The organism is Bacillus cereus group sp. Sample62, from assembly GCF_036851315.1.
Classification (GTDB): Bacteria; Bacillota; Bacilli; order Bacillales; family Bacillaceae_G; genus Bacillus_A; species Bacillus_A wiedmannii.
Genome location: NZ_JAFLPK010000001.1, coordinates 5,191,908 through 5,249,578 on the forward strand (window position 1 = coordinate 5,191,908; position 57,671 = coordinate 5,249,578).

Consider the following 57,671-nt stretch of genomic DNA (forward strand, 5'->3'; position numbering starts at 1 on the left):
ACTATTAATCGCAAAATACGTTCCTGGTGTTAATACACAAGCTGCAATCATCGCCATCGCCGCTACAAATGATTCCATTAACATTGCCCCATAACCGATTGGCTGTGCGTGTCCCTCTTGTTCAATCATTTTTGGCGTCGTACCTGATGAAACGAGAGCATGGAATCCAGACACCGCACCACAAGCAATTGTAATAAATAAAAATGGGAATAAGTTTCCAGAGAAAACCGGACCTGTTCCATCGATAAACTTCGAAACTGCTGGCATTTGTAAATCTGGTGCTACAATTAAAATACCAATTGCTAATCCAACGATTGTTCCGACTTTTAAAAATGTGCTTAAATAATCACGTGGTGCTAAAAGCATCCAAACTGGTAATGCCGATGCGATAAATCCATATACAATAAGCATAATAGCAATCGTTTCACCGCTAAACGTGAACATGCTTGCAAGCGTTGGATGTTCTGCTACATACTGTCCTCCAATAAGAGACAGTATAAGTAGAATAATTCCGATTACTGACCCTTCACCAACTCGGCCAGGTCTAATGTAGCGCATGTACACTCCCATTAAAATAGCGATAGGAATCGTTGCTGCTATTGTAAACATTCCCCAAGGACTTCCGACAAGCGCCTTTACTACTACTAATGCTAATACCGCTAATAAAATAATCATAATGCCTAAAATGCCTATCATTGCAATAAGCCCTGTAACAGGACCAATCTCATCTTTAATCATTTCTCCTAAAGATTTACCATTCCGTCTCATCGAAGCAAATAAAATCACAAAATCTTGTACAGCTCCAGCGACAACTACCCCAACAATAATCCATATTGTCCCTGGTAAATATCCCATTTGCGCTGCCAAAATCGGTCCTACTAAAGGGCCTGCCCCAGCAATTGCTGCAAAATGGTGCCCAAATAATACCCACTTATTTGTCGGAACATAATCTTTTCCATCGTTTAATGTATGGGCTGGCGTTTGCCGATTATTATCTAAACCAAATACCTTTCTCGCTATAAATTTACTATAAAAGCGGTAAGCAACTGCATACACACATACCGCAGCTACTAGGAGCCACACGGCATTAATAGTTTCACCTTGTGATAAAGCTATTACACCAAATGCACCTGCGCCTACTGCTGCAATAACCCCCCATAGTAAAATCGACTTCAATGTTTTCACATACAATCCCCCCAATACTATTGCTTAGTGGGATTGTACTAAATTTTCTGAATATTTAATTTGAATCCTCCTTATCATGAAGGATTTTTAGTTTATCATGTTAAAAAACTCGCATTACCTACTATAATTCAATCTTATTTCGAAGTCGTTTCACATAATTACGACTAACTGGAATCGGTTGCTCATCATATTTATCTAAATACAGATTATATGTGCCATTATAATAAGGTTTTAGTTCTTGTACATATGACATATTAATTAAATAACTTTTATGCACACGTAAAAAATCATATGCATTTAGCTTATTTTCCAGCTCCTGAAGTGTATATGTTGAAATATACTGATTATTTGTTGTATAAATTGAAACCGTTTTGTTTTCCTTATTTTTGCTTACATATACAATATCTTCAGGGAAAATATACCGAATTCCCTCTTGACCTTCTATCGGTAGTTTTCGTAAATAACTCTTTGCTTTCTCGCCTTGCTCTTTACACATTCTATATAGAAGGAATTGCAAATCTTCCTCACGAAATGGGCGTAGTAAATAATAGAATGCTTGAAAACGAAATGCCGTAATCGACTCTTCTATATCTTTACCCATAAAAATCAATTTCGTATAACAATTTACTTCCCGTAATAAACTCGCATATTCAAAACCAGTTCCATCTAGTAATTTTGAATTCAAGAAAACAAAATCTGGTGTATGCTTTTTCATAATAAATAAGGATTCTGTTCCCGTATTCGCTTCAAAACATTCTACATTCCTTATATTTTCAGTAAATTTTTCAGCTAAACTTCTTCGCTCTTCTGCTTCTTCCATGATCAGTAAAATTTTCATTTCTTCAACCACCTAATTCTTTTGTCCATATGTCTTGTTGTATACATTCGCTTTTATAAGAAACATTCCCTTTTTCTTACTATACCATTATTTATCTAAAAAAACAGAAAAAAGGAAACCACGACGGTTCCCCCTGTCCTTTTATTCCATTATTTGTAGGAAGTAACACTCACTGAATGCGAAGAAATGAGTGTTACTTCCCCAAAAACACAATTGGTGCTGGCTAATAATCAGTGGGGGATAAATCCCTCACCGATTAAAGTTTCACCTTATACTAATTCTCGTTGCTTCGTTTCTTGCCCAAGTACAATTACAGCAACTACGCCAATTAAAATTGATCCACAGAAAATCGTAAATATTAGTGATAGTGAAGCCTGTGAAGTAACTAAATATCCTACTAATAGCGGCCCAAGAATACCACCAATACGACCGAATGCTGCTGCCATCCCTGCACCTGTACCACGAATAAACGTTGGATACTGCTCCGGTGTATAAGCATATAATGCACCCCAAGCACCTAAATTAAAGAAGGATAGTAACATGCCTGCTACGATTAATACTGTTAATGACTCCGCCACTCCAAACAAGTAAGCACTACACGCTGTACCAATTAAATACGTAACTAAAACGAACTTACGACCAAGTCGTTCAATAAACCAAGCAGCCGTGAAATATCCTGGCAATTGAGCTAACGTCATAATAAGTACGTACTGGAAACTTTTTATTAAACTAAATCCTTTTAATACCATTACACTAGGTAACCAAAGGAACATCCCATAGTAAGAAAAGACAACAGAAAACCATAGAATCCATAACATAATTGTTGCCTTACGATATTCATCAGACCAAACTAACTTTACATTTTCGATAACAGATGGTCTTTTTTCAGCCTTTTGAAATCTTGGGGAATCCGGTAAATTCCATCTTAAATATAAAGCATATAGGGCCGGAACCGCGCTCAATACCATTGCAACTTCCCAACCATATTTCGGAATAACAAAATACGAGATAAGAGCTGCAATTAGCCATCCACCTGCCCAAAAGCTTTCTAATAGCACAACTATTTTGCCACGTTCATGCGCTTCAACGCTCTCTGATACTAATGTAGAAGCAACTGGAAGTTCTCCGCCAAGCCCCATACCAATTAAAAATCGTAAAACAAGGAACATCGCAAGTGTCGTCGTTAAAGCAGTTAAACCACTACCGATAGAAAATAGTAATAATGTAATAATAAAAACTGATTTCCGCCCTATTTTATCTGATAGTATTCCAAAAACAAGTGCTCCGACTGCCATACCAATTGAATTAATGCTGCCTATCCAGCCCATTTCTTGCGTACTTAATCCCCAATCTTTTTGCAATGCTACCATTACAAATGAAAGCATTCCAACATCCATTGCATCAAATAACCATCCAAGCCCTGCTATACCAAGTAGCTTTCGCTGCGAAATTTCTTTCACCTTGCCCATAAGAAGTCCTCCTTACACAGCTGTCTTTACACATCATTTTACATGTGTGAATTGTATAAGTAAAATACTTTCGTACAAAAAATTCTCCTTCATCATGCCCAAAAAGTAAAATACTCATCCTACTATTTGAGGGCAGTAAGAACCCCACCTCAAAATTCAGCTGAAGCAAAGAGGTTAGATGGAAAATCAACTGCCGTTAAACGTCCGATTGGTGAGGGTTAACCATCAGTGGTGGATGAGTAAAACCTCACTTTATTAAAAATGACCAAATAAAAAAGTAGCGATATTCCGCTACTTTTTCGAACGCATGACTTCCTTTAAGAATTCCGCTAATACTAACTGACGACGCCAGCGCGTTGGATTACTACACAATCTATAAAACCACTCTAAGTTAATCGCTTGAATCCATTTTGGTGCACGTTTTACCTCTCCAGCCCATACATCTAAACTTCCGCCCACTCCAACAGCCATCTTCGTTTCTAAACGATGCTTATTAGTTTGGATAAAGTTCTCTTGTCTTGGGAAACCAAGCGCGACAAGTAATAAATCTGGTTTTGCTTCTTGAATACGAGAAACGATACTCTCTTCTTCTTCTTGTTTAAAGTACCCATCTTGTGTACCCACAATAGATACAGCTGAATATGTCTTCGTTAAATGATCTGCTGCAGCTTGTACAACATGCGGTTTTGCACCAAGTAAGAAAACAGATACCGGTTTATTCTCCTCTGATAACTTTGCAAATAGATTACACATTAAATCAAAACCTGCTACACGTTCCTTTACAGGTGTACCAAGTATACCGCTTGCTTTTACAACTCCAATACCATCAGGTGTAATTAAATCTGTATTTAATAATGTTTTATGGAATATTTCATCCTTTTTTGCACACATAACAATTTCAGGATTTGCTGTTACTACCTGAAAAGTATGAGTTCGCTCCAATTCTAGTTGTCCCTTCAAATATTGGATTGTTTCATCCATTGTCATTGTAGAAAAAGGAACACCTAGAATATCAACCGTTTTTACTTCCATGATTAACTATCCTCTCTATTTCAGTAAAAGTTTTTTATATGCATTATAAGTATCTTCATACAAATTTTTTAGCGAGAAATGAGTAGATGCATGATTATATAAACGATTTCCCATCGCTTCTAATTCACCATTCAACCATTTTTCATAAGCATTTTCTAACGCGTTTGCTAACGAGTCTGCATCACCAATTGGTACAACCCATCCATACGTATCATCAACTATTAACTTTCTCATATCACCTACATTTGTTGCAATAGATGTTAAGCGCTGATTAGCCGCTTCTAATAAAACAAGAGGAAAACTTTCACTATAAGAGGTTAACAAATTAATGTGTGCAGATGCATATAATTCTTTGGAATCTGTACGAAAACCTAAAAACATCACCTGATCCTCTAAGCCCTTTTGTTTCACCATCTCTTTTAATTCTGCTTCTATAGGTCCATCACCAAGCAAGAGCACCTTTATATTTTGAATTTTAATTTTTTGTAACGCTTCAAATAAAATATCATGACCTTTAACAGGATGAAGACGTGCTACTTGAATGGCTGTAAATACTCCTTCATCGATGCCAAATTCACTCTTATCATAAGGTTTTGCTGAAGTACTATCATACTCAATTCCATTATAAACCGTACAAATTTTCTCTTCTGGTACACCTAGTTTTATTATGTTTCTCTTAAAGTTTTCCGTAATTGCAAAGAATAGATCTACCTTCCTGAAAGAACGTAAATTTAACTTCGTAAATACCCATCCTTTTAATCCCCTCTTCATAAAATCCAAAGTTGGATCACTGTGGACAGTCATTATCCATTTCGCTTTTATACCTTTTTTCAAGAGGGAGAGATAGAAATTTGCTCGCGCGCCATGTGTATGCACAATGTCAAATTGATTTTCATTAATAAATGCTTTTATTTTTGAAAGAATTGATAGGTCGTACCGAGATGATTGGGTAAAAACATGTACTTGAATACCAAGGTTTCTCGCCTCTCGAGCAATCGCACCTTCTTCAAATACCATTAATTCCACTTCTTCCTTTGAAAATTGAGATAAAAGTGAAATAATATGTGTTTTCCCCCCACCCTCTTCTGCACCAGCATTCATATGCAACACTTTCATTTCTTACATCCCCCATTTTTTTCTTTTTATTTACTATAACAAAATAAAAGCTAACATTATGCTAGCTTTTATTTTTCTATCATTCAATTTCCAAGTCAACTATTAAATATGCCATGATTAATACTAAGTAGAAACTCACTCCAGGTGCAATTAAAATATGACCAGCCATGAATGAGATACCTAATCCGAGAAGTATTGCTGCAATCATCATTGCATATTTCACTGTGAATATTTGTTTAAATTTAGTAAATATACATGCAATAAATTTAATACCAAAGTATAAGAATGGAATTACAAGTAAAATGAACCCTATGATTCCGAAAGAATAGAACCAATCGTGGAAGTCACGTTCAATTAATTTCGGCTGTTCTTTATAGTTACCAGCATAACCCATTCCTAATAATTTTTGAGACATTGGGGCTTCATTATAGAAATCTTTATACATCTGTTCAAATAATTGACGCCCACTAAAAATAAGCGCTTGCGTTTCTTCTTTCTTCTCCGCTACTTTTTCTTTTGCTTTTTCTTTCTCTTTTTCTTGCTCTGTCACAGGAGGTTTGTGCTCTTTAGCTTCCTCCTTCTTTTTCTCTTCCTTTTTCGCACTCTGTTCTTGTTCAATTAATTGGAAATGGAATCCCATATTTTTCATAAACGGTGAAAAAGGTGTATATGCCAATATGCCTACAAATACAGTTATTGCAAGAAAACCATTTAATAAATAGGCATGTTTCTTTCCATCTTTACGCTGTGTAAATGCCTGAATAAAGCACATAACAACTGCGATAGCCATTGATCCAAAGATTGCTCCTACGCCAACCTTTGTCCCAATTGCAAATAGTGAATAAACAACTAAAATTGAAGGAATCCAATAGTACGCTTTACCTATACTTTTTGTTCTTTCAATTGAATACAAAATAACAATTGGACACATGATGGCTAAAATAGACCCTAGCTCGTTACCTGCATAAAACCAACCGCGTGATCCTAACTTTACCCATTCATAACTATTATAATCTGTTCCAGTAGTAATCGAAGCTACCATGACTACTCCTATAATTAGCGATGCATACGTAATATAGTCACGCATTTTTGAATTTGAATGGCTTTTCTCTTTTAAAGACTTAAATACAAACACATAACAAGTAAGCATAACAAACGGATATAATGCTTTCGCTATAAATTTAATTTCCTCTGTAAGTACCATAGGATCTTTTGTAAGCTTATTATTTATCAATCCGATGGTGAAGACTATTCCCACTAAGATTATATACAATATATATTTTATATTTCCTTGTTTCTTCGTTTGAATTAAAATATATATCCCGCTTAGGAACATAACGAATAAGCGTGTAATAACTCCAATGGTCGTATCAATTTTTAAAACCATGATACAGAACGCTGTAAGTAAATCTAAAATCGGTTGCAACAAAATAAAGATTAATAGGAAATTTTCAAATTTATTACTTTTACTATTTTCGCTTAACATCTAGAACCTCCATAACTATTACCTAATTTCAATCTATACTGTTAATATTTTTTTCTTATCTCAAATATTTATTATAACATATATTTTTTAATTAAACGTCTCACATTTCTCCCCAATCTTACCTTATAGAAAAAAGCATATTTGCATTTTCAAGCGCTTTCTTTCCTCATTTTTTCTTTTTTTCTACATGTAAAGAAAATGCATTGTTATTTACATAACTTTAGTGTATATTTTTTCTCTGGAACATCTTTAGGAGGAAGGGATTACAGCAATGTTATTAATCGACATATTTACGTTTCTTGGCATTATCGCCGCTGCTATTTCTGGTACATTAGTTGGTTTAAAAAAAGATTTAGATTTATTCGGTGTCCTTTGTTTAGCTGTAGCCACTGCGCTCGGCGGCGGTATTATTCGTGATATTATGATCGGTAACCTGCCTCCTGTCGCATTTGTTAAACCCATTTACTTTTTTGTAAGTGTATTATCAGCATTATTTACTTGTATGTTTTTTGAGCGTATCAATAAACTGCAAGTCGTTATCATGCTTTCTGATGCTGTTGGCTTAGGTGTTTTTACAGCCATTGGTGCAAATGCGGCAATGTCACATCATGTTGACGCCTCATTTTTAGTTGTTTCAATGGGAGTCATTACAGGTATTGGAGGCGGTATTTTGCGTGACATTTGCGCTCAAGATATCCCCTACGTATTCCGAAAAGAGATTTACGCAATCGCTTCTATCTTAGGAGCAATTAGTTTCCTAATCACATATGCAATGGGGGCACACGTATTAGCTTTCTATGTTTGTTTATTAGTAACATTCATTATTCGTGTTGTCACTGTAATATATAATGTACATTTCCCAGTTTTCTTTAAAACACATGCTAAAATTAATAAAGGCCATTAAGAGGATTCTACATAGAATTCTCTTAATTTATATACTATTCTACACACTAATATAGAGTAATTGTATATAAAAATATATAATTATATTAGAACCGAAAATGAAAACGCTTTATATACAGGGGGAAGAACGATGCTTGGGGTTTTTAAAAAACATACAAATAAAACAAACGCCAGTATACTTGAATTAAGTAAGGATCAAAAAATCACTTTTAACGTGCCTACTAATTCTGAACTGCAGATTCAAATGGATATGCTACATATTTCAAAAGAAGATTTACAAATCGTAAAGGTACTACAGCCCTTTATTTATGAAGAAATTGATTGGATTACGGAAAAATTCTATGCCAATATTACAAAACAACCTAATTTAATTACTATTATTGAACGTTATAGCTCTATTCCAAAATTAAAGCAAACTTTAAAAACGCATATAAAAGAATTATTCAACGGAGATATGCATGAAGATTTTATTGAACAACGCGTTAGAATTGCAAAAAGGCATGTACAAATTGGGTTACATAGAAAGTGGTATACAGCTGCTTATCAAGAATTATTCCGCTCTATCATGAAGATTTTAAAAACGAAAATTACAACAATTGACGATTTTTCTTATTCTATAAACGTAATAAATAAATTATTTACTCTCGAACAAGAACTCGTTATTGCGGCTTATGAATCTGAATATGAAAGCATGCAAAAAGAACTTGAAAAAGAAAAAGAAATAACAGCTATGACCATTACGCATATTGCAACAGAACTAGCATCTGTATCTGAAAAAACGAGCGCTTCTATTCAACAGTTAACCGCTAAATCTGAAACAATTGTAGAAATTGCCAAAACAGGTACATCATTAGCTACAACATCAGAAGAAAAAGCGAATAAAGGGAAAGAACAATTAAATCAGCAAAATAAACGAATGGAATACATTCAAACAAACATGGAAACGATTATTACAGATACTCATGAACTTCTCGATATTTCTAACAAAATTAACGAGATTATAGACATTGTAAAATCAATTGCAGAGCAAACAAATTTGCTCGCACTAAATGCTGCTATTGAATCTGCACGTGCTGGGGAATTTGGCAAAGGCTTTTCTGTTGTAGCTGGAGAAATTCGCAAGTTATCAGAGCAAACGAAAGAATCTATATTCAACGTTACAAAGCTCGTTGAAAAAACAAATGAACAAATTGTTCGTGTCTCTTCTTCAGTGAAACAAATTAGCTCCCTCGTATCTGAAGGAACGGATAGTATGTCTGCAACAGATCAATACTTCCAAGAAATTGTAAAAGACATGTCTAATTCGAAAGAACAGAATAAAAAAATTGAAAATGAGTTAGAAACCATTTCACAAGTAATGAAAGGAATTCAAGACGATTCCTCAAAAATGGCTCTAACAGCTGATAGTTTACAACTAGAACTGAATAGATAGGGTGAAGCTTATGTCAGTAGAGGTTCTTCATCTCCGCTGACTCATAGTCCTCATCTTCCACCCATAAAAAAAGAATCCAAACTGGATTCTTTTTATTTTCTGAAGAATATTTTTTGACAATACACATAACTCATATAAACACCAAAGCTTTGCAAAATAAACAAAGCTGGCACTATAAGATTGTAATATGCCATATCTACTTGGAAGAGTCTTAACAATACGTATCCGCTAATTAACAATAAGAACAACATATATCCTTCGTTTTGTTGTTTCTTAATAAGAAAGTGTAATAAAGCTATCGACATAAATAATGTTACCGCTATATATATAAGTTTTTCACATTTAAATAGAATAGAATGTATTCCCTCACCTGAGAATTGATTAATTACTGGCTTTAAAAGTTTAAATCTTTCTTCTTCAATCTCTTTTAGCTTTTGATCAATATGCTCTGTTACGTTTTGATTCTTTGTTACTTTTTCCTCATTTTTACCTTTTCCAATTAAAACAGATTGAACATACGTCTCATTTGAAATTGTATATTGTGACATTCCCATTGTCTGAATTCCATAACTCACACCAAAATGAGCACTATAAAATAGAATAAGTATCCCTATCATCTTTAATAGTACTTTTTGCTTCATTGCTGATTGAAAGAGTTCAATTAACAACACATATACAGCAATAAAAATAGGAAGAAATAACCCCAATGGGAGAATCATATTACTACATGCAAATAAAATTGCTGAAAGCACCCACATATAAGGATGATCTAAACCTTTATATAAAAGTATGTAACAAGCTAGATAAAATAAAAATATTGCGAGCGATTCTGATGTTAATAGAGAACTCATAAATATATTTGGAATATATAAAGCGTAAAATACAGACGCAATACGACCGCATTCTTCTCCAAAAACTATTGCTGCAATACGATAAATGAAAAATGCAGTCCCTGTGTAAAATAAAATATTAAATAACTGCAATGCGAATACTGTATCGCCAAATATACGAATAATAATTGATTCATAAATAATAAAAGGTAACTGCGCTATATTCTCTACGCTATTTCCAATTGCAACCTGCTTTGCAGACTCAAACGTAGCTTTCATATCACCGATTATCGGAACGTCTACAAATAAAACCATACTAAGTCTCACAACTACAGATGTACTGATAAGAAAAATAAGAAATTGTTTATCTGTAAAACGATACTGTAAAATCGATGCTACTAACAGCATGAGAATAACGAAAATAACCAATACAATTGTTACACTTGTTGTACTGTCTCCAAAAAATTGTTTACTTGTTTCGAACGCAGACCAACAACTATAAACAAAAAATGCGAGCATCGCACCAATCATTATTTTACTGAAAAAAGACGAAAAATTTGTTTGTATATGATTCATATGTCCATTGCACCTCTATTTCCATTCATAACAAAACGATTCTATCATGAATAGGTACACAGCTGATAGGGAATTTCTATGACAAATACAGGGTCCTAATTTTTTCACTTGCAATGTAAGCGAATCCTCTTTTACACTACACTTTATATAAGATAACTTTTCTTTCAGTTACATGAATACAAATACAGAAGTTTTCCTAACCCTCTTCTGGAATTCTTTACTTCATTAAATATCTATCGATTTTTAATATTTTTGTACTCCACTTACAATACATGTCATTCTGATTGAAAACAGAAAATAGGGGCTGACCATATGGAAAAGAAATTCATGCGAGAATCCAAAGCAATTAAAACAACACGTGTTTTTCCGAATGATTTAAATAATCATCAAACACTTTTCGGAGGAAAATTATTAGCAGAAATTGATAGTATCGCTTCAATTGCAGCTGCAAGACATAGCCGTAAACATTGCGTAACAGCATCTATCGATTCTGTTGATTTTTTAACTCCAATTCATCAAGCAGATTCTGTTTGTTACGAGGCATTCGTATGTTATACAGGAAAATCTTCAATGGAAGTGTTCGTAAAAGTAATTGCAGAGAATTTATTGGCAGGCGAGCGTAGAATAGCTGCAACATGTTTCATTACATTCGTTGCGTTAAAAGATGGAAAACCTTCATCTGTTCCACAAGTACTACCTGAAACTGAAGAAGAACATTGGCTACACACAACTGGTTCAGAACGTGCAGAAAATAGAAAAAAAGGGCGTGTAAAAAGCAAGGAAATGGCTGAAGTTCTAACTTTAAGTAAACCTTGGAGTATATAGACCTTCACCATTAAAACATCTTTTGAGCGAATAGCTATCACATATTCGCTCATTTTTTATAAACAATTCCACACCTTCATACAACCATTACTCCTTTTCACACATATTATGTAATATTTTTATACATATCCGTTCGCTATTAACTTCTTCTAATTAATAAAGTCTCATTTATCCTGCTATTTGCGGGCTGTAAAACCCCCACGTCAAAATCCGGCGGGAGCAAAGACGTTAGGCGTGAGCCCCCTGTTGCCCGTAAACGCCCGATTGATGAGGGCTGATAATCAATAGGGAATGTACAAACCCCCACTGATTAAAGTTTCACTTTATAATACGGTTCTATCCCATCAACAGTTGCTTTACAAAGTTTATGTAGGGTACACTTATACGGGTGGTCAACAAACAATTTAAGGATTTGTAAACAGTGTAGAAAACACCTTACACTTCATTATATTGAGAGAATTAACTCTAGTAAAAAAGCTTACTATGACATAGCAAGTGTTTTAATGAAACTGGATTATTTTAATGGAAAGGTGAAATCATGCAGAAATCAATTGCTTCAAATATTTTTTATAAAATACTGCTCAACACGTTTAATATTATACTTCCAATTCTAGTTGGTCCTTACGCATATCGAACGTTAGGAGCAAATTCAATTGGAACCGTTAACGTTGCTGAAACTTTTTTCAATTACTTCTTCGTGTTCGCCGTATTTGGTGTATATCAATATGGTTTACGTGAAATTAGCTTAATTAAAAACGATAAAAAGAAAGTTTCTAAGTTATTTACAAGTCTCTATGTAATTAATTTCACAACTAGTATTTTGGCTTTATCGGCCTTTGTGCTCTTTAGTTATATTGGATATGGACATGAAAGTCTATTTCCTGTTCTTCTTATTTTCGGTTTCAATTTTATTTCTAATATGTTTTATGTGGAATGGTTCAATGAGGCATATGAAAATTATGACTTCATCACTAAAAAAACAGTTATCGTTCGATTAATCTATGTTGTGCTTCTTTTCTCTTTCATTCATGGGGCCGACGATTACAAAACATTTGCTGGTTTATTAGTATTATCAACATTTTTAAATCACTCTATTAGCTTTGTATATGTGAAACGCCAAGTTAAATTTGATTTTTCGGACTTAACTATTATTCCTCATTTAAAACCGTTACTATTAGTCGTGATTTTTTCAAATGCTAATATTTTATATACTCAATTAGATCGTCTTGTTTTAGGGGTATATGTTGGAAAGATAGAAGTTGCATATTACGTAATGGCTTTTCAAATTATGATGATTATTAATACACTTATGTTAAGTGTTGTACAAGTAACCGTTCCGAGACTGTCTTATTTATCAGGTAACGCATCTGAAATGGAATACGAATCATTATTAAACAAAATTTCAAAAGTATATTTCATTACCCTATTCCCTGCTGCAATTGGTTTAATGCTCATTGCTCATGGAGCTGTTGTTATTTACGGTGGACAAGAATTCGCTGGGGCTGGTAATACACTAATTGTTTTTGCTTTTTATATGATTACAGTCGGTATTGAGTCCATTTTATCAAATCAAATTATCTATGTGAAAAAGAAAGAAAGCATTTTAGTGCGCTTTTTATTTATTTGCGGATTTATCAACTTAACATCCAATATTGCACTAATATACTTCCATGTACTTACACCAACAACCGCAATTTTCACAACAACAATTGCGAATTGTTTCTTAATCACATTTGAATATATTTATGTGAAAAAGAAACTAAAAGTGAATTATACGTTATTCGATATACACAAACTTAAATATCTATTTTATTCACTAACATTTGTACCGATAGCATTCGTTATTGATATGCTCGTATCTGGGCAAATACTACAAGTTATCCTAGTAATAATGACATGTGGATTAACATATGCCCTTATCCTCTTTATAACAAAGGATGAAATTCTATTTTCACTACTTGAAAAGATACTGGCACGATTCAAAAAAGCTTAAACGCAATCTCTAAAAGGAGCTGTTAAACTTGAAATTTTCTTTAATCATGGCTACTTGTGGCAGACGTGATGATATTCTTGACTTACTAAAATCACTTGAACAACAAACTTACAAAAACTTTGAACTTATCGTAGTAGATCAAAATGATACGCCAATCTCTGATTTATTTGATGAATATAAAGAAAAATTTTCTATTCATTACATTTATACACCTATTAAAGGACTATCGAGAGCTCGAAATGCAGGCTTAAAAGTAGCAGATGGTGATATCATCGCTTTTCCAGATGATGATTGTATTTATGAAACAAATGTTTTAGAGAGTATATTAGAAACTTTCAACTCTAATAAAGATGTTCATTTCATCTCAACAAACACTACAAATGTGGAAGGAACAGGTTCTTTAATACACCCACCGAATACAGATATTATTTTAAATAATAAGTATGGATTCATGGGGCCTTCTTTCACACTATTCTTCACAAAACAATTTGTACAAGATGTAGGTACATTTGATGAAGATTTAGGTGTTGGTTCTGGCACAATTTATGGAGCTGGTGAAGAAACTGACTTTGTACTACGTGGTATGAAACAAAATTATACTGGTTTATTTAGAAAAGATCTGTTCGTATACCATCCTGTAAAAGAGGAAATTATTAATGAACAATCATTAAAACGTGCCATTTCTTATGCTGGTGGTTTTGGTAGGGTTATTCGCTTACACTATGGATTCCCTTATTTCTTACGTGCTGTCGCTGCGGCAACATTCCGTATGACACAAAATATTTCTAATGATAAGCGCAAATTCCACGCAAATCGTTTACGCGGTATTGTTCGTGGATATTTAAAATAAAAAACAAGGTGTAACCACTTTTATTAAATGGTTACACCTTATTTTTTATTTCTCTTGCATCGCTTCTTTCTTGCAAAGTAACCCATCATTCTTTTATAATCGCATCCCCCACTGGTCAATTATATTATATATTTTTGAAATGATAGCATTATATCCAAGAATTTAGTATCATGATTCAAGACACTATTTAGAAATGAACGGAGGACATTATGAGCTTATTAACTGTTGAAAAATTAGGCCATACATTTGGTGATCGTACATTATTTAGAGATGTATCCATGCGCTTACTCGCAGGAGAACATGTTGGATTAGTTGGAGCAAACGGTGTTGGTAAATCAACATTTATGAATATAATTACTGGTCAGCTTATCCATGACGAAGGTCGTGTAGAATGGACACCTGGTACAAATTATGGTTACTTAGACCAACATACCATTTTAACACCTGGTCGCACGATCCGTGACGTATTAGCAGATGCGTTTTTACCTTTATTTGAAAAAGAAAAAGCTTTAAATGAAGTTGCAGAAAAAATGGGAACTGCTACACCAGAAGAATTAGAGGAACTTCTTGAACAAATGGCAGAAATTCAAGATGCCCTTGAAGCAGGTGGCTTCTATTTATTAGATATTAAAATTGAAGAAGCAGCGCGCGGCCTTGGAATTGATGCAATTGGTCTAGATCGTGATGTTGCTGCATTAAGTGGTGGACAACGTACAAAAGTATTACTTGCAAAGTTACTACTTGAGCAACCAGAAGTATTACTATTAGATGAGCCTACCAACTATTTAGACGTTGAACATATCCATTGGTTAACAAGTTATTTAAAAGAATATCCACATGCATTCCTATTAATTTCCCATGATACGGAATTTATGAATAAATGTGTCGATGTTATTTTCCATCTAGAATTTACAAAAATGACGCGTTATACAGCAACATATGAAAAATTCCTAGAGCTGGCAGAAATCAATAAAAATCAACATATCAATGCTTATGAAAAGCAGCGAGAGTTTATTAAAAAACAAGAAGATTTTATTGCAAAAAATAAAGCCCGTTACTCAACAACAGGCCGTGCGAAGAGCCGTCAAAAACAACTTGATCGCATGGAGCGTATCGATCGTCCTGAAACAGCGATTAAGCCTGAGTTCTCCTTTAAAGAAAGTCGCGCAAGTAGTCGATTTGTCTTCGAAGGGGAAAATGTAGAGATTGGATATACACATCCGTTATTACCGAAATTAACAATGACAATTGAACGTGGTGAAAAAATTGCAATTGTTGGATGTAATGGTGTCGGTAAGTCAACACTGTTAAAAACGATTTTAGGTAAGATTAAACCATTAAGCGGAAAAACAAGTCTTGGTGACTTCTTAAACCCATCCTACTTCGAGCAAGAAGTAAAAGCTGATAATATAACACCAATTGATGATGTTTGGAATACATTCCCTAGCTTAGACCAACATCAAGTACGTGCAATGTTAGCAAGATGCGGTTTAAAAAACGAACATATCTCTCGTCCACTGAATCAATTAAGCGGTGGCGAACAAGCAAAAGTTCGTTTATGTAAACTAATGGGTGAAGAAAGTAACTGGCTACTCTTTGATGAGCCAACAAACCACCTTGATGTTACAGCAAAAGAAGAGTTGAAGAAAGCGATGAAAGCATACAAAGGAACAATTCTTCTTGTATGCCACGAACCAGAATTTTATGAAGATTGGATAACAAAAACTTGGGATGTAGAGAAATGGGCTCAGCAAAACGCTTAATCCAATAAGAACTATCTTTCAAATTTTATAAGTAAAAAAGCAGTTGCTTCTAAAAGGATTCGTACACACCCTTTTGAAACAACTGCTTTTTTTACTTATCTTTTTACTATATCTCTGTCACTTTTTTTATTATAAATATGCTTAATACCAAAAGCCGCTAAAAAGATCATAGGTATTGTAGCCGAATAATGATATCTCGGTGCTACTTCTACTATCATTTGTGCCATTGTTAGCCCAATCGCATATAAACAAATAATTAAAAGTGAAGATTTATTTTTATTTTTTATAGCTACTAACGCTCCGAACAGTGAAGTAGCTAGTAAAAAGTAATAGAAAACATTAGAAATTATAGTATATCCTACTTTATGGTCCATCACTGGATCTGCGTACTTAACAGCTTGATCATCATTCCCTAAGAAGATAATAAATTTATCGTACATTAGTTTTCCGAAATCTATATCATCGTTTTTGATTCTCTTTTTCGCTTCTTCAAGCATTTGCTTTTGAGTATCCTGAGCACTCCATCCTGGTTGACCACTATAATGATATAGTAATGCTGAATCTCCTGGATTCCATGTTCCTGAAGCTCCCTTATTAAATCCTACATGAATATTGTATCCCGGCACTGTTGCTATCTCTTCACCTAAACGTAATGTTACATAATGATTTACCGCCGAAGACATCATTAAGTATCCAATAATGATAACCCCTACATATGCCACCTTGTTAATAAGTAGCTTTTTATTCCCAATATGCTTTGTATCTATAATAAACATCCATATTGCTAGGGCTATAATTGGCACTGCTGCAATTGGTCTTGCCATATTTATTAATACAAGTAATGCAGCTACTAGAATTGAATACATAAGAACCTTTGCAATTGTTATATTTTCAATTTTATCATAAACAATTATCATAATTGCCCAGGCTAATAGCAGTATTGTACAATACAACGGTTCTGAAAGTGCAAACATGTTATACATCGTTTGTGATGGCAAGAGAATCCATAAAACACTTGCTGTTATCGCTGTTCTCACTCCACCAATTCTTCTAGCTATAAAATATATTAATCCCATCGATATTGTAGTTAAAACAACATTAATAATTGGCGGAATCATAAAGTTTGCCCCAAATATTTTTAGGAAGATACTTAAGAATGAAGCATACCCAAAAATATGTGGAAATAATGCAACATATCTATCATGAATAACAAAGTTGTCACCTAATGCTTTTGCCGTATTAAAAAAGGCTTCATAATCACCAATCGGATCAATCTTATATGTAAGAATCCACGCTGTTTTCACTGCTACACAAATAATTAGCAGTACAAAAAAACATATTTTTTCATTTACTCTTTCAAGGTATAGCGATCCACTGCTAAGTATAAAGTTTCCAATTGTACATAATAATAAAACTCCAACTAATATCATTACATAATTATATTTTTGAGTATCTGAAAAATAATCAAAAATTAATATTGCAACGAAAAAGCTATAAATGCCGTATATGGCACGTGTAGAAAAGGTTGAAAACAATCCAGAAAAACGTTCCAAAAAAACTCACTCCTTAACATATTTATATGGGAAAACATTATATTTCCTAAAGAATTACACTACCAGCTACTATACATTAATATTAGCATGATTTCCATGTTTGCTTTTATATTTCCTAGTATACCAATTTAAAATAATCATTTTTATTATGAACAGATTTATTTTATATCCTAAAATGATATCTACCCAAAACATATAACATCTTAGCATAAACTATGATATAATTGATAGTTGTTATGTACGAATAACCTTTTTACATTCCTGTTTTATTTATATATTTTATAAAGTTGAGGATACTATTATGGAGAAACTCTTAAAGTTTGGTTTAGTAGGAATCTTTAATACACTCATTACAATTATTAGCTTTTGGATATTATTAAAATTCGGGATGAACTACCTTATTGCGAATACCATTGCCTATTTAATTGGTGTTGCCAATAGCTACTATTGGAATAAAAATTGGGTGTTTAAACCTAATAATAAAAGTACGTCAATGTTCTTTAAATTTCTAACTGTAAATTTAATTGTATTGGCTTTTAATACATTATGTTTATTTATATTAGTAGATAAACTTACCTTTAATGCGTTAATTGCACAGATTTTCGCAATTGGTGTCGGAATGGTTATAAATTTTGTGCTTAATAAAATTTGGACATTCAACCAAACTGAAAAGGCTACTAATTAAATTTAAACAACTTATTAAAACTACGGAGGATACAACATGCAAAAATTAATTTCGGTTGTAGTTCCTATGTACTTCGAGGAAGAAGTAGCACAGGAATGTTATAACCGTTTAAAGTCCGTTATGCTTCAAAATGATATTAATTACGAGTTTGTCTTTGTAAACGACGGTAGCACAGACCGTACAATGGAAATCTTATCTGAGATTGCAGCAAATGATTACCGTACAAAAATCGTTGATTTCGCACGTAACTTCGGACACCAAATAGCCGTTACAGCTGGTATTGCTGCTGCAAAAGGTGACGCTATTGTAATTATCGATGCAGACTTACAAGATCCACCTGAAGTTATTCCTGAACTTATTGCAAAATGGGAAGAAGGATATGAAGTTGTTTATGCAAAACGTAAACAACGTAAAGGTGAAACTTGGTTTAAACTTTTAACAGCTAAATATTTCTATAAATTCTTAAACTACATGTCTGATATTGATATCCCAAAAGATACTGGTGATTTCCGAATCATCGATCGCAAAGTAGCTGATGTTTTCAATCAAATGACTGAACGCAATCGCTTCATCCGCGGTATGATGTCTTGGGTTGGCTTCCGTCAAACATATGTTGAATATGAACGTGATGAGCGCTTTGCTGGTGAAACAAAATATCCATTAAAGAAAATGATTAAATTTGCATCAGATGGCATTATTGCCTTTTCAACAAAGCCGTTACGTATCGTTATGACTTTAGGCTTATTATCAGTTCTTATTTCAATAATCGTCTTACTATATACAATTACTGTAAAAATCATTGGCACTGGTACACAAACAGGTTGGGCATCTATTATGGTTGCTATTACATTCTTTAGTGGTATTCAGTTACTTGGTCTTGGAATCGTCGGTCAGTATATTGCTCGTATTTATGACGAAAGTAAAAACCGTCCGATTTATATTGTGAAAGAAACAATCAATATTGAGCAAGAAGAGACTACACAAACAAAAGAAAAAGTGAATGCATAATAAAAAAGGTAACAATGAAAACTATCATTGTTACCTTTTTATATTGTAATACCCCATAATCCTCAAACGAAATTCTTTTAAATTTGGATATATCTCTAAATTAGATAACATCCCTTGAATGACCGGGATCCTTGGATTTTGCAATCTCATTTCTGCCTCCAAAACATCTAGTGTAACAAGCAATTCCTCATCTTCTAGTTGATCAGCTAATGTGCGTTTAAAAACAATAATTTCTTTTAAAAAGTGTTCCTTAACCTGCTCCTTAATAAGCTCTGATTTGCAAAGAAATTCTCCAAGCTTTTCTTCATGTAACACAGGTTCTTCCGAAGATTCTACTAATCCATCTACTAAATCATCTACTCTTTTCAAAATAAAAGCAGAAACATAAGATAAATCAATTTCTGGTGCTTGTAAAATGATTAGTTCTAAATATCCACGACATATGCCTTCTACCATAATGACTAAATCTAATAAATAAGGCATAACCTTTTCACCATAAATAGACAATAAACTATTCCGATAAAATGCGTGAGACTCTAACTTCATCCTCATCATAAACTCTTCTACTTCTTTATTAAAAGGTATCGCATTTTCCCTCGCATGCATAATAATAAATTCTTTATGCTTTTGTATATCATTAAACTGACAATGCAATTGCTTTGCAAATTTTTCACGCGGCAATAACGATTCTTTTTCAATATCCAGCATTTTATTTTGAATCTTGTCATAGTAATATCGAAGTGTTGCTAATAAAAGCTCATCTTTCGATTTAAAATATAAATAGAAAGCTCCCTTAGATATGCCACAAGCGGTCACAATTTCCTGTACTGATGTCGCATTTACACCCTTAGTCGCAAATAACTTCATAGCCATCTCTATAATTAAACGCTCTTTTTCTTTCATATCATGTCTCTCCTAAATTTAATCTCGCATCTTATTATGAATTTATTATACCATCCCTTTTCATTGACGGCTGACCAATCAGTCAGTTATATTATGTATTAGACTGACCAGTTGGTCAATACAATACAAAAGGGAGCGCAAACATGAACAAATTCATTAATTTCTCGTTAAAAAATAAGTTCGCAGTTTGGCTACTAACCATTATTGTTACCATTGCAGGTATTTATTCTGGGCTTAACATGAAGCTGGAAACAATTCCTGATATTACAACACCGATTGTAACAGTAACCACGGTTTATCCTGGTGCTACACCAGAAGAAGTAGCTGACAAAGTTTCAAAACCGATGGAAGAGCAACTGCAAAATTTAAGTGGTGTAAACGTTGTTAGTTCATCATCTTTTCAAAACGCATCTTCTATTCAGGTAGAATATGACTTTGATAAAAATATGGAAAAGGCTGAAACAGAAATTAAAGAAGCTCTCGCAAATGTGAAATTTCCAGAAGGTGTAAAAGACCCGAAAGTTTCACGTGTAAACTTTAATGCGTTTCCAGTTATTTCGTTAAGCGTAGCAAGTAAAAATGAATCTTTAGCTACCTTAACTGAAAATGTAGAAAAAAATGTTGTTCCCGGATTAAAAGGACTCGATGGGGTCGCATCTGTTCAAATTTCAGGTCAACAAGTAGATGAAGTACAACTTGTCTTCAAGAAAGATAAGATGAAAGAATTAGGTTTAAGTGAAGATACTGTAAAAAATGTAATTAAAGGATCGGACGTATCTTTACCACTTGGCTTATATACATTTAAAGACACAGAAAAATCAGTTGTTGTAGATGGAAATATTACAACAATTAAAGCATTAAAAGAATTAAAAATCCCAGCTGTTCCTTCATCACCGAGCGGTCAAGGTAGTCAAAACGCTGGAGCCGGTGCACAAACACCGCAAATGAATCCAGCGGCTATGAACGGGATTCCGACAGTTACATTAGACGAAATTGCTGACATTAAAGAAGTCGGAAAAGCAGAATCTATTTCTCGAACAAATGGAAAAGAAGCAATTGGAATTCAAATTGTGAAAGCTGCTGACGCGAATACTGTTGATGTTGTAAATGCAGTGAAAGATAAAGTAAAAGACCTTGAGAAAAAATATAAAGACTTAGAGATTATTTCAACATTCGACCAAGGTGCACCGATTGAGAAATCAGTAGAAACAATGCTGAGCAAAGCCATTTTTGGTGCTATCTTTGCGATTGTTATTATTATGCTGTTCCTACGCAATATTCGAACAACATTAATCTCTGTCGTTTCCATACCACTTTCTTTATTAATTGCTGTATTAGTCATAAAGCAAATGGATATTACGCTTAACATTATGACACTTGGAGCAATGACAGTCGCTATTGGGCGCGTTGTTGATGACTCCATTGTTGTTATTGAAAATATTTACCGACGAATGTCGTTATCAGAAGAGAAACTGCGCGGAAAAGATTTAATTCGTGAAGCTACGAAGGAAATGTTCATTCCAATTATGTCTTCTACCATTGTAACAATCGCTGTATTCTTACCGCTTGGACTAGTAAAAGGTATGATTGGTGAAATGTTCTTACCATTTGCCTTAACTATCGTCTTCGCTTTATTAGCATCGTTACTAGTAGCAGTTACGATCGTGCCGATGCTAGCTCACTCTTTATTTAAGAAAGAGAGCATGAGGGAAAAAGAAGTACATCATGAAGAAAAACCAAGTAAATTAGCAAACGGGTATAAACGCATACTTGCATGGGCTTTAAATCATAAAATCATTACATCAAGTATCGCTGTCCTTCTATTAGTTGGTAGTCTTGCACTAGTGCCAATTATCGGTGTAAGTTTCTTACCAGCTGAAGAAGAAAAAATGATCATTGCAACGTACAACCCTGAACCAGGGCAAACGTTAGAAGACGTTGAAAAAATTGCAACGAAAGCTGAGAAGCACTTCCAAGATAATAAAGACGTGAAAACAATTCAGTTCTCATTAGGTGGAGAAAATCCAATGAGTCCTGGTCAATCCAACCAAGCAATGTTCTTCGTGCAATACGATAACGACACGAAAAACTTCGAAAAAGAAAAAGAACAAGTCGTTAAAGATTTACAGAAGATGTCTGGAAAAGGTGAATGGAAAAACCAAGATTTCGGAGCGGGTGGCGGTAGTAATGAAATTAAACTATACGTTTACGGAGATAGCTCTGAAGAGATTACACCTGTCGTAAAAGATATTCAAAATATCATGAAAAAAAATAAAGACTTAAAAGATATAGACTCTAGTATTGCAAAAACATATGCAGAGTACACTTTAGTCGCAGATCAAGAAAAACTAAGTAAAATGGGTCTAACGGCTGCACAAATTGGAATGGGACTTTCTAATCAGCATGATCGCCCTGTTCTGACAACAATTAAAAAAGACGGTAAAGATGTCAATGTATATGTAGAAGCTGAAAAACAAAATTATGAAACAATCGATGACTTAACAAATAGAAAACTTACAACACCACTTGGTAATGAAGTGGCTGTGAAGGATGTAATGACTGTAAAAGAAGGGGAAACTTCGAATACAGTGAAACACCGCGATGGCCGTGTTTATGCGGAAGTAAGTGCAAAACTAACATCTGATGACGTTTCAAAAGCATCTGCCGCTGTTCAAAAAGAAGTAGATAAAATGGATCTTCCTTCTGGCGTAGATGTTTCTATGGGCGGCGTTTCAAAAGATATTGAAGAATCATTCAAGCAACTTGGCTTAGCGATGTTAGCTGCGATTGCCATTGTATACTTCGTTCTTGTCGTTACATTTGGCGGTGCCCTTGCACCATTCGCAATTTTATTCTCGCTACCATTCACAATTATCGGAGCTCTTGTTGCCTTATTAATCTCTGGTGAAACGTTAAGTGTCTCTGCAATGATTGGTGCACTTATGTTAATCGGTATCGTTGTAACAAACGCTATCGTACTTATCGACCGCGTTATTCATAAGGAAAATGACGGGCTATCAACACGTGAAGCCTTGTTGGAAGCCGGTGCAACACGCCTTCGTCCTATTTTAATGACTGCAATTGCAACAATCGGTGCTCTTATCCCGCTTGCATTAGGATTTGAAGGTAGCGGCCTAATTTCTAAAGGACTTGGTGTAACAGTAATTGGTGGATTAACAAGTTCAACGTTATTAACACTTCTTATTGTACCAATCGTTTATGAAGTATTAAGCAAGTTCAAAAAGAAAAAAGTAAAATAAAAAAATAACCTCGCTAATTGCGAGGTTATTTTTTATTCCCAAATACGACTAGAAAATCACCATATCCTTCTTTCTCTAATTCCTCTTTTCGGATAAATCGAAGGGCTGCGGAATTAATACAGTAACGAAGACCATTCGGTCCTGGGCCATCTGGGAATACATGGCCTAGATGTGAATCTCCCTCTTTGCTTCTCACTTCCGTACGCGTCATATTATGACTGACATCCATTTTTTCTTTCACACTTGCTGACATAACTGGCTTCGTAAAACTAGGCCATCCACACCCACTATCAAACTTATCTAAAGAAGTAAATAACGGTTCTCCTGAAACGATATCTACATAAAGACCTTCTTCATTATGATTCCAATACTCATTTCGAAATGGTGGTTCTGTACCATTTTCCTGTGTTACATAAAACTGCATCTCATTGAGTTTTTCTTTTAAATGAGTATTATCTTTTGGCCAATGTTGTTTAATAAACGCATCTCGTCCTGAGCCCTTACGGTATAACTCGTAGCGGAATGTGTTTTTCTTATGATACCCTTGATGATATTCTTCAGCTGAATAAAATGTAGAAGCTGGTAATAGTTTTGTCGCAATTGGCTTTGAAAAGCGCCCACTCTTTGCAAGCTCTTCTTTTGAAGCCTCTGCTTTTTTATGTTGTTCTTCATTATGATAAAAAATTACCGTTTCGTAAGACTGTCCACGATCGTGAAATTGTCCTCCTATATCAGTCGGATCAATTTGTCTCCAATATATATTTAATAACTCTTCATATGGCATTTTATTTGCATCAAATGTAATTTGTACTGCCTCATAATGTCCCGTCGTTTCTGAACATACTTCTTTATACGTTGGATTCTCTTTATGACCACCTGTATAGCCAGAAACAACCTTTATAATCCCTTCCATTTCTTCAAATGGCGAAACCATACACCAGAAGCATCCTCCAGCAAATGTAGCTAACTCTACCTTTTCATTTACAGCCATTATTTCACCCCTATTCTATCTTCTGCTTACAGTATGGCATAAAAAACATCATGTTATAAAAGAAAAAGCATCGAACATCGATGCTTTTTCTTTACTTCACCTTATTTTTTCTGGCGTCATTCTCCATTTCATCACTTGTCACATCTAAGACATCTAATAAGAAAATGAAGATTGGAATACCGATAATTAATCCCCATACACCTAAGAAGTGTTCTGAGAAGATCAATACCATAAATGTATAGAAGATCGGTAAGTTTGTTTTTTGCGACATGAACTTCGGATTTAACACGTAACTTTCAAGCGCATGAATTACTGTTACGATAATTAAAATATAAACAACGTACATAATACCGCCAATATTGTAAGCAATCATACAAAGCGGGAATAACGAAATGATAACCCCAGCTACTGGAATTAAACCGAGTAAGAAGATCATTAACGCTAAACCTAATAATTGCGGGAATCCTAATATCCATAGTGCAATAACGGATAAAACACAGTTAACAACTGCAATTAAAAATTGTGCTTCGATTACTTTTCCGAATGAACGTGCAAATTTCTTACCGAAGTACTCAATTTCAGTATAGAAAATTGCAAGTCGGCTTTCTTTAAATTTTGCAGTAAAAGCAACGATCCGAGCTTTCTCCAATAAGAAAAATAAACTTAAAATTAAAGAAAGTAACACTTGAAGGCCAAATTTCCCAACATTCGTAATCGATTTATACAAAATGTCAACGCCTTGTCCTACATATTTCGAAAGTTCCATATGATTGACAGCATTAACTGCATACTTAATTAATTCACTATCCGGTGGGTTTCTTAAAAATACGTTAAATTGATAAATCAATTGTGAAATTTGTATCGTTAATACTGGTAAATATTTAAATAGCGTAATAGCAATTCCACCAATTAACATTACATATAGAAATGCTATAATGAGCTTTCGATTAATGGGCATGAAATGATCTAATTTGCGGGAAATAAACTTTTGGAATCGATCCATTAAATACGTGAGAATAAACGTAATTAAAATTAAATTCAACATACTTTGTAGCCCGTATAACACGAGAGCAAGTATTACTAATACGAGAAACCTCTGAAATCCTTTGCTTTGAAACAGGTTTTTTATTTGCATAATCGACGAGTACTCTCTCCTGTCCTATAAAGTAAAACGTTAATAAGTAGATTTTTTCTCTCTTCTCTACCTTTAATTATTCATATGAAGATTTTTATAAGCTTATTATAGATCTCTCTTAGCAGATCCTATAGTAGCTTACTTCTTATTTTACAATACAATGACCTAATTCAAAACGTATTCTACACAGTATTAATGAAGATTTAAGGAAACTTACATTTTGTTAAGATAGGTCTTACCACTACTGTAACATAAAAAGCAAGCTATCAGTAGAAATCCGTCCTACAAATAGCTTGCTTTTCTCATTTTTTTAGTAAGTTTTACTAGCCAATGAATGGCATAAACATCGGTATTACAACTACAGTTACAACCCCAACTACTGTTACAGCAATACTTGCCATAGCTGCCTCTACTTCACCCATTTCAATTCCTACTGCCACTCCTAATGCGTGACCTGCTGTTCCAAGTGCTAAACCTTTTGCAATTGGATGTTTTACTCTAAATGTTTTTAAGAATAATGCCCCTAATGCGTATACAATAACCGCGTTAAAAATAACTGCAAACGATGTAATTGCTGGTATACCACCAATACTTTCAGAGATCGGTAACGCAATTGCTGTTGTTGCTGCTTGCGGTAACATTGAATTCATTACCGCTGTATCTAGACCAATTGCTTTTGCAACAATGAACACGACAATTACTGAGCAAATAGATCCAACCACGATAGCCGATAAAATTTGCCACCAATATTTTTTTAACTTATCCACTTGTTTATATAACGGAATTGCAAACGCGATTGTTGCTGGTTCTAAGAAGAAGCTAATCATTTTTCCGCCAGTATTATATTCTTCAAAAGTAAAATTACCTACTTTTAGAAAGACAATCCCTAATACCATCGCTACGAATAATGGTGTGAATAAGAAGAATCCTTTTGAATGCTTAAATAATAATGTTCCGATTCCGTATGCGATTAATGAAACGACGATTCCGAAATATGGAGTCATTGTGCTTGCCATGTTCATTCCCTCCTAACAATATATACTAAATTGGTTACGCAACTTTTCCGTGCTTGCGTCCTTTATTTACTACTTTCAATTCTTTCGTATCTTCTATTTCTTTATCGTCTTTTCCTAAAATAAATTGTGCAAATAATCCTGTTACAGCGAGTAAAATAATTGTTGCGACAACAATTACAGTTAAAATTTGTACAAAATATTGTCCCATTACACCGAGAGAATTAATAACCGAAATACCTGATGGAACGAAAAGGAATCCGATAATACCTGTTAAAGCCGTTCCGAGTGATTCAACTTGTTCCAATTTAATAACTTTTAAACATAATAGGCTAAATAAAATGACTAACCCGATTACCGATGAAGGCATCGGAATTGGTAAATGCGTTGCAATAATATTAGAAACTAACATAATAGCTGAAAATATGAATGCTTGTGATAAGAAACTATATACTTTTTTCGTACTCATTTTGGCCACCTCTTTCGATTTGGTACCTTTATTGTATAAGATGAAAACAAAACTGTAAGCGTTTACACAACGGAACGTCAAATATACAAAATTAGTTACAAAAATAGGCAGACGAAATACAAAAGCTACTTCTTAAATACGAAGTAGCTTTTTGAGTTCTTTTGCATATGTACGGCTAACAGGTACTTTTGATCCTTCTTTCATAATTAAATTATATGTAGAATTGAACCATGGTTGTATTTCTGTAATATGATTAATATTTGCAATAAAACTACGATGGACACGCATAAAACTCGCTTGCGGCAACTTCTTTTCCAAAATGACAAGTGTATCGTGTGTTACATATGTTTCTCTCATCGTTTTTACTGTCACCTTTCCGTCCACAAGTCCTACATATATAATATCTTCAATATTCACGAGTACAATCGATTCTTCAATTGGTAATGCTAATTTATGCATCTCGGTCGTTACGTCTACACTCTTTACTTCTTGTTTTGTTTCTAATTTTATTTGTTTTTGCTTTTTATATTTCTTTAATGTCTGTACGATACGTTCTTCATCAAATGGCTTTAAAATGTAGTCTAACGCATCTACTTCAAATGCTTGCAACGCATATTGATCATAGGCCGTAGCAAACACAATTGCAGGGGGATTTTTCATCTTCTTTAATATATTTGCAATTTCAAATCCGTTATCATCAGATAACTGAATATCTAGGAAAACAATATCTGGTTTATTTTTCATTAGCTCTTCTAATGCATCCTCTACACAATCTGCCTCACCAATTATCTCTACTTCTTTCGTTTGCTCTAATAAATATTTCAATTCATCACGTGCTAACATTTCATCGTCAACTACTAATACTTTTAACACTCCGTTCTTCCTCCCCTATTTTTTTAGGAATAACAAAAGTAATCTCTGTCCCCTCATTTAATTCACTTTCAATTTGAAGCATTGTCTCTTTCCCAAATAACCCGATAAGTCGTTCATTAATGTTATATAAAGCTGTTCCAGTCCCTTTCTTTGACGACACTACCATTTTTCCTAATTGTTCTAAACGTTCTTCCTCAATTCCTTGTCCATTATCTTTTACTTCGAAGTGAACCATGCCCCCTTTTTCAAAAACATGCACTTCTACTTCGCATACTGGCTGTTTCTTCGGAAAAGCATGTCGCAACGCATTTTCAACCAACAGTTGAAGAACAAATGGTGGTACTAATGTTGTCTTTAACTCTTCCTCAATATAAATCTTTACTTCATACTTATTTGGGAATCTTGCTTGTTCTAGTGATAGGTATGCCTGTACATGGTTTAATTCTTGTTCTAGTGGAATCAACAACTGACGTGCCCCTTGCAAATTACAACGGAAATACACGCTAAGCTGCAATAATAACTTCCTTGCCTTTTCTACATCTGTTCGGCATAAAGCCGATACGGTATTAATTGCATTAAATAAAAAATGCGGATTGATTTGTGCTTGTAACGCTTTTATTTCGGCATCTTGCAATAACTTACTTTGTAACTCTGCTTCGCCTAACTCAAGTTGTGTAGAGAATATTTTTGCTAACCCTTCTGCTAATTCCTCTTCCACACGACTTAACTGGCTAGAATTTTTAAAATATAATTTTAATGTCCCAATTGTATTTCCATGTGAAGTTAGTGGAATAACGATTGCCGCCTGCAAAGGGCAGCCTTCATGTTGACAATTAATAACCTCACGCGATTTCGCTTTCATTATTTTCCCTGTTTTTAATACTGATTTTGATAAACCTGTTATTAAACTGTGTGAAGGAATATGATGATCTGACGCTAATCCAACGTGAGCTAATATTTTCTCTGTATCTGTTAAGGATACCGCATCTGTTCCTGTAAAGCGGTGAATAATTTGTGCCACATGTTTACAAGAATCTTCTGTTAATCCTCTGCGAAAATATGGCAATGTTTTGTCAGCAATTCGTAATACTTTATGCGTTTGCAGAGCTTTCGCATTTTCTTCCTGGCGCAAAATAGCTTGTATCATAGAAAGTAAAATAAAACTCCCGAAACTATTTACGAGTATCATTGGTATCGCAATTGTTTTCACGATACTAATCCCATCCTCTACGATTAATAGGATCATAATCATCTCTAAAGAAACGATAAACACACTTAAAATCGCTGAAAATTTAGGCGTAATTGCACGATTATATTTTTTAAAAATGTATCCAATATACCCCGTTATAACACCTGCTAAAATTGATGAAATTGCACAGCTCAGCGCTGTCGTCCCGCCAAGCATATAACGGTGAATACCAGCAATCGATCCTACTCCAATTCCGACGATAGGACCACCAAGCAATCCACTAATTCCAACACCCATAATACGTGTATTCGCAATTGTACTAGATGACGAAACACCTTGTAGCCAATTTTCATTCATAATTGTATTCCCCGCAATTTCAATTCCCGTGTAATTGCTGACAATTGTAAACACTGAAAAAATACAAATAAGCTTAAGCTTATCTACATACCCATCTTGTCTATGAAGAAGGCGTCTGAACGTTCTAATATGAGAAAGTAAAAATCCTAAAATAACAATAAGTCCGACACGTTCAATCATCATAAGTACTAAATTTAGCATCTGTGATTCATTCCTTTTTATATGAGTTAGTTTTATTATGGGAAAATAATGAAGTGGGCGTCAAGAAGAATGCAATATCTTTTGAAATATTTTACACATAACTATCCCCTCTTTATTTGACAATCTAACAGAAGAGTGCTAAAAATAAAGTAATATAATACAGTCCTTTAACCCAACCCCGTGAGGTTGAGAAGGAAGTCGGAATATACTATACGTATGGTCTTTTTTAGGGATACGTATGCTTTTTTGGCCTTCTCATCATATCAGGTGAGAAGGCCTTTTGTTATTCTTCCATAGCGACTGTAGAAGAAAATAAGGAGGAGTAATGATGAACGTCACTACTGATGTACAATCAACAACAGAGGAAACGAAGGAGAAAAGATATAAAACATTATTTGGTTCTGCGCTAGGATATGCAGCAGAAGGTTTAGATATGTTGCTCTTATCTTTCGTACTCGTCTACATTTTAAAAGAATTTCATTTAAGCCCTGTTGAAGGTGGAAACTTAACTTTAGCTACCACAATAGGAATGCTACTCGGGTCTTATTTATTTGGATTTATTGCTGATTTATTTGGGCGTATCCGTACGATGGCCTTCACAATCTTACTATTCTCACTAGCAACAGCACTTATTTATTTCGCAACAGATTATTGGCAATTATTAATTCTTCGCTTTTTAGTTGGAATGGGAGTTGGTGGTGAATTCGGGATTGGGATGGCCATCGTAACTGAAACATGGTCTAAAGAAATGCGCGCTAAGGCGACATCCGTTGTTGCACTTGGATGGCAATTTGGCGTACTAGTCGCTTCACTCCTTCCAGCATTTATCGTCCCGCATTTCGGATGGAGAGCCGTTTTCTTATTTGGACTCATTCCCGCTCTACTAGCTGTCTATGTTCGCAAAAGTTTAAGTGAACCGAAAATATGGGAACAAAAACAACGATACAAAAAAGTATTGTTGCAAAAAGAAGCTGAAGGTAATTTAACAACTACTGAGGCAGAACAACTAAAGCAAATGAAAATATTCCCACTTCGAAAGTTATTTGCCAATAAAAAAGTAACGATAACAACAATTGGTCTTATTATTATGTCATTCATCCAGAACTTCGGATATTATGGAATTTTCACATGGATGCCAACTATTTTAGCGAATAAATATAACTACACATTAGCAAAAGCGAGCGGCTGGATGTTCATCTCTACGATCGGCATGCTAATTGGAATTGCGACTTTTGGTATTCTAGCCGATAAAATCGGTCGCCGTAAAACTTTTACAATCTATTATGTCGGTGGTACTATATACTGTCTCATTTACTTCTTCTTATTCACAGACTCAACATCATTGTTATGGGGAAGTGCATTGCTTGGATTCTTTGCAAATGGCATGATGGGGGGATTCGGAGCAATTTTAGCTGAAAACTATCCTGCTGAAGCTCGCTCGACAGCAGAGAACTTTATTTTCGGTACAGGACGTGGGTTAGCTGGATTTGGACCTGTTATTATCGGCTTACTTGCTGCAGGTGGTAATTTAATGGGAGCACTATCTCTCATCTTCATTATTTATCCAATTGGTTTAGTTACAATGCTATTATGTGTCCCAGAGACGAAAGATAAAGTATTAGAATAGATTGAAACTGTACAGGGTACTATCTTCTTCGAGAAAAGTAGTTAAATAAATAGTAAAGAGGAAGCATCTCAAATGAAATGCTTCCTCTTTTTATATAAATGCAATTATTTATTTTGATTTACTAGCTTTTTGGAACAAGAAGGAAGTTTTCTCTTCTTCTTTTACAATACCTTGTTTTAAGGCTAATTCCCCTGCAACTTTAGGCGCTAGCCATAGCATTGGGAATAACAGAATGGATACCGGAACAGCCGTTACTACAATGAAAGATTGTAAGGCGTTAATACTTCCCTCACCCATGTATAAAAGAATCGCTGCAACTGCACCCATAATAAGCGACCAAAAAACTCGCAAGCTAATTCTAGGATCTCCATCTCCAGTCACTGCCATTGAAATCGAATAAGCCATTGAATCTCCTGTTGTTACTACAAATAAAATTGTTAATAAAAGAAATGCAGGTCCAATAATATTAGCTAGTGGCAGTTGCTCTGTAATTGCAATCATAGCCGCTGGCATACCAGATTCACTCAATGCGGTCGAGATAGAACCAGGATTCATTAACTCATAAAACACACCTGATCCCCCTAGTATAGTAAACCAAAACGTTGTAATAATAGGTGCAATAATTCCAATTGCAACGATGATTTCTCGGATTGTTCTTCCTCTTGAAATACGGCTCACTAAAATTGCCATCATTGGTCCGTATCCAATAAACCATCCCCAGAAAAAGATTGTCCACGACCCTAACCAACCTGTATCACCACGATATGTGCTCATTGGAATAAATTCATTTATATAAAATCCAAACGAAGAAACAAATGAATCAATAATAAATCCACCTGGTCCAAACAGTAATACGAATACCATTAATAAAACTGCTAACCTAACATTTAAATTACTTATAATTTGAATCCCTTTATCAATTCCCGTTACCGCAGATATAGTAGAAACAGCTACTACACAAACAATAATGGCTAATTGAGTAGTAAACACATCAGGAATGTTAAACAATGCTTGTAACCCATAACTTGCTTGTAGTCCTAAAAATCCGATTGGACCAATCGTCCCTGCAGCTACCGCAATAATAGCAAATACATCGATCATTGTTCCAAGCCAACTCTTTCGCAATTTCTCCCCAAAGATAGGATATAAAAGTGTTCGAGGTTTTAACGGCATATCTTTATGATAATGCCCGTACATCATAACTACCGCACTAATTGTACCTAAAATCGTCCAAGCGAGGAAACCCCAGTGCATATAACTTTGTGCTAAAGCAGGCATGACTGCTTCTTGCGTTCCAGCAGATATACCTTCATGTATTGGTGGCACCGTCATCAAATGATACATCGGCTCTGCGGCTGCCCAAAAAACGCCACCTCCGGCAAGTAATGTAGACATAATAATAGCGAGCCATTTTGTCGTACTAATCTCAGGTTTTTCTAGTCCCCCAAGTTTAACTCTCCCATATTTCGAAAATGCCATACACATTGCAACAACAAATGTACCAATTAATAAAACCTGCCAAAAGGCACCAAAATATTTAATTGAAGCTGCAAAACTGCTATTAATGACTCCCTCTACGTAACTTTTATTTAAAATAACTGCAATTACAAATAATAAAAGTGAGCCACCACTAATAAGAAATACGGGCCAATCCGTTTTTCGACTCTTCATTCTCATTTACACTTCCTCCTTCCTCAGCAATCTAAAAAAACAACTTTATTATGTTTTATTGTTTACATCCAAAACACAATGATTATATAAGCATAATAATTCATCAATTTTCTACACACTTATGTTGTCCCTAAAAATATGCTAAATCCCTTATTTAAAAGAAAATCCCTATTCCTATTACATAAAAAAGCAAAACAAAAGACCTTATATTTCTATAAGGTCTTCGAAACAGAAATTTGATTATAACATAAGGAACTCCTTGGTTCAAAAAGCTCCTTCCAAAAATAACCGAGAGTAAAGGCTTCCATTTGCTACGTAACAGTAATTTAAAAAAATTATAATTTGCATAAAAAAACTATACTAAATATCATTTATGAAAGAAATTCGGCTTCAAAATTTCATTCGGATACGGTTTATGATAAATATGAGTGGTAGCTGGAGATAACGGTGGAATGAGCCACACCCAATTGCCTGTTACAACCCGTCCACATGATGCTTCTTGCTTCTCAAATTGTTGAAATTGTTGTGCAGCTGTATGGTGATCCACAATACTAACTCCTTGTTTTTTGAAGGAATGTAATACAGCAATATTCAGCTCAATTAGTGCCTTGTCTTTCCATAACGTACCGTTTCTCGATGTATCTAACTCTATCATCTCCGCAACAGCCGGAAGTAAATTATAGCGATCATGATCCGCTAAGTTACGAGCCCCAATCTCCGTTCCCATATACCATCCATTAAACGGAGCTGCCGTATAAGAAATACCGCCAATTTCTAAGCGCATATCTGAAATCATTGGAACCCCATACCATTTTGCTCCTAAAGATGAGATTGGGTACTCTGGATGTTCAATCGGTACCTCTTTCACTTCTTTTTTAGGAATTTCTTTATATACGGGTTCTTTTCCATCGACAGAAAACACAAGTGGCAATACATCGAAATTCGTACCTTCTCCTTGCCAGCCAAGTTCCTGACAAAAATCCGTAAACGCAGTGGAATGAGAGTCACCAATCACTCCCATTTCTGTTTTATATCCTGCATACCGAATCAATTGGTGATTATAAATTCGTATATTATTTTCTTCACCTTGATATTGCTTAAAAATTGTAATTGTCGGTTTAACTTTCCCATCGTTCGTTGCATATTTAATATGATGAATTAATGCATTATATACACCTTTCTCATCATTTACTTCACGTGCATCTAATATGTGCATCTTACTCCAAAACAGCCTTCCGATACATCGATTACTATTGCGCCATGCCATTCGCGATCCATGAACAAGTTCTTCAAATGTATGCTCATACGTCCCTGTCTTCTCTATCTCAACTTGAATTTCTTTCACACGCTCTTCTATGAATTGCTCTTTATTAAGCTCTTTATAGCAAATCGTAATAAACTGACTCGCTTCCTCTATTAATTGTTTCGTTTTACTCATAAACGATCTCCTTCTATTTCAACAAAACGTTACTACTTTACAGTATAAGCAAAAAGAATAAGAGTCACAAATGAAAGTCGAAGTGTTACTTTTATTGTAATATTTTTCAGAAAATTAAAGAGATTACTATTGACTTGTATAAAAAATAGGTGTATTTTTGACTCAGGTAAATTGTTTTTACCTAGGCCAACTTTTTAATGAGAAAGGAGGGAATGTTATGTCTTCATTTCAATTGCCAAAGCTTTCATATGACTATGATGAACTAGAGCCATATATCGACAGCAACACGCTTTCTATTCATCATGGAAAGCACCATGCGACATACGTAAATAACTTGAATGCCGCTTTAGAAAACTATACGGAATTACATAATAAATCTTTAGAAGAGTTACTATGTAATTTAGAAACTTTACCAAAGGAAATTGTTACAGCTGTCAGAAATAACGGTGGTGGACATTATTGTCATAGTCTTTTTTGGGAAGTAATGAGCCCACGAGGTGGCGGCGAGCCTAATGGAGACGTTGCAAAAGTAATTGACTATTATTTCAATACATTTGACAACTTAAAAGATCAACTATCCAAAGCAGCAATTAGCCGTTTTGGAAGTGGCTATGGATGGCTTGTCCTTGATGGTGAAGAACTTATTGTTATGAGTACACCCAATCAAGATACACCTTTGCAAGAAGGTAAAACTCCATTACTCGTCATCGATGTATGGGAACACGCCTATTATTTAAAGTATCAAAATCGGCGTCCAGAATTTGTTACCAATTGGTGGCATACAGTGAACTGGGACCAGGTAAATGAAAAGTATTTACAAGCAATTCAATCACAAAAACATTAGTCGTGCGTATAAGGTAAGTTTGGTAATGTAAAATTAGTATTGTCGAAATCCTCCAGAATCCCCCGGATTGCCACCGGGGGATTTATGATTATTTCATTGCATGTATGTAATAACGTAATACTTGTTCTATTTCTATTTTCAACTCCCGGAACGGGAATCCTAATTCACTAGCTTTTCCATTATGTAATGTACAATTAATCACTTCATTATAAGGCGCTACATTACCTCCTACTTCTTGAACGAGTGCTTTTATTCCCGTATTTTCTTCTATGAAATGAATAACTTCTCGAGTAGAAACTACCCCATTGCTACAAGCATTAATTTGTCCTTCTATGTCCCTCATCCCGCACCAAGCTAAAAATTCTCCTGCTTCTTTTTCATGTATAAATGACAACTCTCCATCTAGATCATTCACCGCGACAGGCTCTTGCTTCACGATATGTTCAACGTAAAATTGTAACCTTTTCGTATAATCGTTTTCTCCAATAACAACTGGAAAACGCACTGCAACAACCGGGAATGTTGCTTGTTGAAATGAAACCGCTTCGGCTAATCTCTTTCCTTCACTATAAGTAAAATCCTTCCTACCACCATACGTAATAGCATACTCGTACGGATTAAAGTTCTCTTCTAACAAGCCTATTGCTGGCTCGTAAACAGCCATTGAAGATGTCATAACGTATTTCTTCGTTTTTCCTCGTAACACTTCACATATTACCTTCGCTGCATTCGAGCTATAGCATAAATTATCGTATACGATATCATAACTTTTATCTTCTAGACGCTCTGTTAGTTGTTTTTCTTCTTCTCTATCGACAATCAGCCTTTTTACTGCACTACCGAAAGAATCTTCGGTAACCCCCCTAGTCGCAATCGTTACATCGTGTCCATCTTGCAAAAGCGCTTCTACTAAATGTTTACCAAAAAATCTTGTTCCCCCTAGCACCAATACTTTTTTCAAATCCATCATCCCCATTTTGATAAATTGTAAAATACTACCTCTCCATTATAGATGCTAATATAGAAAAAGCATGGAATTCGTTTAACGATTCCATGCTTTTCTACAGAAAATATATTAACGCACTCGATATTTATAAATACAATAACAGAAGTATAAAATAGAAATTACGGATACATAAACCCATAGTTCATATACGAATCCCTCTCCCCATACTCCCATAAAATAAAAGAGTGAAGGCAACGTCAATGTTACCCATGATTGTACGAAGGCAATTCTTCCAAGATATTGATTGATATTCTTCTTTTGTGTATTTAATACAAAGAATAAATACCAAAGTAATGCCCACATAAACCACGTTAATGCATTAACAACATCGTGAAATTGAACAAATGAAACAACCATATAGAATAAAGCAATAATTGCTACCCAAATACAAAACCAACCTAGACCACTACTATCCATTCCTTTTATAAAGGTAACACCTACATATAAATAGGTTAATCCAAATAAGAAAGTAGCTGCATATGAATACACTGTCCAATTGCTTTGGTCAGAAATCATGATCAAATAGAACGGAATAATAATTTGTAGTGCACCCACAAATAAATTAAAAACACCCGCACTTTTCATCTCTGCTTTCCCTAATATAACAAGACTATTTAAAAACAAAGCTGCACCCGAAAGTAATAATCCTACGTACCCCATATATCCTCATGTGAAAATCTTGCATTTTCACACTGTACCCTCCCCGTCTTGTAAAAATTATATTATTCCTTATTCTCCTTCTTACTTACAACTACATACAAAGTTTTTTCGAAAACAAGTCAGACTTCCTACCTTAAAAAACAAAAGAAAAACCCTTTTTATACATGTCATACAGTAATGATGTCAATCGAAATATATCACGTAATAAAAACGCTTTCAATAATACGTAATTCAATCAAAAAGCTAATAAGATTATTTGATTATAAACGCACTTTAACAATGATACAAGTATTGGAATACTTTTCAATAGAACCGGTTACTATTCAAATGCTATGGTCAGTAATATTTTTTTACATTCTCTTTTCTAAATTGAACATATTACTGACCTCAAGCAACATAATAAAGAATACAATTTATTATATACATAACATATCCTACAAAATAATAAGAGAATGCTTTACTAACTACCTTAAATCATTTGATAGCCATTTTTATTATTTACCTGCCATCTCCAAGAATCTACACACATCTCTTCTAACCCATATTCCGCTTCCCATCCTAATTCTCGTTTCGCTTTAGATACATCAGCAAAACATACTGCTACATCACCAGGACGACGCCCTATCACTTTATAGGGTATTTTTTTACCTGAAACCTCCTCAAAAGCCTTTATCATCTCCAACACACTATACCCTTTACCTGTGCCAAGATTATATGCCTCTATTCCTTTCGTCTCAAGTACTTTCTCAAGTGCCTTTACATGTCCTTTTGCAAGGTCAACAACGTGAATATAATCACGGACACCTGTCCCATCTTTTGTTGGATAATCGTTTCCGAATATATTTAGCTCCTTTAACTTACCTACCGCCACCTGCGTTACATATGGCATTAAATTATTCGGAATCCCATTTGGATCTTCTCCAATACGACCACTTTTATGTGCTCCAAATGGATTGAAATAACGAAGTAATGCAATACTCCATTCATCATCAGCTTTTGCTACATCACGCATAATTTGCTCAATCATTAATTTTGTTTGCCCATATGGATTTGTCACACTTAGTGGAAATTCTTCTGTAATTGGTGATGTTTTTGGAATTCCATATACAGTTGCAGATGAACTAAAAATAAACTTTTTAACATTATGTTTCTGCATCACATCACATAGTATGATTGTACTTATTATATTATTATAATAATACGTAAGTGGAATTGTAGTAGATTCCCCCACTGCTTTAAATCCAGCAAAATGTATAACCGCTTCAATATTATTTTCCAAAAAAATCTCATTCATTTTTTCACGATTTAAAACACTTTCTTTATAAAATTCAAATTGTTTTCCTGTTATTTCTTTTACTCGATTTAAGGACTCGATTGAACTATTTGAAAGATTATCTACGACTATAATTTTATAATTATTATTTAATAATTCTATACACGTATGACTACCAATATATCCTGCTCCACCTGTTATAAGTATCGCCATATATATAGTCCCCCACTGATTATTAATTATAAAATTTTATAACCTCAATACACATCTATCCTACCATAAAAGACTGATAATTTAGAATATTTATTTCAAATTATTATTTATATAAAAAAGAGCCACATAACCTTTAAGTTATGCAGCTCTTCAACATACGTATGTGTTTATATCTTTTTTTATTAATCAAGAAAAATAAAAATTACTCGAAAATCTCATATTGTTAAATTACGTAGCAATATACACTTAAAAAGTGGGCAAGGCTTCCCAATAACACGAAAACGTGAAAAATTTCATGATGCCCCATATGTTTAAACTCTAACCATTTTGGCTTTGTTCCATAAATAAATCCACCGATTGTATAAAGAATGCCTCCAAGCACTAGAAGCACGATACCTCCTGCACTTAAGTTAGCAGCTAACGGTGCAAAGAACAGAACAATTAACCAACCCATTGTAATATAAATTGCTGTTGATAACCATCTTGGGCAACTAAACCAAAACATTTTAAAAACAATACCACAAATGGCAGTTGCATAAACTAAACAAAATAATAATAAACCGTTTGCGGAATGTAATGTAATTAAACAAAATGGTGCATATGTACCTGCAATCAATATAAAAATCATAGAGTGATCAAGCTTCCGAAAGAAATAAATAACACGTTCACTGGCTACAACACTATGATATACAGCTGATGCTGTATACAGAACCATCATTCCGATGCCAAACAAAATAACAGCTGTAATTGCCGCAAAAGATGGCATTTTAATAGAAACTTTTACAAGCATAGCTAATAATGCAATAAATGATAATACAGCTCCTCCCAAGTGGGTAAAAGCATTAACCGGTTCTCTTACATAAGTATTCATATATACACCCCTCATATAATTACATGTAGTTTCGATAACTACATGTAATTATATACGCATTATTATTAGAGGTCAACATTTACAATTCATTTGTTTCGTAATACCATATTTAGAGATAAACTAAACATTATGCTCCACTAAGTTATAAAAGTGAGGGGTTCTACGTGGAAAATATAAATAAATTGCTTGAAACATTACATTTAGAAAAAAATATTACGCTTGAGGATATTCCAAATGTCGACTTGTATGTAGACCAGGTTGTCCAATTATTTGAAAATACTTATGCGGATACAACAAGAACCGATGATGAAAAAGTATTAACAAAAACAATGATTAACAATTACGCAAAAGGGAAACTGTTTATTCCAATCAAAAACAAAAAATACTCAAAAGAGCATATGATTTTAATCAGCTTAATTTATCAATTAAAAGGAGCCCTTTCCATTAATGACATAAAAAGCTCCTTAGAAAATATAAATGAATCCTTATTAAACGATGATTCATTCGAATTAAATACACTATATAAAGATTATCTTTCTCTTACCGAAAACAACGTCGAAAGCTTTACACAAGACGTAAATAACCGTGTTTCAGAAGTAAGTGAAATTTCTTCCTTAGAAGATCCGAATCTAGAGAATTTTTTATTACTAACATCATTTGTGTCGATGAGTAATATGTATAGGCGCTTAGCTGAGAAGTTGATTGATGATTTAAAAGAATCTTAAATAAAAAAACTATCCACTCGTTATAGTGGATAGTTTTTTTGTTTACTTAATTGCCTCATGAACTTTTAATTGTTTACCTTTTATCGTTGTATTTCTCATAACCTTTAAAACAAGTGGTCCTTTTCCGTTTAATATTTCAACATACGAAACATTATCTTGTATTGTAATAATACCTATATCATCAGCAGAAACACCTTGAATTTTAGCAATTGTACCAACGAAATCTACCGCCCTAATTTTCTTCTTCTTTCCGCCATTAAAGTACAATTTCATAATTCCTTTGTTTAGGTCTGCATTTTTATCTTTCTTTATAATTGGTTTAGCATATATTTTTTCTTCAAATACTGCTTTCCCTTTTATAACTTCTTCTTTTGAAGGTGCCAGTTCCTTTGGAATTTCAAATCCGATATATTCCTCAATCTCTTCTAAAAATCTATTTTCATAAGGCGTTATAAATGTAATAGCTTTTCCATTATTACCAGCTCGTCCCGTCCTTCCAGTACGGTGTACATAGCTTTCTTTTTCTAATGGAATATCGTAATTAATAACATGTGTAATATTATCAATATCAATTCCTCTCGCAGCTACATCAGTTGCTACTAAATAACGGAACTTTCCTTTTCTAAAATCATCCATAACTTCAAAACGATCTTCCTGCACCATACCACCGTGTATTTTGTCACAAGGATAATTAACTCGTTTTAGCTGTCTATATACATGGTCTACGTTTTCTTGTGTACGACAAAAAATAATGCAACTGTCTGGATTTTCAATCATAGTTACATCCTTAAGAAGTGAAAGCTTCTCTTCTTCCCTTACTTCAAAAAGGGTATGTTCAATTTTATCTGTTGTAATCCCAGCTGCTTTAATTTCAATATGAGTTGGTGCATTCATATATGTACGGGATAACTTTTCAACATCTCCCGGTAGAGTTGCTGAAAATAGCATTGTCATTCTTTTTGTAGGTAATTCATCAATAATTGCCTCTACTTGATCGATAAAGCCCATATTTAGCATTTCATCCGCTTCATCAATTACTAAATATTTCAATCGATCTAAAGAAAGGGTCCCTTTTTCAATATGATCCAACACACGTCCTGGGGTCCCCACTACAATATGCGTCTTTTGCTTTAACTCTAATTTTTGACGTGCAAATGGAGATTTACCATAAATTGCAGCAGCTTTAATTCTTTTGAATCGCCCTATATTCGTAATATCTTCTTTCACTTGAACAGCAAGTTCCCTCGTTGGTGTTAAAACTAATGCTTGTGGTTTATTCTCTTCCCACTCTACCATTTCACAAAGTGGTATTCCGAACGAAGCCGTTTTTCCACTTCCCGTTTGCGACTTTACAACAAGATCCTTCTTTTGCAATGCAACTGGAATAACTTCTCCTTGCACTTCTGTCGGATGCTCATATCCTAAACCAGTAAGTGCTCGTCTTACTTCTTTACTTAATGCATAATTACTAAAGCTTTTTTCACTCATATATTAACCTCATTTGATTTTATATTTAACCTATTATGTTCTTCATACCTCACTTTAGACTATAGTAAGATACTATATTAATCCACTGTTTTCAATTCGTTTCAACTTAAATTTATCTAAGTATAATTTTAAAATAGGAAAAGGCAGCCTTAATAATAAGTCTGCCCTATCTATACTGTATTCATTTTTTACGGAACTAATTTTTTCACAACTGGTATTCTTTGCAATACTAACGTAATTACCAGACTAAGAACAATTGTAATCGTTACATTAATAGGTATTGCCAATATTGCATGTACACGCTCATTTACCTTAGGGAAAACCATGTACAACAAGTTATTTAATAAGAAGAAGTGAAGAATATAGATTCCAAGGCTTGCTTGATTTATAAAACGGAATAACAATGGTAATTCTCGTTCTGACTTTTGGAATGCATATTTGAAAAATATAAATAATCCAATCGCCATCAGTACAACACCTGGCGCAAAATATCCATACCAAAACTGCTCTAACTGTCCATTTGCTTTTACTGTATAGTAATATGTAATAAAGAATGTACTAATAAATCCTACAAGTCCTCCAATGTAAGAAATATTTCTCCATTTTTTTGAAATATCGTAATTGGATAAATAATAACCAAGTAAGAAATACCCTACATAGTTTGTAACGTAAAATAATTCAATATTAAAGTTGATAGGATAATAATATTTCGCTAAATTGACTACTACAGATGCATATATCCATAAAATTAAAAAGTATTCTATCTCTCTTTTTTTAGCATTCTTCACAAAGATTTTCAGTAGCGGGGTAATTAAATATATCCCTACAATCATATATAGGAACCATAAATGTCCCCCAATCGTATCTGTTAAAAAGTGCTTTATCCCTTGCTTTAAAGATGCCGGGAAATACCCTGCATATGCTCCATACGCGTAAAATATAGCACTCCAAGCTATAAAAGGTATAATTACTTTACTTGCACGCTTCTGTAAAAATTCCCCAACGGAAATATCTTTCGTTCCCTTTAACAATAAAGCTCCACTAATCATAACAAAGATCGGCACACTGGCACGTGAAATTGATTCAAACAGGTTACCAGCCATCCAGCGTGATACGTTATTTGCATCTAACATAGAAACATAACCAGCAGAAACGTGAATTGTAACCACTGCAATTGTTGCTAATACACGCAACCAATCCATATATACTAAGCGCTTCATTAACAGCCCCCCTAAATTTACCTATTTAACTTTTCTTTTCCAAACATCATTTTACATCAAATAATGCTATGTTTAAACACATTTTAATTACATGAACTTACAATATACGCAGCTAAATTTTAATTTTCAAATATAAACATGAAAACCTTTGACTTATGAGTGAAAATAATGTAAATTATCTTTTGGACGAACATTTTTTAAAAAACTAAATAAAATATTCGTATTTTAGGGGTGTAAATGATGGAAAACGTATTCGACTATGAAGATATTCAATTAATTCCTGCAAAATGTATTGTGAACAGCCGCTCTGAATGTGATACAACTGTCACTTTAGGTAAACATAAATTTAAATTACCTGTCGTACCTGCAAATATGCAAACGATTATTGATGAAAGAATCGCAACTTATTTAGCTGAAAACAATTACTTCTATATCATGCATCGTTTCCAACCAGAGAAACGTATCTCATTCATTAGAGATATGCAATCACGTGGATTAATCGCTTCTATTAGCGTTGGTGTAAAAGAAGATGAGTATGAATTCGTACAACAATTAGCTGCTGAGCAACTTACACCTGAATACATCACGATTGATATTGCACACGGACATTCTAATGCTGTAATCAACATGATTCAACATATTAAAAAGCATTTACCAGAAAGCTTCGTTATCGCTGGAAACGTTGGAACTCCAGAAGCGGTAAGAGAATTAGAAAATGCTGGTGCTGACGCAACAAAAGTTGGTATTGGACCTGGTAAAGTTTGTATTACTAAAATTAAAACAGGCTTTGGAACTGGCGGTTGGCAACTAGCTGCACTTCGCTGGTGTGCAAAAGCTGCAAGTAAGCCAATTATTGCTGACGGTGGTATTCGTACACACGGCGACGTAGCTAAATCTATTCGATTTGGGGCGACTATGGTTATGGTCGGTTCTCTATTCGCTGGTCATGAAGAGTCTCCAGGGGAAACAATCGAAAAAGACGGCAAGCTTTATAAAGAGTACTTCGGTTCAGCTTCTGAATTCCAAAAAGGCGAGAAGAAAAACGTTGAAGGTAAGAAAATGTTCGTTGAGCATAAAGGTTCTTTAGAAGACACTTTAATCGAAATGGAACAAGATCTTCAATCTTCTATCTCTTACGCTGGTGGAACAAAATTAGACTCAATTCGTACTGTAGATTATGTAGTCGTGAAAAACTCTATTTTCAACGGTGATAAAGTATATTAATTTTTAAATTTAACTCGAAGGACAAGCATTTTTATGCTTGTCCTTCTTTTTCATATATAGAAATGTAAAATATTTTCATTTTACTGAATTTTCTAGTATCATATTTTTAGATACTTATAATAAGGGGGATATAACAAATGAAAAATGTAATTGAGAAACGCCATATTCGTGCAGAAGTCCCTACTGAACTAACATGGGACCTCTCTGATTTATTCGAATCTGATAAAGATTGGGAAACTGCATTACGTGTATTAACAGACGATATAAAAAAACTTGATGCGTTTAAAGGACAATTACATACTAGCGCCACTACCTTATTACATTGCCTACTTTTAGAAGAAGAGCTTTTAATGAAGTTAACAAAATTATACTCCTATGCAAATTTAAAAGAATCAACTGATCGTACAAATCCAGTTATTCAAGCGAACTCTTCCAAAATTGCTGCTTTATGGACGAAAGTACATACTGCACTATCCTTTATCCATAATGAAATCCTCTCATTCGATGAAGGAACAATTGAAAAATATTTAGCTGCAGAAACAAAACTCGAACCTTTCCGTAAATCATTACTAGACATCCTACAAAAAAGGAAGCACACGCTCTCTCCTGAAACAGAAGAAGCTCTTGCTGCACTTGGCGAAGTACATAGTTCTCCATACAAAATTTACGGTATGACTAAATTAGCCGATATGGATTTTACCTCCATACAAGACGAACAAGGAAACGAACTCCCTGTATCATTTGCATTATTTGAAAGCAAATATGAGTTCTCTCCAAGCGTAGACATACGTAGAAAAGCATACTCATCATTTGTTTCCACCTTGAAACGATATAAGAATACAGTGGCAACAACATATGCTACTGAAGTAAAAAAACAAGTAACACTCTCTCGTTTACGCAAATTTGAATCTGTTACTCATATGCTTTTAGAGCCTCAAAAAGTTCCACTTGAAATGTATAACAATCAACTTGATATTATTTATAAAGAATTAGCGCCTCATATGCGCCGTTTTGCAGATTTAAAAAAGAAAGTATTAGGACTCGATCAAATGCTGTTCTGCGACTTACATGCACCTTTAGATCCCGAATTTAATCCAACCATCACATACAAGGAGGCTGGTAAATTAATTCAAGATTCTTTAAAGGTATTAGGCGATGAATATAGTTCCATTATTGAAAAAGGATTCAAAGAAAGATGGGTTGATCTTGCAGATAACGTAGGCAAATCAACCGGAGCATTTTGTTCAAGCCCATATGGTTCTCATCCATACATTTTAATTACATGGCAAAACACGATGCGTGGATGCTTCACATTAGCCCATGAATTTGGGCATGCTGGTCATTTTTATTTAGCAAATAAAAACCAGCGTATTATGAATGTACGTCCATCCATGTACTTTGTTGAAGCACCATCTACAATGAATGAATTACTATTAGCTCAGCATTTATTAGCGACTACTGACGACAAGCGAATGCGCAGATGGGTGATTCTGCAACTACTTGGCACATATTATCATAACTTTGTTACTCACTTACTTGAGGGAGAATATCAAAGAAGAGTATATACCCTAGCAGACGAAGGAGAAGCACTTACAGCTACAACTTTAACTGAAATAAAAACAAATGTACTTTCTACATTCTGGGGAAATTCTGTAGAAATTGACGAAGGCGCTGGCTTAACTTGGATGCGTCAACCTCATTACTATATGGGCTTATATTCTTACACCTATTCCGCAGGCCTCACTGCATCTACTGCGGTAGCTCAAATGATTAAGGAGGAAGGGCAACCTGCCGTTGATCGCTGGTTAGATGTACTTCGCGCTGGTGGTACGATGAAACCACTTGAATTAATGAAGCATGCTGGAGTAGATATGTCAAAACCAGATGCAATCCGTAAAGCTGTTTCTTACGTCGGTTCCTTAATTGATGAATTGGAACGTTCTTATCAAGAATAAAAAATAAGCCCTCGCTTTATGAGGGCTTATTTTTTATTTTCCAAATCTTTTACGGTATCCACATTTCCTGCATAGCTCTTCGACTGCAACTCTTTTCGAAAATCCATCGACAATGTTTGTTGCTCTTTCACCTTCTATAATGTTAGAAAATGAGTCATCATTAATATTCCCAAGATTAATAATTCCCTCACCATCTAAACAACAAGGAATAACCGTTCCGTTCGCTAAAATACCGGCTTGATTTCGAAGACCATGACAGAATCCTTTTCCATCATCCTCTTCTTCATGTAATGCCGGCCACTGGAATTCATAGTCTTGATTAATAAAGACACGTTCCGCAATTTTTATACCTTTTCCTGGTGTAAGCTTCTCTTCGATTTGATAAGATAGACCAAACTCATTTTCAATGATGGATAATAAATCTCTATTTTTCTGGATTTCAGCATTTGTTTTATTATCCTGAGTTAAATTCCATAAACGTAGTGAAACAATTAAATCCGATTGGCTTGTCGCCTCTCTAATGAAGGAAAGTATACTCCTTACATAACCTTCTTTATCTTGCGAACCTGGATGTCCATCAAAACTGTGCAGTGAAAAATTCATTTGTCTTAACGCAGGCTTATTTAACAGTCTATGCCTTCTCTTATTAATTAACGTTCCGTTCGTTGTAATATTAACTTTAAACCCTTTTTCATGGCTCAAATCTAATAGTTGATCTATTTTTGGATGGAGCAATGGCTCACCCTTCACGTGCAAATAAATGTAGTCTGTGTGAGGTTTAATTTGGTCTAATCTTTTAGCAAAATCCTCCACAGAAATGAATTGCTTCTGCCTTTCCGTCGGCGGACAAAAGCTGCACGCAAGATTACATACACTCGTAATCTCCAAGTAAAACTTTTTAAACTTCTTCACCTTTAATTCCTCACTTCTATGACTACTTATACTTTTTCCTCTTCATATTACAACACACTTTTTTATAAATAGAAACATACTTATTTTAGGAAACCTTCGTACTACCTATTAATGTTTAAAAGACCATCGGTGTTTTTTGGCCAATGGTCTTTTTTACTCTTTTTATATACAAAAAGTAATTTTACTTATGATACGGTTCACCACGATTAATACGAAACGCTCTATACACTTGCTCAAGCAATACTAATCGCATTAATTGGTGTGGTAGTGTCATCTTTGAAAAAGAAAGAGATTCATTTGAACGCTTCATTACTTCTGAACTTAGTCCAAGTGATCCACCAATTACAAAGGCAACTTTACTCTTTCCATATGTAGCGAGACGATCTAAGCTTACTGCAAATTCTTCTGATGATTTTTGTTTTCCTTCGATCGCTAACGCAATGACATGCGTATCGTCAGAAATTTTATCCAGTATACGTATACCTTCTTTTTCTTTTACAATTAACATTTCTGCTTCACTTAAATTTTCTGGCGCCTTTTCATCTGGCAATTCAATTACTTCTATTTTTGCGTATGCAGATAATCGTTTTAAGTATTCTGCTATACCTTGTTTTAAATATTTTTCTTTTAATTTCCCAATTGAAATAATCGAGATATTCACACTTATTCCCCACCTTACAAACATGTTATCCACATAACTTATCCACATATCCACAATTGTTACCCACATATTGTGTGAGAATCTGTGTTCGATACAACATATGTCGCCTCATTTTGACAAAATTCACATGTTTTTTTCTCTTTTTCTGAGTTATCCACATTGTTGATAACCGGTGCAACTTCACACTCATCCACAATAATATCTAAAGCTAATTCAACATGTTCTAAACAACAAGGTAAATCCATATTCTTCACCTCACTTTTCTACAATAGAAAACAGGAGGTAGGCCCTCCTGTTTTTAATACTTTTGAATGCCTAGTTTAACCGTTGTTGTTGCTCGCTTTGTACCACGATAAAACGTAAGAGTCATTTTATCATTAATTTTTTTATCATATAAGGCCGTACGGAATCCGATAATATCGCGAACCGGTTTTCCATCTACTGCTACAATCACATCGTGTTCTCGTAAACCAGCATCTACACCTGGCGAAGGACTTTTCACATCTAAAATGCAAACTCCCTCTGTTACATTGCCTGGTAAATGCAATGTTTTTGACCAATGGTAATTTGGAATCTCATTTAACGATCTAAGTTCAATTCCAACATACGGTCTCCTTACTTTTCCGTACTTCTCTAATTCATTCATAATTGGAACAGCTCTAGTAACTGGAATAGCTAGTCCAATTCCTTCTACTTCTTTTGCTGCAATTTTCATTGAGTTAATGCCAATTAATTGGCCTGCCGCATTTACAAGCGCACCACCACTATTACCTGGATTAATCGCTGCGTCTGTTTGCAATACTTCTACTTGCCAATCGTAATGTCCATCTTGATCCAAATCTACAGGGACAATACGTTCCTTAGCCGAAATAATGCCTTGTGTGACGGTTCCAGAAAATTGCAGCCCGAGTGGGTTTCCAATCGCAATGACCGGTTCTCCTCTACGAACAGTATTAGAGTCGCCAATCTCAATTATTTTTTTCACATGCTTTGCATCTATTTCTAGTACAGCTAAATCTGTGACTACATCGGTTCCTAATACTTTTCCCGGAACCTTCTTACCATCACTTAAACTTACTTCAATACGATTTGCTCCAGCAACAACATGATTATTCGTTACAATATAAGCTTGGCCATCTGTCTTTTTATAAATTACACCTGATCCTGTACCAGCTTCTGAATCTGCCTCTGAAAAATTATCTCGTTGAATATTAATAACACCAACAACAGCTTCAGACGCACGATCAACAGCATCAACAAAGCTAATCTGTTTAATTCCTTGAGCTTCGGCCATATTACTTCCACTTGCTTCAGCTTGCGGAAGCGCCCCCGCATCATTCGCAAATAAAGGAGCTCCAAATGCAAATAACGAAGCTCCTACAATTGTTCCTGCTATGCTAGAAATAACAATACCTTTATGCTTCTTTTTTCTTGCACGTTTCATACGATAATTTTCTTCATCAATAAAGGACATATTTGTTCACCCATCTTCCTGAAAACAACTATATTCACCTTTATTGTTTACTAAAATGAAGAATTATACGTATTGAATTTTTGTAGGCATTTTCGGATCTGTATCATGAATTTCGAAGGCTTCTCCCACTCCAAATCCTTTTTCCTCTAATACTTGTGATACTGACATACGTGCTAGTTCTTTCATGTTATTATCTAAACTTAAATGGGCTAAATAAATATGTTTTGTCTCATCTGTAATTACATCCGCCATCGCTAATGCAGCGTCCTCATTACAAACGTGACCCACATCACTTAAAATACGTCGCTTAATACTCCATGGATAACGTCCCATACGAAGCATTTCCACGTCATGATTACTTTCAAACACAAAAGCATTAGCACCCTTAATAACACCTTTCATACGGTCACTCACGTATCCCGTATCTGTAATAAGGGCTAACTTTCTATTATTATTATGAAAAGCATAGAACATCGGCTCTGCCGCATCATGAGAAACCCCAAATGACTCGACCTCTATATCACCGAATGTTTTTACATCCCCAACTGAGAAAATAAACTTTTGCTCAGTTGGGATATTTCCTATTAAATGTTCCATTGCATTCCATGTTTTCTCATTTGCATAAACAGGTAAATCATATTTACGTGCCAATACACCTAACCCTTTAATATGGTCACTATGTTCATGTGTTACAAGAATACCTGATACATCATTTATATTTAGTTCTGCCTGTTTAAATAAAGCCTCTGTTGCTTTACCACTTAAACCTGCATCGACGAGTAATTTTTTTTCATCTGTTCCTACATATAGCATATTCCCTGTACTTCCACTTGCAAGTACGCTAAAATGCAAACCCATTCTTTCTCACTCCAGTATGTTCATCAACCACTTGATTTTCCCTTTCCCCTAATTCCATAACTTGTCCTTCGATTGCATTTACAAAGAAGTCCTGCTTCTGCTCCGTTTTTAAATTCCATGTTGGAGCGAGTACTTGGTTATTAGAAGTAGATGCGGTAAGGGTGGCATAACCAATTTGTGCTTCTTTTACATGTGTATTCCCATGAACTTTATTTTTTAAATACAGATTTTCTAAAGCTGTTTGAGCAGTAATAATTTCTTGCTGTTTCGTTTTTTCACTTTCGCCCATTTCGTTTAAATCAGTTAGCATCGTCTGCGTGTACGACACAAGTTCATTTTTTTCATTTAATTCCACAACAATCATTGCCTGATCGTTATAGAAAATAGGCTTATCTTTATATTTTTGGAAGAAGTATATTTTAGAGTCTTTCATCGCCCCATACTCATACTTTTGTCCATCCAATACATAGTTCTTCAAAAAATCACTATACTTATCTTTGGATAATGATTTTGTATTTAAAAAGGGCTCTTTTAGCTTACTCTCTATCTTGTACATATTTTGCATATGCGCCGTTTGATTCTTTAAAGACTGTACATCTTCTTCTTTAAATGCCTTGTTTTCCGCCCTAATAAATGATTCTTTTTTCGGTTCTTTAGGGAAATTACCCATAGTAATTTTGTTTGCTTTTAATTCTTGATCTATCTTTGTTTCTGCAATAAGCTCCAATTGATTACTATCTTGCTTTTGAATGAATTGAAAAATGAGAAAGAGGTCCAAAACAAAGAAGGTCACAATAAATATGGTTTTAATCCGATCCCAATCCATTTAGTCCTCCCTCACTCCACTCATATATTTTTTGTTTACCCGCTTCATCTTCAACAAACTTTACATACCAAATTGGCTGTAGTCGAGCTACTTGCCCATCTAGTGATAATTTGTATCCAATTCCAATGTCTTTAATGAATCTTTTATCTACCGCGGCATTATTTTCTAAAGATGCTATTACAACGTGACCTGATGGAAGAGTAACCTTCTGTTCTATACCTTTCGTATTTAAAGACAACAACGGTCTTTCATATTCCATTACGTCTTCTGATCCCCATACTTGTCTCAATTCAGCTAATCCATCTGTATTGAATACAGAATATCCATCTTCGTGTAAACGGAATACCGTCTGTCCTTTATTCATATAATCCAAACGATATGAATCCAAACTCCCACTGTGACCATTTACAAAATCAAAACTTTTTTGTAAAAGCATTAAATTATCTGTCGTTTTCTCACTTGAAACCGAAGAATTTTTATACTTTAACATATGCTGATCGTTTTCAATCTCCATGGACCTAATACCATCTGTAAATGTTTCTTTCGATTTCTCAGTAATAGGGCTTAAATAACGTGGGTCACTAAAAAGAGCATTCTTAAATGTATCAACCGCTAAATTAGATGAAATATATGTTATATTACTTAATTCTGTCGTTCCATCTGGTAAAAATAGCTTTTTCATATCATTAATTTGATAGTCAAAATAAGGTTTTGCCGATACTATAAATTGATTTTGTGCATTTACAATATCTTTTAAATATACACCACTTAATTTTGCTTCATATATTCTAGAGTTATCACCATCAGAAACAAAATTAATTTTAATTTCTTGATCTCTACTTCTAGAAGGATCAAGAATAATTCGATTAAAATGTTTAGGTTTATCTATACTTTTTTCTTTCATATTAAACATAGATTTAACTGCATCAAATGGGATGTTGGTAGGAAAAACAAGTTCAATTTTCCCTTCACCATGTACATAAGAAAGGAAATCACCTTTAGCAATCGATATCTCTTTGAAATCATATAATTCCCCTGCTTCCAAAGGTTTATAGATTGATTCTATATCTCCCTCTCTTTTGCTCCCGTAATGATTTTTATCTTTATGCACGATGATAGAAGTAGGACGGACAACATCAGCGATTTTAGTTTGAGTAGTTCCTTCATTCCCCTGCACAAATTTTGCATTTTGCATAGACGTGGAATCTGGCACATACGTCCATAAGTTAAAAGTAAGAAATAAGCTAATTACAACTAAATTAATTAAAACTATCGTTTTAACATTTTCCATACTCATTCCCAATCGTCCTCTTCATCCGCTGCCATCGGCAATGTGAAGTAAATAGTTGTCCCTTTTCCTTCCTCACTCTTCGCCCAAATCGAGCCACCATGTGCCTCAATCATTTCTTTCGCAATTGCTAATCCAAGTCCTGTACCACCCATTTGTCTTGAACGTGCTTTATCTACGCGATAGAAACGTTCAAAGATTTTATCGACATTTTCTTTTGGAATACCCATTCCTTGATCACTTACACTAATCTCTAATAATTCCCCACGATCACGTAAGCGATATGTTACTGTTCCACCTTCTGGTGAATATTTTAATGCATTCGAAATAATGTTATACAAAACTTGCGTAATTTTATCCGTATCCATATCAATAAATCTGGATTTCTTAGAGAAAGATCGTTTGAAACTTACGTTTTGCTCTTTAGACATTTCAAAACGATCAATAATGTTATTAAAGAAGTCAGTAAAGTCGACCCATTCTTTCATTAAACGGTGTTCTGTACTATCGAGTTTAGAAAGTTGCAATAATGCATTTACAAGTCTAATCATTCTTTCTGTTTCTTCTTGTGTAACTGTTAAAAATTGTGGTGCAATATTCGGATCTTGCCATGCGCCGTCCGTAAGTGCCTCTAAGTAACTGCGCATCGTTGTTAATGGCGTTCTTAATTCATGGGAAACGTTTGCCACAAACTCACGGCGTTCCCTTTCTATACGCTCCTGCTCAGTTACGTCATATAATACAGCTATTAAACCATTTGCTTTCCCTGTCTCTTTTTGAATAACAGAGAAACTAGCACGTAAAATATATGGCTCATTTCTCGTACTAAAATCTAATAAAACGGAATCAGGCTCTTCGTATAAATGATCGAGCGTAAATTCTTCTTGTATCCCTAATACTTCTAAAACAGATTGATCGAGCGCCGTTTCACGCGAAACATTTAGCATCTTTTCCGCAGGATCATTTAATAAAATAATGTCCCCTTTTCGGTCAGTAGCAATTACTCCATCTGTCATATGTGATAAAACGGATGATAATTTACGTCTTTCACTTTCCGTTGAAGAACGAGCTTGTTGTAATTTTTTTGATAAATTATTGAAAGATAATGCTAATTGTCCAATTTCATCATGGCTATGCACTTTTACTTTTCTTGAATAGTTTCCTTTTGCCATTTCAATCGCTTGTCTTCGCATATCTGAGATTGGTCTCGTAATCGTTTGAGCTAACAAAATTCCAAGTACAGCTGTTACGAGTAATGCAATAACGGTTCCAGTCGCAAAAATTTGATTAATATCCTTCATCTGTTTATAAACATCTTCCATAGATGCAACAATGTAAATAACACCAAGTGGATCCTTGCCGTTATCATCTATAATAGGAGTAAGCATAACTTGTACACGATGGCCTGTACGACCATCCTTCTCAATTTTCACTTCTGGCTTTTTTTGTACCAATACCCGTTGAACAGCAATATCAGTTGATGTTCTATTTACCTTGTTTTGCTTTGACTCATCTGAAATAGCAAGTAACTTTCTATTCGAATCAAATACACTTACCTCTTGGATATCTTTCTTTCGATCAGAGGCAAATTTTCGAATTGAAGTTTTAATCGTTTCATCTGTTGATTCTGTTTCTGCTTTTGTATGACTTTTTTTAAACTCTTGTTTCAAGTTATATGATAATAAGTTCGTTTGCTGAGTTAAAGAATCTCTAAAGCCTTGTACAAGACTCTTTTCTAACTCCCTTACGAAATATACTCCAATAACTTGCATAGCTATTAATATTAATAGCATATATATGAGTACAAATTTTAAATGAATAGATTGAAAAAAACCGACTTTCTTCATATACTATTCCTGCTCTGGGTCACGCAAGTAATACCCTACTCCACGTCTAGTTACAATTAAAGTAGGATGACTCGGATTGTCTTCAATTTTTTCACGTAAACGACGTACTGTTACATCCACTGTACGTACATCTCCAAAATAGTCATAACCCCAAACTGTTTGCAATAAATGCTCACGAGTCATAACTTGTCCTAAATGTTTGGCTAAATAATGTAGTAGCTCAAATTCACGATGTGTAAGTTCAATATTTTCCTCACGTTTCGTTACACTATACGCATTTGAATTGATAACGATTGGTCCAATAACCATTTCCGTATTTTCTTCTTTTTCTGCAGCACCACCTTGTTGATGGCGACGTAAATTCGCCTTCACACGAGCAAGTAATTCCCTCGTACTAAATGGCTTCGTTACATAATCATCTGCTCCAAGCTCAAGCCCTAATACTTTATCAATTTCAGAGTCCTTTGCTGTAAGCATAATAATCGGCATTTCTGAGCTTTTACGTATTTCACGGCAAACCTCTAAGCCATCCTTACCTGGTAGCATAATATCTAATAAAACCATATCTGGCTGCTCTTCATTCGCTTTTTCAATCGCTTCATCACCATCATGCGCCATTACAATTTCAAAACCTTCTTTTTCTAGGTTGAACTTCAAAATATCCGCAATCGGCTTTTCATCATCAACTACTAAAATTTTCTTTCCCATCATCGTCTATTTCCTCCTTATAAAGTGAAACTTTAATCGGTGGGGGTTTTCTTCATCCCACACCGATTATTAGCCCTCACCAATCGGGCATTTACGGGCCGTTGATCCCACACCTAACTTCTTTACCTTCGCTGAATTTTTGGGTGGGGTCTTACTGCCCGGCAAATAGCGGGTAAAAATATGGTCAATATCCCTAAACACATTGATGTCTACATAGTATGTCCCTATATGACCGCATCTTTTGCTTAAGTACTTTCTCCTCTATTCTCACAGACTCATGTATGATCCACTTTTACACGGAATCCTATACGATCTATAGAAAAACCTCTAGCTTCAACTGCTAGAGGCTTCTCATTCTATTTTAAAATAACTACTCACTTTTGTAAAATTACACAAATAAAAAGGATATTAAGTGGGCCCACTTAATATCCTGAGAGTGGCTCGGGACGGAATCGAACCGCCGACACGAGGATTTTCAGTCCTCTGCTCTACCGACTGAGCTACCGAGCCAAAACTATATATAAAACCACTAATGGTGGTATAAACAAAAGTGGCGGTCCCGACCGGGGTCGAACCGGCGATCTCCTGCGTGACAGGCAGGCATGTTAACCACTACACCACGGGACCAAAAATGAACATAAAAAAAACATGACCCGTACGGGATTCGAACCCGTGTTACCGCCGTGAAAGGGCGGTGTCTTAACCACTTGACCAACGGGCCACGAAAAATAAAATGGTGAGCCATGAAGGATTCGAACCTTCGACCCTCTGATTAAAAGTCAGATGCTCTACCAACTGAGCTAATGGCTCATACTCACCAACGTCATATTTTCGTGACGACAAGATGTATCATAACATGTTTTCTTTGTTTTTTGCAATACCTTTTTTTATTTTTTTATAAAAGATAAGAAAAAACTCATGCGGACATGAGTTTTTTCTCAAAAATATCAATTAAGCTTCGTATACGTTACGAACAATATTTGTTTGGTTACGATCTGGTCCAACTGAGAACATAGATAATTGAATTCCTGTTAACTCAGAAACACGTTCTACGTATTTTCGTGCATTTTCAGGAAGCTTGTCTAATGATTTTACACCAGTAATATCTTCTGTCCAACCTGGAAGCTCTTCGTATACAGGCTCACATTTCGCTAAAATGTTTAAGTTTGCTGGAACTTCATCGATCACTTCGCCATTGTATTTGTAAGCAACGCAAATTTTAAGAGTCGGAATACCTGTTAGAACGTCGATAGAATTTAATGATAAATCTGTTAAACCACTAACACGACGTGCATGTCTTACAACAACGCTATCGAACCAACCTACGCGGCGTGGACGACCAGTTGTCGTTCCATACTCACGACCAACTTCACGAATTTGATGACCAATTTCATCATGAAGCTCAGTAGGGAAAGGACCATCACCTACGCGGCTTGTATATGCTTTACACACACCTACAACGCGAGTAACTTTCGCAGGACCAACTCCAGTTCCAACTGTCACACCACCAGCAATCGGGTTAGAAGATGTAACGAACGGGTACGTACCGTGGTCGATATCAAGCATAACACCTTGTGCACCTTCAAATAATACACGGTGATTGTTATCTAGTGCATCATTTAATACAACAGACGTATCACATACATATTGCGCGATTTGTTGTCCGTATTCGAAGTACTCTTCGAAGATTTCTTCTACACTGAAACCTTCTGTATCGTACATTTTTTCAAATAAACGATTTTTTTCTACTAAATTGCGCTCAAGCTTTTCTTTAAATGCTTCACGGTCTAAAAGATCAGCCATACGAATACCAATACGAGCAGCTTTATCCATATATGCAGGACCGATACCTTTTTTCGTTGTACCGATTTTGTTATCACCTTTACTTGCTTCTTCTAACTCATCTTGTTTTAAGTGATAAGGTAAAATAACGTGCGCACGGTTACTTACACGTAAATTATCAGTACTTACACCACGATCGTGTAAGTATTTTAACTCTTCAAGTAATGCTTTCGGATCTACTACTAAGCCATTTCCGATTACACAAATTTTTTCTTTATAGAAAATACCAGATGGAATTAAGTGTAATTTATATTTAACTCCGCCGAAAACAATTGTATGTCCCGCGTTATTTCCACCTTGATATCTTGCAACTACTTCCGCATGCTCAGAAAGAAAATCAGTGATTTTACCTTTTCCTTCGTCGCCCCATTGTGTTCCTACAACTACTACTGAAGACATTATTAAAGCACCTCCGCGATTTTCAAACGATCTATTCAAACAATATAATTGTACCAAAACCGAAAAAGAAGTCAACCAAAAAGCGAACATTTTTTTAATAAAATTCATTTTCGTTCGTAAGAATTATATTTTCACATTATGAAAGCCTTATCTTTTCTATATAAAAAAAGAAACACATCTTATTATAAGAAATGTGTTTCTTTTTTATACTGCCTTTATGCCCCATCTTCAAAGCGTCGTTCTAAGTTGACGAATTTATTAAATTCCTTAACAAATGCAAGCTCTACTGAACCTACGGGACCGTTACGCTGCTTTGCAATAATAATTTCAATCGTATTTTTATTTTCCGTTTCTCGGTCATAGTAATCTTCACGATATAAGAAGGCTACAATATCAGCATCCTGCTCGATACTTCCCGATTCACGAATATCAGACATCATCGGACGTTTATCTTGACGAGATTCTACACCACGAGATAACTGTGACAAGGCAATAACAGGCACTTGCAATTCACGCGCAATCCCTTTTAATGTACGAGAAATCTCAGATACTTCCTGCTGACGGTTTTCTCCTGATTTCCCACTTCCTTGAATAAGCTGTAAATAGTCAATCAAAACCATCCCAAGGCCTTGTTCTTGCTTTAATCTACGACATTTCGCTCGAATCTCATTTACTTTAATCCCTGGTGTATCATCAATATAGATAC

Annotated in this window: 48 protein-coding genes and 4 tRNA genes (2 of these 52 cut by a window edge); 14 read left to right on the top strand and 38 right to left on the bottom strand. The window is 34.7% G+C overall.

Features of this window, described 5'->3' with window-relative positions; genetic code table 11:
- The 6 genes from cstA to J0835_RS26690 all read right to left on the bottom strand — a co-directional run.
- Positions 1 to 1,185, bottom strand: the 5' portion of a protein-coding gene (gene cstA, locus J0835_RS26665) for a carbon starvation protein CstA (protein WP_087983414.1). Its footprint begins 894 nt before the window's first position; only the first 1,185 of its 2,079 coding nucleotides appear in the window; the start codon lies at positions 1,183 to 1,185; its stop codon lies off the left edge, out of view.
- 121 nt (positions 1,186 to 1,306) lie between these two features.
- Positions 1,307 to 2,023, bottom strand: coding sequence for a LytR/AlgR family response regulator transcription factor (locus J0835_RS26670; RefSeq protein WP_087983416.1), 717 nt, complete (start codon positions 2,021 to 2,023; stop codon positions 1,307 to 1,309).
- 269 nt (positions 2,024 to 2,292) lie between these two features.
- A complete protein-coding gene (locus tag J0835_RS26675) occupies positions 2,293 to 3,492 on the bottom strand; it encodes an MFS transporter (RefSeq protein WP_087983418.1) in 1,200 nt (399 codons plus the stop codon).
- Between the two features lie 291 nt (positions 3,493 to 3,783).
- Positions 3,784 to 4,524 carry a WecB/TagA/CpsF family glycosyltransferase gene (locus J0835_RS26680; RefSeq protein ID WP_087983420.1) on the bottom strand — a complete coding sequence of 247 codons (741 nt, stop codon included), beginning with the start codon at positions 4,522 to 4,524 and terminating at the stop codon, positions 3,784 to 3,786.
- A 15-nt stretch (positions 4,525 to 4,539) separates the two neighbouring features.
- Positions 4,540 to 5,640 (bottom strand): glycosyltransferase family 4 protein, encoded by a 1,101-nt coding sequence (locus J0835_RS26685; RefSeq protein ID WP_087983422.1) that lies wholly within the window; start codon positions 5,638 to 5,640, stop codon positions 4,540 to 4,542.
- 79 nt (positions 5,641 to 5,719) lie between these two features.
- Positions 5,720 to 7,126, bottom strand: coding sequence for an O-antigen ligase family protein (locus J0835_RS26690; protein WP_087983424.1), 1,407 nt, complete (start codon positions 7,124 to 7,126; stop codon positions 5,720 to 5,722).
- 271 nt (positions 7,127 to 7,397) lie between these two features.
- On the opposite strand from J0835_RS26690, the gene J0835_RS26695 reads away from it, so the two are divergent.
- Both J0835_RS26695 and J0835_RS26700 read left to right on the top strand, forming a co-directional pair.
- Positions 7,398 to 8,030 (top strand): trimeric intracellular cation channel family protein, encoded by a 633-nt coding sequence (locus J0835_RS26695; protein WP_000924376.1) that lies wholly within the window; start codon positions 7,398 to 7,400, stop codon positions 8,028 to 8,030.
- A 60-nt stretch (positions 8,031 to 8,090) separates the two neighbouring features.
- Positions 8,091 to 9,461: a globin-coupled sensor protein gene (locus tag J0835_RS26700; protein ID WP_442893513.1), complete on the top strand. Its 1,371-nt coding sequence runs from the start codon at positions 8,091 to 8,093 to the stop codon at positions 9,459 to 9,461.
- 92 nt (positions 9,462 to 9,553) lie between these two features.
- Here the strand turns inward: J0835_RS26700 and J0835_RS26705 are convergent, their stop codons facing one another.
- Entirely contained in the window at positions 9,554 to 10,867 is a 1,314-nt protein-coding gene (locus J0835_RS26705) for an ArnT family glycosyltransferase (RefSeq protein ID WP_087983428.1), read from the bottom strand.
- Between the two features lie 312 nt (positions 10,868 to 11,179).
- On the opposite strand from J0835_RS26705, the gene J0835_RS26710 reads away from it, so the two are divergent.
- From J0835_RS26710 to J0835_RS26725, 4 genes are all read left to right on the top strand, one after another.
- Positions 11,180 to 11,692, top strand: coding sequence for an acyl-CoA thioesterase (locus J0835_RS26710; RefSeq protein ID WP_048560471.1), 513 nt, complete (start codon positions 11,180 to 11,182; stop codon positions 11,690 to 11,692).
- A 538-nt stretch (positions 11,693 to 12,230) separates the two neighbouring features.
- On the top strand, positions 12,231 to 13,685 hold the full coding sequence (locus J0835_RS26715; RefSeq protein WP_087983430.1) for an oligosaccharide flippase family protein: 1,455 nt from the start codon (positions 12,231 to 12,233) through the stop codon (positions 13,683 to 13,685).
- 28 nt (positions 13,686 to 13,713) lie between these two features.
- A complete protein-coding gene (locus J0835_RS26720) occupies positions 13,714 to 14,535 on the top strand; it encodes a glycosyltransferase family 2 protein (protein ID WP_087983432.1) in 822 nt (273 codons plus the stop codon).
- A 209-nt stretch (positions 14,536 to 14,744) separates the two neighbouring features.
- Positions 14,745 to 16,298, top strand: a complete 1,554-nt coding sequence (locus J0835_RS26725; protein WP_087983434.1) for an ABC-F family ATP-binding cassette domain-containing protein — start codon at positions 14,745 to 14,747, stop codon at positions 16,296 to 16,298.
- A 95-nt stretch (positions 16,299 to 16,393) separates the two neighbouring features.
- On the opposite strand, the gene J0835_RS26730 is transcribed toward J0835_RS26725, so the two are convergent.
- On the bottom strand, positions 16,394 to 17,851 hold the full coding sequence (locus tag J0835_RS26730) for a glycosyltransferase family 39 protein (protein ID WP_087983436.1): 1,458 nt from the start codon (positions 17,849 to 17,851) through the stop codon (positions 16,394 to 16,396).
- 301 nt (positions 17,852 to 18,152) lie between these two features.
- Between J0835_RS26730 and J0835_RS26735 the strand changes: the two genes are divergently transcribed.
- Positions 18,153 to 18,536 (top strand): GtrA family protein, encoded by a 384-nt coding sequence (locus tag J0835_RS26735; RefSeq protein ID WP_000413281.1) that lies wholly within the window; start codon positions 18,153 to 18,155, stop codon positions 18,534 to 18,536.
- Between the two features lie 36 nt (positions 18,537 to 18,572).
- Positions 18,573 to 19,544: a glycosyltransferase family 2 protein gene (locus J0835_RS26740; protein ID WP_087983438.1), complete on the top strand. Its 972-nt coding sequence runs from the start codon at positions 18,573 to 18,575 to the stop codon at positions 19,542 to 19,544.
- Positions 19,545 to 19,574: 30 nt separating this feature from the next.
- On the opposite strand, the gene J0835_RS26745 is transcribed toward J0835_RS26740, so the two are convergent.
- On the bottom strand, positions 19,575 to 20,447 hold the full coding sequence (locus tag J0835_RS26745; protein WP_087983440.1) for a TetR/AcrR family transcriptional regulator: 873 nt from the start codon (positions 20,445 to 20,447) through the stop codon (positions 19,575 to 19,577).
- Positions 20,448 to 20,590: 143 nt separating this feature from the next.
- Here J0835_RS26745 and J0835_RS26750 point away from each other — a divergent pair, with 143 nt between their 5' ends.
- Complete coding sequence (locus J0835_RS26750; protein ID WP_087983442.1) at positions 20,591 to 23,707, top strand: efflux RND transporter permease subunit; 3,117 nt, start codon at positions 20,591 to 20,593, stop codon at positions 23,705 to 23,707.
- 25 nt (positions 23,708 to 23,732) lie between these two features.
- Here the strand turns inward: J0835_RS26750 and msrB are convergent, their stop codons facing one another.
- The 6 genes from msrB to lytS form a co-directional block, all read right to left on the bottom strand.
- On the bottom strand, positions 23,733 to 24,698 hold the full coding sequence (msrB, locus tag J0835_RS26755) for a peptide-methionine (R)-S-oxide reductase MsrB (protein WP_087983444.1): 966 nt from the start codon (positions 24,696 to 24,698) through the stop codon (positions 23,733 to 23,735).
- A gap of 91 nt (positions 24,699 to 24,789) precedes the next feature.
- On the bottom strand, positions 24,790 to 25,833 hold the full coding sequence (locus J0835_RS26760; protein ID WP_087983446.1) for an AI-2E family transporter: 1,044 nt from the start codon (positions 25,831 to 25,833) through the stop codon (positions 24,790 to 24,792).
- Between the two features lie 323 nt (positions 25,834 to 26,156).
- Positions 26,157 to 26,849: an antiholin-like protein LrgB gene (gene lrgB / locus J0835_RS26765; protein ID WP_000168869.1), complete on the bottom strand. Its 693-nt coding sequence runs from the start codon at positions 26,847 to 26,849 to the stop codon at positions 26,157 to 26,159.
- Between the two features lie 34 nt (positions 26,850 to 26,883).
- Positions 26,884 to 27,315 carry an antiholin-like murein hydrolase modulator LrgA gene (gene lrgA / locus J0835_RS26770; protein ID WP_000104908.1) on the bottom strand — a complete coding sequence of 144 codons (432 nt, stop codon included), beginning with the start codon at positions 27,313 to 27,315 and terminating at the stop codon, positions 26,884 to 26,886.
- A gap of 132 nt (positions 27,316 to 27,447) precedes the next feature.
- Entirely contained in the window at positions 27,448 to 28,188 is a 741-nt protein-coding gene (locus J0835_RS26775; protein ID WP_000921823.1) for a LytR/AlgR family response regulator transcription factor, read from the bottom strand.
- Complete coding sequence (lytS, locus tag J0835_RS26780) at positions 28,166 to 29,935, bottom strand: two-component system sensor histidine kinase LytS (RefSeq protein WP_087983448.1); 1,770 nt, start codon at positions 29,933 to 29,935, stop codon at positions 28,166 to 28,168. Before lytS ends, J0835_RS26775 begins: the two co-directional genes overlap by 23 nt.
- 328 nt (positions 29,936 to 30,263) lie before the next feature.
- Here lytS and J0835_RS26785 point away from each other — a divergent pair, with 328 nt between their 5' ends.
- Complete coding sequence (locus J0835_RS26785) at positions 30,264 to 31,562, top strand: MFS transporter (RefSeq protein ID WP_087983450.1); 1,299 nt, start codon at positions 30,264 to 30,266, stop codon at positions 31,560 to 31,562.
- A 108-nt stretch (positions 31,563 to 31,670) separates the two neighbouring features.
- Here J0835_RS26785 and J0835_RS26790 read toward each other — a convergent pair whose 3' ends face one another.
- Positions 31,671 to 33,239, bottom strand: coding sequence for a BCCT family transporter (locus tag J0835_RS26790; RefSeq protein ID WP_087983452.1), 1,569 nt, complete (start codon positions 33,237 to 33,239; stop codon positions 31,671 to 31,673).
- Positions 33,240 to 33,600: 361 nt separating this feature from the next.
- A complete protein-coding gene (locus J0835_RS26795) occupies positions 33,601 to 34,671 on the bottom strand; it encodes a nitric oxide synthase oxygenase (RefSeq protein WP_087983454.1) in 1,071 nt (356 codons plus the stop codon).
- 217 nt (positions 34,672 to 34,888) lie between these two features.
- On the opposite strand from J0835_RS26795, the gene sodA reads away from it, so the two are divergent.
- Entirely contained in the window at positions 34,889 to 35,515 is a 627-nt protein-coding gene (gene sodA / locus J0835_RS26800) for a superoxide dismutase [Mn] (RefSeq protein WP_087983455.1), read from the top strand.
- A gap of 88 nt (positions 35,516 to 35,603) precedes the next feature.
- Here sodA and J0835_RS26805 read toward each other — a convergent pair whose 3' ends face one another.
- The 4 genes from J0835_RS26805 to trhA all read right to left on the bottom strand — a co-directional run bounded on the left by J0835_RS26805 (position 35,604) and on the right by trhA (position 39,538).
- Positions 35,604 to 36,485, bottom strand: coding sequence for an NAD-dependent epimerase/dehydratase family protein (locus J0835_RS26805; RefSeq protein ID WP_087983480.1), 882 nt, complete (start codon positions 36,483 to 36,485; stop codon positions 35,604 to 35,606).
- Between the two features lie 105 nt (positions 36,486 to 36,590).
- Positions 36,591 to 37,181, bottom strand: coding sequence for an AmiS/UreI family transporter (locus tag J0835_RS26810; RefSeq protein ID WP_000542569.1), 591 nt, complete (start codon positions 37,179 to 37,181; stop codon positions 36,591 to 36,593).
- Positions 37,182 to 37,650: 469 nt separating this feature from the next.
- Complete coding sequence (gene galE, locus J0835_RS26815) at positions 37,651 to 38,667, bottom strand: UDP-glucose 4-epimerase GalE (protein WP_064476021.1); 1,017 nt, start codon at positions 38,665 to 38,667, stop codon at positions 37,651 to 37,653.
- 223 nt (positions 38,668 to 38,890) lie between these two features.
- The gene (gene trhA / locus J0835_RS26820) at positions 38,891 to 39,538 is read right to left on the bottom strand and encodes a PAQR family membrane homeostasis protein TrhA (RefSeq protein WP_001099732.1); all 648 of its coding nucleotides are present in this window, start codon (positions 39,536 to 39,538) and stop codon (positions 38,891 to 38,893) included.
- 164 nt (positions 39,539 to 39,702) lie between these two features.
- Between trhA and J0835_RS26825 the strand changes: the two genes are divergently transcribed.
- Positions 39,703 to 40,263: a DUF1836 domain-containing protein gene (locus J0835_RS26825; RefSeq protein WP_087983457.1), complete on the top strand. Its 561-nt coding sequence runs from the start codon at positions 39,703 to 39,705 to the stop codon at positions 40,261 to 40,263.
- 42 nt (positions 40,264 to 40,305) lie between these two features.
- Here the strand turns inward: J0835_RS26825 and dbpA are convergent, their stop codons facing one another.
- Both dbpA and J0835_RS26835 read right to left on the bottom strand, forming a co-directional pair.
- Positions 40,306 to 41,751 carry an ATP-dependent RNA helicase DbpA gene (gene dbpA, locus J0835_RS26830; RefSeq protein ID WP_087983459.1) on the bottom strand — a complete coding sequence of 482 codons (1,446 nt, stop codon included), beginning with the start codon at positions 41,749 to 41,751 and terminating at the stop codon, positions 40,306 to 40,308.
- Positions 41,752 to 41,939: 188 nt separating this feature from the next.
- Positions 41,940 to 42,971: an acyltransferase gene (locus J0835_RS26835; RefSeq protein ID WP_087983461.1), complete on the bottom strand. Its 1,032-nt coding sequence runs from the start codon at positions 42,969 to 42,971 to the stop codon at positions 41,940 to 41,942.
- A gap of 240 nt (positions 42,972 to 43,211) precedes the next feature.
- Here J0835_RS26835 and guaC point away from each other — a divergent pair, with 240 nt between their 5' ends.
- Together guaC and pepF are read left to right on the top strand one after the other, a co-directional pair.
- A complete protein-coding gene (gene guaC, locus J0835_RS26840; protein WP_087983463.1) occupies positions 43,212 to 44,195 on the top strand; it encodes a GMP reductase in 984 nt (327 codons plus the stop codon).
- Between the two features lie 137 nt (positions 44,196 to 44,332).
- The gene (gene pepF, locus J0835_RS26845) at positions 44,333 to 46,150 is read left to right on the top strand and encodes an oligoendopeptidase F (RefSeq protein ID WP_087983465.1); all 1,818 of its coding nucleotides are present in this window, start codon (positions 44,333 to 44,335) and stop codon (positions 46,148 to 46,150) included.
- 33 nt (positions 46,151 to 46,183) lie between these two features.
- On the opposite strand, the gene J0835_RS26850 is transcribed toward pepF, so the two are convergent.
- The 15 genes from J0835_RS26850 to dnaB all read right to left on the bottom strand — a co-directional run.
- On the bottom strand, positions 46,184 to 47,062 hold the full coding sequence (locus J0835_RS26850) for a radical SAM/SPASM domain-containing protein (RefSeq protein ID WP_087983467.1): 879 nt from the start codon (positions 47,060 to 47,062) through the stop codon (positions 46,184 to 46,186).
- Between the two features lie 181 nt (positions 47,063 to 47,243).
- Positions 47,244 to 47,723 carry a 23S rRNA (pseudouridine(1915)-N(3))-methyltransferase RlmH gene (rlmH, locus tag J0835_RS26855; protein WP_087983468.1) on the bottom strand — a complete coding sequence of 160 codons (480 nt, stop codon included), beginning with the start codon at positions 47,721 to 47,723 and terminating at the stop codon, positions 47,244 to 47,246.
- A gap of 59 nt (positions 47,724 to 47,782) precedes the next feature.
- Positions 47,783 to 47,968 (bottom strand): CxxH/CxxC protein, encoded by a 186-nt coding sequence (locus J0835_RS26860; protein WP_087983470.1) that lies wholly within the window; start codon positions 47,966 to 47,968, stop codon positions 47,783 to 47,785.
- 53 nt (positions 47,969 to 48,021) lie between these two features.
- On the bottom strand, positions 48,022 to 49,197 hold the full coding sequence (locus J0835_RS26865) for a S1C family serine protease (protein ID WP_087983472.1): 1,176 nt from the start codon (positions 49,195 to 49,197) through the stop codon (positions 48,022 to 48,024).
- A gap of 63 nt (positions 49,198 to 49,260) precedes the next feature.
- Positions 49,261 to 50,055: an MBL fold metallo-hydrolase gene (locus J0835_RS26870; RefSeq protein ID WP_000522836.1), complete on the bottom strand. Its 795-nt coding sequence runs from the start codon at positions 50,053 to 50,055 to the stop codon at positions 49,261 to 49,263.
- On the bottom strand, positions 50,039 to 50,881 hold the full coding sequence (locus tag J0835_RS26875) for a two-component system regulatory protein YycI (protein ID WP_087983474.1): 843 nt from the start codon (positions 50,879 to 50,881) through the stop codon (positions 50,039 to 50,041). The genes J0835_RS26870 and J0835_RS26875 overlap by 17 nt, the downstream gene beginning before the upstream one ends.
- Entirely contained in the window at positions 50,862 to 52,178 is a 1,317-nt protein-coding gene (locus J0835_RS26880; protein ID WP_087983476.1) for a YycH family regulatory protein, read from the bottom strand. The genes J0835_RS26875 and J0835_RS26880 overlap by 20 nt, the downstream gene beginning before the upstream one ends.
- A complete protein-coding gene (gene walK, locus J0835_RS26885; protein ID WP_087983478.1) occupies positions 52,175 to 54,016 on the bottom strand; it encodes a cell wall metabolism sensor histidine kinase WalK in 1,842 nt (613 codons plus the stop codon). The genes J0835_RS26880 and walK overlap by 4 nt, the downstream gene beginning before the upstream one ends.
- Before the next feature lie 3 nt (positions 54,017 to 54,019).
- Entirely contained in the window at positions 54,020 to 54,727 is a 708-nt protein-coding gene (gene walR, locus J0835_RS26890; protein ID WP_000971866.1) for a cell wall metabolism DNA-binding response regulator WalR, read from the bottom strand.
- Positions 54,728 to 55,161: 434 nt separating this feature from the next.
- A tRNA-Phe gene (locus J0835_RS26895) sits at positions 55,162 to 55,234 on the bottom strand.
- A gap of 41 nt (positions 55,235 to 55,275) precedes the next feature.
- Positions 55,276 to 55,351: transfer RNA gene (locus tag J0835_RS26900), tRNA-Asp, on the bottom strand.
- 22 nt (positions 55,352 to 55,373) lie between these two features.
- A tRNA-Glu gene (locus J0835_RS26905) sits at positions 55,374 to 55,445 on the bottom strand.
- A gap of 13 nt (positions 55,446 to 55,458) precedes the next feature.
- Positions 55,459 to 55,534: transfer RNA gene (locus tag J0835_RS26910), tRNA-Lys, on the bottom strand.
- Between the two features lie 141 nt (positions 55,535 to 55,675).
- Positions 55,676 to 56,965, bottom strand: a complete 1,290-nt coding sequence (locus J0835_RS26915) for an adenylosuccinate synthase (protein ID WP_087983482.1) — start codon at positions 56,963 to 56,965, stop codon at positions 55,676 to 55,678.
- A gap of 215 nt (positions 56,966 to 57,180) precedes the next feature.
- Positions 57,181 to 57,671, bottom strand: partial view of a replicative DNA helicase gene (dnaB, locus tag J0835_RS26920; RefSeq protein WP_001286241.1) — the final stretch only. Its footprint extends 859 nt past the window's final position; only the last 491 of its 1,350 coding nucleotides appear in the window; its start codon lies off the right edge, out of view — the gene reads right to left on this strand; it ends in the stop codon at positions 57,181 to 57,183.

Bases quoted from the DNA above. Each gene is read 5' to 3' on its own strand.
- J0835_RS26670 (WP_087983416.1), bottom strand. From the start codon at position 2,023: ATGAAAATTTTACTGATCATGGAAGAAGCAGAAGAGCGAAGAAGTTTA.
- J0835_RS26675 (WP_087983418.1), bottom strand. From the start codon at position 3,492: ATGGGCAAGGTGAAAGAAATTTCGCAGCGAAAGCTACTTGGTATAGCA.
- J0835_RS26680 (WP_087983420.1), bottom strand. From the start codon at position 4,524: ATGGAAGTAAAAACGGTTGATATTCTAGGTGTTCCTTTTTCTACAATG.
- J0835_RS26685 (WP_087983422.1), bottom strand. From the start codon at position 5,640: ATGAAAGTGTTGCATATGAATGCTGGTGCAGAAGAGGGTGGGGGGAAA.
- J0835_RS26690 (WP_087983424.1), bottom strand. From the start codon at position 7,126: ATGTTAAGCGAAAATAGTAAAAGTAATAAATTTGAAAATTTCCTATTA.
- J0835_RS26695 (WP_000924376.1), top strand. From the start codon at position 7,398: ATGTTATTAATCGACATATTTACGTTTCTTGGCATTATCGCCGCTGCT.
- J0835_RS26705 (WP_087983428.1), bottom strand. From the start codon at position 10,867: ATGAATCATATACAAACAAATTTTTCGTCTTTTTTCAGTAAAATAATG.
- J0835_RS26710 (WP_048560471.1), top strand. From the start codon at position 11,180: ATGGAAAAGAAATTCATGCGAGAATCCAAAGCAATTAAAACAACACGT.
- J0835_RS26715 (WP_087983430.1), top strand. From the start codon at position 12,231: ATGCAGAAATCAATTGCTTCAAATATTTTTTATAAAATACTGCTCAAC.
- J0835_RS26725 (WP_087983434.1), top strand. From the start codon at position 14,745: ATGAGCTTATTAACTGTTGAAAAATTAGGCCATACATTTGGTGATCGT.
- J0835_RS26735 (WP_000413281.1), top strand. From the start codon at position 18,153: ATGGAGAAACTCTTAAAGTTTGGTTTAGTAGGAATCTTTAATACACTC.
- J0835_RS26740 (WP_087983438.1), top strand. From the start codon at position 18,573: ATGCAAAAATTAATTTCGGTTGTAGTTCCTATGTACTTCGAGGAAGAA.
- J0835_RS26745 (WP_087983440.1), bottom strand. From the start codon at position 20,447: ATGAAAGAAAAAGAGCGTTTAATTATAGAGATGGCTATGAAGTTATTT.
- J0835_RS26750 (WP_087983442.1), top strand. From the start codon at position 20,591: ATGAACAAATTCATTAATTTCTCGTTAAAAAATAAGTTCGCAGTTTGG.
- msrB (WP_087983444.1), bottom strand. From the start codon at position 24,698: ATGGCTGTAAATGAAAAGGTAGAGTTAGCTACATTTGCTGGAGGATGC.
- J0835_RS26760 (WP_087983446.1), bottom strand. From the start codon at position 25,833: ATGCAAATAAAAAACCTGTTTCAAAGCAAAGGATTTCAGAGGTTTCTC.
- lrgB (WP_000168869.1), bottom strand. From the start codon at position 26,849: ATGGCAAGCACAATGACTCCATATTTCGGAATCGTCGTTTCATTAATC.
- lrgA (WP_000104908.1), bottom strand. From the start codon at position 27,315: ATGAGTACGAAAAAAGTATATAGTTTCTTATCACAAGCATTCATATTT.
- lytS (WP_087983448.1), bottom strand. From the start codon at position 29,935: ATGCTAAATTTAGTACTTATGATGATTGAACGTGTCGGACTTATTGTT.
- J0835_RS26785 (WP_087983450.1), top strand. From the start codon at position 30,264: ATGAACGTCACTACTGATGTACAATCAACAACAGAGGAAACGAAGGAG.
- J0835_RS26790 (WP_087983452.1), bottom strand. From the start codon at position 33,239: ATGAGAATGAAGAGTCGAAAAACGGATTGGCCCGTATTTCTTATTAGT.
- J0835_RS26795 (WP_087983454.1), bottom strand. From the start codon at position 34,671: ATGAGTAAAACGAAACAATTAATAGAGGAAGCGAGTCAGTTTATTACG.
- sodA (WP_087983455.1), top strand. From the start codon at position 34,889: ATGTCTTCATTTCAATTGCCAAAGCTTTCATATGACTATGATGAACTA.
- J0835_RS26805 (WP_087983480.1), bottom strand. From the start codon at position 36,485: ATGATGGATTTGAAAAAAGTATTGGTGCTAGGGGGAACAAGATTTTTT.
- J0835_RS26810 (WP_000542569.1), bottom strand. From the start codon at position 37,181: ATGGGGTACGTAGGATTATTACTTTCGGGTGCAGCTTTGTTTTTAAAT.
- galE (WP_064476021.1), bottom strand. From the start codon at position 38,667: ATGGCGATACTTATAACAGGTGGAGCAGGATATATTGGTAGTCATACG.
- trhA (WP_001099732.1), bottom strand. From the start codon at position 39,538: ATGAATACTTATGTAAGAGAACCGGTTAATGCTTTTACCCACTTGGGA.
- dbpA (WP_087983459.1), bottom strand. From the start codon at position 41,751: ATGAGTGAAAAAAGCTTTAGTAATTATGCATTAAGTAAAGAAGTAAGA.
- J0835_RS26835 (WP_087983461.1), bottom strand. From the start codon at position 42,971: ATGAAGCGCTTAGTATATATGGATTGGTTGCGTGTATTAGCAACAATT.
- guaC (WP_087983463.1), top strand. From the start codon at position 43,212: ATGGAAAACGTATTCGACTATGAAGATATTCAATTAATTCCTGCAAAA.
- pepF (WP_087983465.1), top strand. From the start codon at position 44,333: ATGAAAAATGTAATTGAGAAACGCCATATTCGTGCAGAAGTCCCTACT.
- J0835_RS26860 (WP_087983470.1), bottom strand. From the start codon at position 47,968: ATGGATTTACCTTGTTGTTTAGAACATGTTGAATTAGCTTTAGATATT.
- J0835_RS26865 (WP_087983472.1), bottom strand. From the start codon at position 49,197: ATGTCCTTTATTGATGAAGAAAATTATCGTATGAAACGTGCAAGAAAA.
- J0835_RS26870 (WP_000522836.1), bottom strand. From the start codon at position 50,055: ATGGGTTTGCATTTTAGCGTACTTGCAAGTGGAAGTACAGGGAATATG.
- J0835_RS26875 (WP_087983474.1), bottom strand. From the start codon at position 50,881: ATGGATTGGGATCGGATTAAAACCATATTTATTGTGACCTTCTTTGTT.
- J0835_RS26880 (WP_087983476.1), bottom strand. From the start codon at position 52,178: ATGAGTATGGAAAATGTTAAAACGATAGTTTTAATTAATTTAGTTGTA.
- walK (WP_087983478.1), bottom strand. From the start codon at position 54,016: ATGAAGAAAGTCGGTTTTTTTCAATCTATTCATTTAAAATTTGTACTC.
- walR (WP_000971866.1), bottom strand. From the start codon at position 54,727: ATGATGGGAAAGAAAATTTTAGTAGTTGATGATGAAAAGCCGATTGCG.
- J0835_RS26915 (WP_087983482.1), bottom strand. From the start codon at position 56,965: ATGTCTTCAGTAGTAGTTGTAGGAACACAATGGGGCGACGAAGGAAAA.